The following is a 57,671-nucleotide window of genomic DNA, read 5'->3' as shown; positions in this document are numbered from 1 at the left end:
CAAAAAAGTAGTTAACCAAGCATATGCGGCATATGCAGAGGGTAGAAGTTTAAGAGACTTAGTTGCAGTTGTTGGGGAAGAGGCATTAACAGACAGAGATAGAGCATACTTAAAATTCGCTGACGAATTTGAAAAGAGATTTGTTAAACAGGGAATAGATGAAGATAGAAGTATTGAGGAAACTCTTGACTTATTGTGGGAGTTGTTAGCAATATTACCAGAAGAAGAGTTGAAGAGAGTAGATAGAGAATTAATTGAAAAATACCATCCAAAGTATAGAAAAAAACAAAATCAATAATTCTTAAATCTATTTAATTTTTTTATTGTTTTTTATTGGAGTTTTTAGAAAGTTATCTTAATATAGAGATAGATTATTTTTTACTATTTTTAAAATATTTGATAATTCCTCTTTAATAATGTCTATATATTCAAATTTTGTTTTTTATTATGTTTTAAATTAATTTGTTTTATTTGTAGGATTTCATCATCTATTTGGAATTCTTCTTCAATTTCTGAATCATATTTTGGATATAATAAAATATGGAGAATGTATTTTCTACAATAAAAACATCTAAATTTATAGCCAAAGATAGACCTTTGTTAACTATTAATAATTCACATCCTATAAAATTTGTGTAAATGCTTACTGTTTCTATGTAATAGATGAAAAGAACATTTAGGGCGTTAATAAATTTCCATTAGATTAAGTTTGTTGTATCGAACACTATGAATTTATAATGTATAATCAGCATCTACAAATAAGCATCAGACCTGTACAATTGAATTTTATACATAACGACATTTAACTAATCAAATTCTATCCAATAACTTATGCATTTTGACAATGAAGAATTTTAGAGAATATACTCTCTTTTTTATTTCGTATTTTAATCCAAAGTATTGCCTTTTTATGCTCTTAAAAATTTCATAAAAAATTAATTAAAAAAATGAGAATGATTAAGGTTTTTCAATTTTTATAGCTTTTCCGTTCATCCATTCTACAAATATTGGTTCATCTGGGATATCATCTAACTGCTTGAAGTATTCTACAGCGGCTTTAGTACCCCATCTATCTGAACCTGCTAATAATATTACTGTATGTCCATTTATTATTTGTTTCTCTATAACTCCTCTATGCTTACCTGGGTAGTCATTAGTTACTTTAACTGGGAATGCCCAGAGGTATTTTTTAACTAATGGGTTTGCTACAGGTCCGCCTACTAAGATACAGTCTTCTTTTATCTCTAATGGTTGTTTTATTAGTTCAATTTCATTTACATCTTTGAGATCTTTTGCTGATAATTCTTCGTCTATTTTCGAACCAACTATTAATTTCGCCTTATGTACTATTTCTTTTATTTTCTCTGACTTTATATCTTCTGCAACATCTGAATATAGTGCCTTATGATATCCTCCTCCCGTTATATAGCTTCCTCCACCACCTCCACCGTGATATGCTGATGTAGTTCTTGAAGGTCTAACTACGATTTTTATTGATGTTGAGTTAGTAAAGCCATCGTTATCTGTAACTGTTAATGTTACTGTGTATGTTCCTGCTTTAGTGTATCTGTGTGTTGGGTTTTGCTCATTTGAAGTTGTGTTGTCTCCAAAGTCCCAGAGCCATGAGGTTATATTTCCATCTGGATCATAAGATAGATCTATGAATTGGATTGTATCTGATGTCGTTGGATTTCTTGGAGTGTAGTTGAACGATGCTATTGGTTTAGCCATTACTTCTACTGTAGCTGTAATATAATTGTTGGATCTATTTACTTCTTCAGAGAACGCTTGGACAGCAACAGTAATGTTGTGTTCGCTTGCATGAGTAGGCGTTAATAAGAAATAGACAGTTTTTTCTTCACCAGATTTAAGTTTGTCTATTACAACTTCATCAACTTTTTGTAGGTCAAAGAATAATCTTATAGGGACATTTACCATATCATACTTACCATTATTTTTGATTTTTGCTGAAATTAGATATGGTTCTCCAACAACCAATTTATCTGGGACACTTATATTTTCAATAGATAAATCAATAATATTTGGTGGTATAAGTTTTACAGGAATAGTGTAATTCAATGTTTTTTTAGTATTTTCAACCTTATATTTAATGGTAAGATTAATAGATGTTAATTTCTCTTCAGATATTGGATTTTTCGGTGAAATAGTTAAAGTAGTATAATATGTGTTATTTGGATATTCTTCTCCAAGTTTATTGATACTAATGTTGTGTATATTACAGATTATATCATCACTTGTGTGTATAGATACTGTTATATTTGTTATATTACCATGTGTGAATCTAACATCGTTGAAGAACTTTAATGTTATGTTTGCTGGGTAGTTACTTAGCCCAACGAAGTTAGGATATGAGATAACATGAAGTTTATGAGGCTTGTAACTTCCTGTTTTTAATGATAATTTAATATTCTTAAGGAATATTATATCTTTTGAAGTGGTGTTATATATTGCTGGTGTTATATAAATTTCAATTATACTGTAGTTTTCTAAGGTTGGGAATTGTCTTACTTGTATAGGAGCTACAGGATATAGATTAGAGTTAAGGACTGTATATCCTCCAACAATTGGTAATGTTATGTTTTTTATTGTTTCATTGTTTGAGATGTTTATGGTGAGATATGTCAATGACTGATTCACTGGAGCATAGATCTTAAAGTATATCTGTGGCAATGCATAAGGTGATGAATAGACATCTATATAGGAAGCATTTTCATAGGAAATATTTGGAGTAACATTTATTTTAAGGTCTTTTATGAATAGTATTATGTAGTTGTCTATTTTTGTTACATTAGGTTCAAGGGATATAGTAATATTCACTTGTTTTGGTAATGGTGTAACATTTATAGGCGTTATATTAACTGGATCATCATAATTTGAATCTGGATACCCAAAGTAGGTTAATTGAGCTCTGTTAAAATCACTTACTTCTACAGTATTGATGTATGTTTCATAGATTGAATAAATGTTTAATACTACCTCAATGGGTTTAAGATGTCCAAGATACTTATGGGCTGACATTAAACGACTTCTTATAATTTTAGATTTAAATGGTGTATTATGGGTAATCCAATAAAATGGTTGGTGTCTCATATCTTGCCATATAATACATGCCATGCCAAGCTCTGCAATATCTTTTGGTTTACCCGTATATCTCTCAACTTCACTACCTAACTCTAAATATGATATTAATGGATTATTTTCATTGTTCTCTTTAATTTCGTTTGTGATATATTTTTGATGTTCAAGTTCCTGCAGGTCGCTCATAATCATGAGTTGATTAATATCACCTACCCATTCTGATGATGTGTAATATGCTTCATGTTCGAAATCAATATCTGGCAAAGCTATAACTACGGCAGTTAATAATAATGATGTACCTCCTGATTCAAATGCACCTTCAAGTGTTAGGTCTAATGCTGCTGATTTTAAGAGATTGTAGGTAGATGCCAAAAAAGTAGTAGTATATGCACCTCCATCATTTTCCATTTTTTCGTAATATATTGCATTTACGACATTATCCTGTTCTGTAACATCCTTTGTAACTGAACAAAGTATATTTATTGCATCACCAGGTGATTTTTTGATATCACGAGAGGAAATCCACCAACTTGCCTTCATTTTTGAACCCATAGGTACAAGGAAAAATATAGCATTTGAATTGTTGAACACTAAATGTTTACCCTCATATTTACTTACTAAGTAACATTTACCATTATTCCATGATGTATAATAATGCACATCATCTATTTCAAACGCAGTTGGTGATATTTTTAGTATAGGCTCTCCTGGTTTATAGATCCTAACTTGTAAAGTGTATAAATTTTGGGGATCGTAATATAGATTATACTTTGTTTTACCATAAAGATTATTTATCATATAATTTTTTGATGAGTTTATAATTTTATACATAGTTATGTTCTTTTCTATACTATCCTTAGATGTTGAACCTAAATAATTATTCTGTAACCTCTTTATAGTATTAAGTCTATTGAGTTTTGATTGTATATAACTATCATCTGGTGTTATGGTCATATATTTATTAGATCCATGATAAACATCTAAACCATTCGCTGCCATTGAATAAGACATATATGCAACGGGATATGTTTTAGTTGTTATGACTTCTTTATTAAATCCACATTCCGGATGTGGTACTGCCCCAACAATTATTCCATCAGCTTTAATAAAATTATTAACTAAATATTGTATGTAATCTCTCCAAAAGAGGTAATAACCTTCATAATTATTTATAAAGTGTAAATAAGTGTTTCTGTGGCGATATTCATTTTCAACTATCTTTATTTTTGCATTAGGATATTTCTTGCTAAGTTCAGTTAACCCATGTAGTTCCAATATTGCTAATCTCCATGTTATTTCTTTAGCAAGCATAGGATCATTTTTGTCAGACTTGATAGAATATGTATAAACAAGGTATTGCTCATAGAGAGGCATGGCTATTATTGTAGGATTTCCCTTCTTAGAACCAAGATATTTTATTCTTAAAAATAAAGGTTCTGAATTATTAAGATATTTACTTGTTTCATTTACATAATTTCCATTTTTATCAATAGGAATTAACTCAAATGGAGTGATATAAACTGGTGCTACTACTTTTAATCCAAGATCAGGAATTGATAAATTAATTACTCCTAATCCATATAAATTCGGATTTTCGGGGATTTTAATACTATCAAGTGCATAAATTGTTATATCATACATGCCAATTGAACCATCATATACTGACGAAACTTCTGCGGAATACTTAAAGTCGTATTTACCTTCTGTGTTTAAGATTGACCCATAAACAGTTACAGTTCTTTGCTTATAAGGTTTAGGAAGCATGAAACAAATATTTAATTTAGAATTTCCAATAGGTATTATACCCATTTCAGTATTATTAAAGAAAGCAGTTCTCCTCCATCCAGATGGTACATCTCCTTCAAAATCTTCATCTTCATGTAATGCTTCAATATCTACTTCATGTGGAAGTAGTTTATAGTCTTCATACGGTTTTATTAATGGATAATTATCTATTCTATACGATATATCTCCAATACCATCTCCATTATTATCAGTTCCTTTATAATTGGAATAATAGTTTCCTAAGTAGTTGGCATATAATTTCCCGTTAAAAATATAATCCACTTTTATTGGTGAGTGGAATATATTGTCGTAGCATATATCTATCAGGTTGATATTATTTGTATTATTTATGAAATTGTTTAAATATATAATATTGTTGGATGAAAAATCAAGGAGGATTCCTTCCTTATTATTAGAAATAGTTACATTGGTTATTTTGCTATTAGATACTCTATAGAATTCAATTCCAACAGAGGTATGGGTTATTTTAACATCTTTTACAGTTATATTTTCACAATTTACTGCAATAATTTGTCCTGGATTATATGAGCTGTCAATTATTTTATTCTTTTCATTTTCTAAATAAACTAATGGTTTCCCATAAACCATGTTGTTTTCTACTTTATTATTGAATGAATCAAAATCTATATACAATCCACAATTTTTAAATTTATTATTTGTTAATGTGTTATTACATGACATATCAAGAGTTATTCCATTGTTATAGCAAGTTATATTAGTTAGTGTATTGTTAAACGAATCCCAAAGGTAAATTCCATCATAAGCATTTATACACATTATTTTATTATTTGATGATGAACCAATCCAAAAGCCATCATTACTATTATTATAAGTACTTACATTGTATATTACACAATGAGACGAGGATTTAAGATAAACACCTATATAAAATTCTTTAACTGTTAAATTTTTTATTAAGATATTTTTATGCCTATTTACATAAATTCCATGAGATCCCCAACTTATTTTGTCTCCATCTAAAACATTTCCATTTCCATCTAATACCACATTATCTGCATCTATGGTTATTGCATTTGTCCATAAATCTGTGCAAGAAGTATTCAATATATAATAACCACTTTCATTTATTGTGTATGGCAATTTGTTAATATAATGTATTTTATTTTCTGTTTCATTACCTGCTGTTCCATTGCTTATTATTTTATAGTTTTCATAAGGTGCTATTAATGGATAGTCATCTATATTTTTATAAGGATTATCCCCAATTCCATCTTCGTTAATATCAGTACCTGTGTAATCTGAATAGAAGTTTCCTAAGTAGTTGGTGTGGATTTGCCCATTATATTCGTAAGTTATTGGTGTTGGCGAGTGGAGGATGTTATTTTTTGAATCCTTTGTAATGTAAATATCTCTATAAGAGTTATTTATAAGGTTGTTTAGGAATATTGTATTGTTGGATGAATCAAGATAGATTCCAGACCAATTATTATTGGAAGAATATACATTAGTTATTGTATTGTTAAATGATGTAACAAGGTAGATCCCATTTAAAGAGTTGCCAGAAGTATTTACATTAGTTATAGTGTTGTTAGATGAAGAAAGAACAAAAATGCCATCCCCTGTGTTATTATAGGCATTTACATTACTTAATATATTGTTAGATGAAGCAATAAGCTGTAGTCCATCTCCCGTATTGTTATAAACATTTACATTAGTTATTATATTGTTGGATGAAGCAAGGTAAATTCCATCTTTATTATTAAAAGCATTTATATTTGTTATTGTGATGTTAGATGAAATAGCAAGGCAGATGCCCACATAAAATTCTTTTACAATAAAATTCTTTATGGTAATGTTGTTATGTGATTTATAATCTCCACCCACATAAATTCCATAAGTATTATTGCTTTTATCTCCATCCAAAATCTTTCCATTTCCATCTAATACTACATTATCCGCCTGTATAGTTATTGCTGTTTCGTTTAAATCTGTGCAAGAAGTATTCAATATGTAATATCCACTTTCATTTATTGTGTATGGCAAAGAGTTAATATAGTATATTTTATTTTCTGTTTCATTATCTACTATTCCGTTATTTTCTATTTTATAGTTTTCATAAGGAGCTATTAATGGATAGTTATCTATATTATTGTAAATACTGTCTCCAATTCCATCTCCATTATTGTCAGTTCCTGTGTAATCTGAGTAATAGTTTCCTAAGTAGTTAGTGTATGTTTGTCCATTATATTCATAAATTATTGGTGTCGGTGAATGGAATGAGTTGTCCTGTGAGTTGTCATCAATGTAAATGTTATTATTCGTGTTGTTTATTATGTTGTTGAGGTATATTATGTTGTTGTTGGATGAATTATCAAGGTAAATTCCATATTTATTATTATGAGTATTTATATTAGTTATTGTGTTATTGGATGAATAATAAAGGTCGATTCCACAATCATTATTAGAAACATTTACATTAGTTATTATGTTATTAGATGAAGAATCAAGGAGGATTCCACTATCCTTATTGCCATAAGCATTTACATCAGTTATTATGTTGTTGTTGGATAAATTCCAAAGGAGGATTCCATACATATTATTATTATAAGCAGTTACATTGGTTATTGTGTTGTTAGATGAATAACCAAAGAAGATTCCACACCAAAACTCTTTAACAATTAAATTCTTTATTGTAATATTCTTATGCCCATATACATAAATTCCCTCATAATAATTCCCAACACCATCTAAAACCATTCCATTTCCATCTAATACTACATTATCAGCATCTATAGTTATTGCTCTTTTGTTTAAATTTGTGCAATTGGTATTTAATATGTAATATCCACTTTCTTTTATTGTGTATGGCAATTTGTTAATATAATGTATTTTATTTTCTGTTTCATTACTAATGGTTCCATTAGCTATGCTTATTATTTTATAGCTCTCATAGGGTGCTATTAGAGGGTATGAATCATTTATTTTTAGTGTCATCATATTTGTAATATTAATTATATACAGCTCATCTCCAATTCCATCTCCATTAGCATCAGTTCCATTGTAATCTGAATAGTAGTTTCCTAAGTAGTTTGTGTAATTATGTCCGTTGTATATGTAAGTTATTGGTGTCGGTGAATATAATCTATGCCAGTTGTTATACATATCAAGACTTTTTTTATTATTTATGAAGTTGTTTAGATAAATAATACATCCTTTTCCACCGAGTAATAAACCACTTTCATTATTATTTGCGAAATAACAATTTACTATAGTAGTATTATCTCCAGTCCATGATTCAATACCATTGTGTGAATTGTTGGCAAATATACTATTTTTAATAATGTTGTCGTGGTCATCATCATCTGCCATTCTTAATCCATGGAAGTTATTTACTGAAGTGATATTATCCAATATTGAATAACTCACTGCATAAAGTTCTATACCGCTACCATCTTTACAGATTACATTCTTTATAGTGCAGTTTGTAATATTTGCAAATATAATCTGTGAAGGTATTTCTTTACCTCTTAAATCAATAACTGCGTTCTTTTTATTTGCAATGTAATATATTGGTCTATTTCCTGAACCTGTATTGTTTTCAATAACTATTGTTGCGTAATTATTGTTATTTTCAAGGAGAATATCTCTCCAATAATTGCTTAATTTGTTATTTGTTATCGTGATGTTAGATGAATTAGTAAGGTAAATCCCTACTCCAAACTCTTTAACCATTAGATTCTTTATTGTAATATTCTTATGTCTCTTTACATAAATTCCATAAGTATCCTCAACTTTGTCTCCGTCTAAAACCATTCCATTTCCATCCAATACTACATTACTTGCATTTATAGTTATTGCTGTTTCGTTTAAATCTGTGCAAGAAGTATTTAATATATAATATCCTGGCGTGGTTATTGTATATGGCAATTTGTTAATATAATATACATTTTCACCCCATACACTTCCAGCACATAGCAAAGTTAATATAAATAGAAGTAAATACTTTACTTTTGTCAATTTATCACCATTACTTTATAATTTTAAACTATTTTAATGCATCATATAAAATGTTATATATTTAAAAATAATTTCATATATATATCTTACTATTTAATACAAATCAAAAAGCATATAAATGACTTGCAATTTTTACTTTACAAATATAAACTTTCAATCCTAATTTTACTGTTAAAACATTTTAAAGAATTTTATTAATATAATTTTATCCATTTAAAAATTTGGTGAAACTAATGAAATTCTTCAACAGAGAAAAGGAAATAAAAGAAATTCTAAGCATTTTAGAGGATGAACCAAACAACATTTACTTTATCTTTGGCCCTATAAATAGTGGAAAAACAGCATTGATGAAGTATATAATAGAAAATAAAATTGATAAAAATAAAAATATTACATACATTAACCTTAGAGAGCATTTTATATCAAAGTATGAAGATTTCGAAGCGAAGCTTCGAGCAACGAAAACTGAAAGTTTTCGTCTAATTGTTGAGATTTTATTTGAAGAACACAGTGACGATAAAGAATCCCTAATAACAAATCTAATAAAAGATATTTCATTAATCTCTAGCATCCCAATACCAAAGAATATATTAGATGAATTATTAAACAAAAAAAGGAGCAAAAATGTCTTTAAATATATATATTGAATGTTTTTGAAAACCTCTATAGAAATGGAAAATTGCCAATATTAATTATTGACGAATTACAAAAAATTGGTGATATGGAAATTAATGGCTTTCTTATTTATGAGTTGTTTAATTTTTTCATAGATTTGACAAAAGAAAAGCATTTGTGTCATGTTTTTTGTTTAAGTTCAGACAGTTTATTCATTGAGAAGGTTTATGATGAAGCAATGCTTAGAGATAGGGTAGATTACATTCTAGTCGATGACTTTGATAAAGAAAATGCTTTGAAATTTATAAATTTCTATGCAAAAGAAAAAAATATCGAACTTAAAGAAGAAAAAGAACTAATTTATTCCCATGTCGGTGGAAAACTAATTTTAATTATAAAGGTTATAAACAAAATGAAAGTAAAAGATCTCAATAATATCTTAGATGAGTTGTTAAAAATTGAAATTTCAAAATTAGAAAACCTTTTGGAAGATATTAAAGAAAGAAATTATAATGTTAATTACGAAGAGGTTATTACATCATTAAGATTATTTAAAAACACTTATTCTATTCCAAAAAGCAATATAAAAAAAGATGTTAAAACTTTGCTAATAAAAAAGAATTATTTATTCTTAAATCCAATAACTAATGAAATAAAACCTCAAAGTTTTTTAATTTGGAATGCAATAAAAAGAATTCTTTAATCTTCAAACTCTACTGTTACATTTTTTATGTTAAACTCTTTACCTCCAGATAGTTTTAATCTCATACTGTTACACTTTGGGCAGTATATTTCAAATTCATCTACTATTTTTACATCCCCTTCATAACCACAATCTAAGCATTTACATTTTGGTTTTATAAATTCAACATTAATTTTAGCCCCTTTACAGACAGTTCCCTCTGCAATAACATCAAAAGCAAATTTTAACTGTTCAACATTTATAAAAGTTAATTCTCCTATTTCTAAGTTTATTTCACTAACTTTTTTTATCTTTCTACCTTTTTCTTCTTCTTTTTTTATACTATTTAAAATAGCATCAAGCATTGCCGTAGCATAAGACAATTCGTGCATATTTATCCCAATTTTTTTATTCGATTGAAAGATATTCTTTAATAATTTCTTTAACTTTTTCTTCTTTATTTTTTGGAGAAAATATTTTGAAGTTAAAAACTACCCTAATGACATCATCACCGTCCATAACTTTACATTTTCCTAAATAAGCCTTTTGCTTATCAAATCTAACATAAAATTTGTTATCCTCTATTCTAAGGTGTAAATCTTTTTTTAATTTATTTATATTTCTTTCATCTGATTTTATTAAATCTATAATATGATTAAATATTTTTTTTGCCTCTTTTCCTTCTACACTTACATTTATAATTTTTATTGGATTTCTAAAGTAACCTTCTGTCTCAACAACTTCCAAGTTTATTTTTTCCTCATCAACATCCTCTGGAATAAAAAATTCTATAGCCTCTAAAACTTTATCTTCATCTTCAGTAGCATGAACTATAGCACTAATTTTTATAGAATTAAGCATATATTAACACCCATAACAGTTGTTTTAAAGATTAAAAATACAAAGAATAAAAACTTTAAAAAAATAAAAGTTTAAAAATAAAAAATAAAAATTATTTGGTTATGGTTTTGCTAAAACAATCTCTATTGTTGAAACATTAACCTCCCTACCGTCTGGATTTTTTACCTTGTCAGTTCCTATTTCTATTTTTTTAATTTTAATGTCTTTAATAAATCTGTTTCTTATCATCTCTGCAACATCTACTGCCTTATTAATTGCCTTTCCTCTCGCCTTTATTACTACTTCGTCATTATTTGTCAATTGTGTTAAAACTGCTAAAACATAGTTCATCACTGGCTTCTTCCCTATTAATACTACATTGTCCATACTCTCAACCTTTTGTATGTTTTTATTATTAGGCATAGAGATAAATAAACAATTACCTATTTATATTTTTTTTATCTTTCATCCAGTTAATTACTCTTTTTATTCCCTCTCTTAAATCAGTTTCTGACGTCCAACCTAATGATTTAGCTTTTTCTATATTTAAGTAAATTCTATAAATTTCTCCCTCTCTTGGTTTGTCATAAATTGGATTTCCTTTAAAACCTATTTCATTTTTTATAATATTATAAAGTTCATTTATAGAAGTTTCTTTACCTGTTCCTATATTAACTATCTCATTTTTCCAGTTAAATGCTATTAAGTTGGCTTTAACGACATCTTTGACATATACAAAATCTCTTGTTTGATTCCCATCTCCAAAAATAATAGGACTTTGATTCTTTAACATTCTATCTATAAAGATACTAATAACTCCCGCCTCTCCTCTTGGGTCTTGCCTTTCCCCATAAACATTCGAATATCTTAAAATACAATATTCCAATCCATACAATCTATTATATAATTTTATATACTCTTCTCCACAGTATTTACTTAAACCATAAGGAGATAATGGATTTATTGGATGAGTTTCATCTACTGGGAGATATTTTGGTTCTCCATATATACCTACAGAAGAAGCATATATTATTTTATTAATGTCATATTTTCTCATAAACTCTAATAAATTTAATGTTCCTAAAATATTAATATCTGCATCATATATTGGATTTTCTATAGATGTTCTTACATTTATTTGAGCTGATTGATGAATGACTAATTCTAAATCTTTAAAATTGATTTTTTCATCTAAATCTTTATTTCTTATATCTGCATCAACAAACTCTGCCTTAGGATTTATATTATCTTTATTTCCAGTAGTTAAATTATCTAAAATTATAACATCATAGTTTTTTTTAATAAGTTCATCCACTATATGACTACCAATAAAACCTGCCCCACCTGTAACTAATATCATCATCTCCACCAAAAAATTAATTATTTATAGCATTTCAATAAGTTTTTTTCCAGCCTCTTCCATAGAGGTTTCATAAGGAATTCCATGCTCTTCTAAAATCTTCTTACCAATTTCCTCATTAGTTCCCATCATTCTAACAGCAAATTTTATATTTGGATGCTCTTTTAGAACTTCAATAATTCCTTTTGCAACTTCATCACATCTTGTTATTCCTCCTAATATGTTAATAAATATTCCTTTAACATTTTTATTTTCTAAAACTTTTTTTAGAGCCAATTTTACTGTTTCAGTATCAGCCCCTCCACCAATGTCTAAGAAGCAAGCTGGTTTTCTGCCGAGGTTGTTAATTATATCCATACTTGCCAATGTTAAACCAGCCCCATTTCCTATAACAGCAACATCTCCATCTAATTCAACATAGGCAAATGGCAACTTTTCTTTGTTTTTGTATTCTTCAAATATCTCATAATTATGTCTAAATGCTGCATCATCATCTAAGTGAAGGACTGCATCAGCGGCATAGACATTTCCATCTTTAGTTATAACTAAAGGATTTATTTCAACCATTGTTGCATCCAAATCTTTAAAGATTTTGTATAATTTATAGATTATATCAGCAACTTTACCAATCTCACTACTTGGTAACTTAGCATCTTTAACTATCCATCTCGCTATATATGGTAAGAAAGGTTTTTTAACATCAATATGATACTTTATAATCTTTTCTGGCTCTCTTTCTGCAACTTCTTCAATATCTACTCCCCCTTCAGTTGAGAAAATAACTAACGGTTTTTTAGCGTCTCTATCAATAATAATTGATACATAGTATTCTTTTTCTATTGGTAATTTTTCTTCAACTAAAATTTTCTCTACTTTTTCTCCTTTAATTTCTTTATTAAATAGCTCTTCAGCCTTCTTTATAAATTCTTCTTTGTTTGATGCGAATAAAATCCCTCCTGCTTTCCCTCTTCCACCAACTAAAACCTGAGCTTTTAAAACAACTTCTTTATCAACATTTATGCTGTTTAAATCATCTCCTTTATTTATTAAAAAACTTTCTGGAACTGGAATTCCATACTCTTTAAATATTTTCTTTGCTTCATATTCATGTAGTTTCATTATTACCACCTTAAATATTATCTCATATACAAAAAGTTTTATTACAAACAACCATATAAAAACTTGGTGATACATAATGGAGATTCCAAAAACACATCCAAGATATGAATCTTTAATGAAGAGAGAAAAAATTATTGAAGCACTAAATAAAGGGATTTTAGCTAAAGCTGGGCTAATAGCTCATGGTAGAGGAGAGACATTTGACTATTTAATTGGAGAAAAAACTACACCAATAGCTTTAAAATCAATAAAAGTATCTGCTGCTTATTTAGTTTTAGCTAAAAATCCAGTGATAAGTGTTAATGGTAATACAGTAGCATTGGCTATAGATGAAGTTGTTGAACTTGCAAAAGAATTGAATGGAAAAATAGAAGTTAATTTATTTTATAGAACTAAGGAGAGAGAGTTAGCTATAAAAAAAGAATTTGAAGAGAAATTTAAAGAGGATATAGAGACAGGAAAGATAAAAATTTTGGGTATTGATGATGCTAACAAACAGATTCCAAACTTAGACAGCTTGAGAGGAAAGGTTTCAGAGGATGGAATATTTAGTGCGGATGTTGTTTTAGTTCCATTAGAAGATGGAGATAGGACGGAGGCATTAGTTAATATGGGAAAAAAAGTCATATCAATAGATTTAAATCCACTATCAAGAACTGCAAGAAAATCTACTATAACAATAGTTGATGAATTAACAAGGGCTCTACCTCTACTAATCAAATATGTTAGAGAATTTAAAAATAAAGATAGAGAAGAGCTTTTAAAAATCATTGATAGTTTTGACAATATGAAGAATTTAAAGGAGATGATTGATTACATTGCTGAGAGATTGAAAAATTTGAGTTTGGAGGAGTTATAAAATATATTATCATCAAATCATTTATTAAACTTTACTCTGGGATATACATGAGGATTGTTTGGTGTATTACAGGAGCTGGGCATTTATTAAGAGAGAGTTTTGATGTTATGAAAAAATTGAAGGAAGAGATTGAAGATTTAAAAGTAACCACCTTAGTATCAAGAGCTGGAGAGGAAGTAGTAAAGATGTATGGTTTATTTGAAGAATTAAAATATATTTCCAATGGAAATTATTATGAAGAGTTAATTTTAGAGAGGGAGCATCCTTATTCATCTCCAATTACAGGAAGATTAAGCTTAGGGAAATATGACTTCTTAATTTGCTCTCCAACATCTGGAAATACTGTTGCTAAGGTAGTTAATGGAATAGCTGACAGCTTAGTAACAAATGCAATAGCTCAGGCAGGAAAGGGATTTGTTAAATCATTAATAGTTCCTGTTGATTACAAAGAGGGGATTGTTATAACAAAACTTCCATACTCCATAGATAGAAAGAGATGCAAACTCTGCTTAAAATGCATAAAAGTTTGTCCTAATGAAGCCATAATTAAAAGAGACAACTTTGTTGAAATATACTTACCAAAATGTGTGGGTTGTGGAAATTGTAAAGAAATCTGCCAATATAATGCAATAATTGAAGGAAAAGAAATTAAAATGAGAGTTAGAAAAATAGATGCTGAAAATACTAAAAAATTAAAAGAATTAGAAGATGTTATTGTATTAAAGCATCCTTATGAGATTTTAGATTTTTTTGGAATCTATAAATAAAAATTAATTTTACGAGGGATTTTTATGGAATTTATAATAAAGGCTAAAGGGCATAAAAATGTCTCAGCAACTCATAAAACAACCTTAGAGATTACAAAAGAAAACTATTTAACACCTACTGGACATTGCATTATAGGTATAGAGGCAGATAAATCTATGGCTGATTTTAGTGAAGAATTTAAAGAAAAACTTAGAAATGCTAAAAAAATCATTGTAGAGATTGAAGTTGAAGGAATAAAAGATACAATAATAGGAGAAGGGCATAAAGATTTAATTTTAAATCATCCAACAGACATAGTTATTAGAAAGAGTAACTATATATGTCCAAGAACATTAATGATTAATGCAAATAAATCAGCAAAAGATATTAATAGAGAGATAGTAAAAAAATTAAAAGAAGGAAAAGAATTAATTTTCAAAATAAAAATAGAAGAATAATTAATATTTTTTTGGGAATAAATGTCTTTTTATTGGATAAAACTATTTTCAATATTAAACCAAATATTTTTATACTATTAAAACTAATGGATTAGAAGATGCTGAAATCTCTTTTTTGGCATCAATATATAGTAGAACAAATTTTAGTGGGATGTGAAATAAATGAATTTTAATGACTTAAACTTATCAGAAAATACATTAAATGCTATTAAAAATAAAGGTTTTGAAAAGCCAACTGATATTCAGACAAAAGTTATTCCTTTATTTTTAAATGAAAATTGTAATATTGTGGCACAAGCAAGAACTGGTAGTGGGAAAACCGCTTCATTTGGAATACCATTAATTGATCTTATAGACGAAAACTCTAAATTATCTGCAATTATTTTAACACCTACAAGGGAATTAGCAATTCAAGTTGCAGATGAAATAGAATCACTAAAAGGAAACAAAAATTTAAAAATTGCTAAAATTTATGGTGGAAAGCCAATATATCCACAAATTAAAGATTTAAAAAACGCTAACATAGTTGTAGGAACACCGGGGAGAATTTTAGACCACATAAATAGAGGCACCATAAATTTGAAGAATGTTAAATACTTCATATTAGATGAAGCTGACGAAATGCTGGATATGGGATTTATTGAAGATGTTGAAAAAATTTTAAATTCATGCAATAATAAAAATAAAAGAATCCTTTTGTTTTCAGCAACGATGCCAGAAAAGATATTAAATCTCTGTAAAAAATATATGAAAAACTATGAATTTGTAAAGGTTAAAACTACTGCAAATATTGATCAGAGTTTTATTGAAACTAAGGAAAATGAAAGATTTAAAACATTATGTAAATTATTAAAAAATAATGAATTTTATGGGTTAGTTTTTTGCAATACTAAAAAAGATACTAAAGAGTTAAGGGATAAATTGAGAGATATTGGGTTTAAAGCAGAAGCAATACATGGAGATTTAAAACAACCAAGAAGAGAAAAGATAATAAGATTGTTTAAACAAAAAAGAATTAAAATTTTAATAGCTACAGATGTAATGTGCAGAGGTATTGATGTTAATGATTTAAAATGTGTAATTAACTATCATCTACCTCAAAACCCAAGAGCATATATGCATAGAATTGGAAGAACTGGAAGATTTGATAAAAAGGGAAGATCAATAACTATTATTACTAAAAGGGAGTATAGGAAGTTAAAATATATTGAAAAAACATATAAAATAAAGATTAAAAGACATAAACTAAACTATTCTAAACAAATAAAAAAAGTAGATAATAAAAACAACCTACATAAATAAATATATAACTATATGCAAGAAATTTATAAATAATAGATGTTATCTATTATTAAGTAAATTCTATTTATTTAGTTTTTAATTTATATTTAAGATTTGTTGAATTTATTTTAGGTAATTTTGTTTTGTTATTATTACTATATTGTCAATATTATTGTTAATGTTTGGTGACATTATTATGAATAATGTAAATAATGTAAATGTAGAGAAAATCTTGGAAGATTTAAAAATTATCAATTCCAAAGCAAGATATATGGGTATTAAAATTGTATTAGTGCGGCATATAATTGAACCTCATATTAACAATGAAAAAATAATGCATAAGATATTAAAATCAACAGAAAATAGCGAATTATATAACTTAATTTTATTATCATGCCCTAAGTTAAAATATTCTCTAAAAAAAATAAAAAATTAGTTAATTAAATATTAAAATCTTGAAATTTTTTGTAATAACATTCCTTCAACTTTAACAGGATACAATATTCTTGCCAATTTTGCAGCAGATTTTAATCTTTCTTCAGAGTCAGAGTATATTGTATATAAAACATCTCCTTTTTCTACTTTATTTCCAACCTTTACATTTAAATATACTCCTGCCTTTTTATCATTTGGAGCTCCTGCCTCTTTGGCAATTCTTGTAATTCCTGAGTTAGATATTCTTGTCACATATCCATCTATTGGAGAATGTATATCAGTGTAGTATTTTCCTACTTCAATTTCCTCAGAACTAACTTCTTTCCCTCCCTGAGCAACAATTATTTCCATAAATTTATCGTGAGCCTTACCCTTTGCTAATATATCTTCAGCCATATATTTTCCTTCTCCAGGAGGAGAAACTCCCCCCATCTCTAATAAAATTCCTGCAAGAGATATAGATTTCTCAACTAAACTCGTTGGAGCTTGTTTGTAATCTTCTAATGCCAATAATGCCTCTTTTGCTTCTAACGCTGGACCTATTGCCCTTCCAATTGGTTGTCCTCCATAGGTTATTGCACATTCAGTAACTATTTTTAATCTTTCGCTTAACTCAATAAAGTTCCTTGCTAAACTTGATGCCTCTTTTATACTTTTAACCTTTGCTCCATAGCCAGTTGGAATATCAATTAATAATTTATTAACACCCATTGCTAATTTTTTAGCCATAACACTTGACAATAATAGTGGTTTAGGATCTATCCCCAAAGGTCTTTCTACATTTATAGTTATATCGTCTGCAGGAGCCAATTCTAATGCCCCTCCCCAAACCATACATCCGTTGGTTTCTTTAACCACTCTTTTTATCTCCTCGATAGTTAGATCTACCCTTGTTAATACTTCAACAACATCCGCTGTTCCTGCGGCAGAAGTTATAGCTCTTGAAGATGTTTTTGGAATCTTTAAGCCAGTAGATGCTACGATAGGAACTACAAGTAAAGCATATTTATTTCCAGGAACCCCTCCAATTGAATGCACATCAAATATTTGTGTCTCCCAATCAACCATTTTTCCAGTTTCAGCCATTCTAATTGTCATTGCTTCAATTTCATCCATATCCATTCCATTTATATATAAAGATGTAACAAAGGCAGAAATTTCAATATTTGTTAATTTTCCATCAACCATTTCATCAATAATTGCAAAAATTTCTTCTTTTTTTAATTTATTACCATCCATTTTTTTTCTAATATATCCAAGAGATCTTGGTCTATCAGCGTGTCTTATTGTAACCACATCTCCTTCTTTAACATTCAATTCCTTAACAAGTTTTTTAGGCAATCCCACTTCTCCTCTATTTATCAAACTGGTTGAAGAATACAAAACGCCAATAACTTCCTTATCATTAAATTTAACTACTACTCTATCCTGAGGAAAGTATTGGGAACTTTTTAAATCTTCAGAATTTATTAAAACTAAATTCTCCAAGTCAATATCTAATACTCTAACTTTCAAAAATAACATATTAATCCCCATCTGAATTATTTTTAATCTATTATTTTTATTTAAGATTATATAAAAATATTGAATGTAATTATTAACTTTAGAGGGTGATCCTAATGAAGCTAATAAAAAAATTGATGCCATTAAATAATGCCGAAAAAATAGTTTTTAATAATTTATTTGAATATATTGAAAAAAATAAAAAAATTAAAAAAGCTAATCTTATCGAGTCATTAAATAGAGTGTTATGTGAAGATATTATTTCTCCTATTGACTTACCATATTTTAATAGAGCGGCAATGGATGGATATGCAGTTATTGCTGAAGATACATTTGGGGCTTCTGAAACAAATCCTATAATACTAAATCTTGTTAATAATGATGAAATATCTTCTGGAGAGGCGAAAATAATATTTACTGGAGAAAAACTACCAAAAAACGCTGATGCCGTAGTTATGAAAGAATTTTGTAATGAAATTAATAACTTTGTTGAAATTTATAAATCTGTTTATCCTAATGAGAATGTATCAAAAGTTGGTGAGGATGTCAAAAAGGGAGAAATTGTTTTAAAAAAAGGAACCATAATTAATCCATATCATTTAAATTTACTTGCATCCTTAGGAATAAAAAAAGTTAATGTTTATGACTTAAAATTTGGAATAATACCTACTGGGGATGAACTTGTTAGTTTAGAAGATGTTGAAAATATTGAAGAAGATATTAAAAAATTAAATGGAAAAGTTATAAATTCCAATGTGTATATGCTATATGGTTTAGTAAAAAATCTTGGATTTAATGGAAAAATTTATGATATAGTGGAAGATAACAAAGATTCATTAAAAAATACTATAAAATTAGCATTAAAAGAAAATGACATTTTATTAATAACTGGTGGAACTTCTGTAAGTGAGAGAGATATAACGGTAGAGACAGTTAAAGAGTTAGGTAACATTTTAATTCATGGAGTAAATATAAGGCCAGGAAAACCTTTTGGTTTAGGAGTTGTAAATAACAAATTAATATTTATGCTATCTGGTTATCCAGTAGCGTCAGCAGTTCAATTTGAATTGTTTATTCAAAGATTTTTCACAAAAAGGAAAAAAATAATAATGCCTCTAAAAAGAAACATTGCCTCAGAACTTGGTAGAGTTGATTTTGTAAGAGTGAAAATAAATAAATATGTTGATCCTATAAGAATAACAGGAAGTGGAGTTATATCTTCATTAACAAGAAGTGATGGCTATATACTAATTCCAGAAAATGTTGAAGGTTATGAAAAAGGAGAGTTTGTAGAAGTTTATTTATTTTAAGAGGTGGTTATATTGGATGTTTGGATTGACTTAACAAATGCTCCTCATGTTCATTATTTTTGTCAATTAATAAAAAAATTTGAAAAGGAAGGAATAGAATATTTATTAACTTACAGAGATTCAAAAAATTTAGATAAATTAGTTAAAATTTACAATTTTGTAGGAAAATGTATAGGAAAGCATGGAAAAACATTAAAAGAAAAATTAATTTTTTACGCTGAGAGAGTTATTGGTTTATCTGAATTAATATCTAATGTAGAACCAAAAGTGGCAATAGCAAAACATTCAGTAGAATTGCCAAGAGTTGCCTTTGGCTTAAACATTCCAATTATTTTTGTTGTAGATAATGAATATGCAGAGGCTCAGAATAGATTAACTCTTCCATTGGCAAATGAAATTATAAAACCAATAGCAACTGATGAAAAAAAGCTTAAAGATTGCGGAGGAAGAAATTTTATAAGCTTTGATGGAACTTGCGAAGTGGCAAATGTAAATTCTCGATTAAATGGCTATTACCCGATAGATAACGATATTCTAAAAAAATTAGATATTGATAATAATAGACCTACAATAGTTATGAGACCATGTCCAAATTCTTCCTATTGTAATGGACACAAGGATATTTTGCCAGATATTATAAAAGAACTAAAAAAAAGAATTGACTGTAATATAGTAGTTTTTCCAAGAGATGATTATCAGAGAATAAATTATGAGAAACTCAATGTTATTGTTCCTAAGGAAGCAATTGATGCCTTATCTTTATTATATCACTCTGATTTTATGATTGGAGCAGGAGGAACTATGAATAGAGAGAGTGCTATTCTTGGAATTCCAACAATATCCTGCTATCCTCAAGAATTACTTGGAGTTGATAAATATTTAATTGAAAAAGGTAGAATGATCCATACAATCAATATTAAAGAAATAATAGACTATGTTGAAGAAAACTTAGGAAAAAAACTTGGTGTTATTGAGTTAGAAGACCCTACTGATTTGATGTTTGAAAAAGTTTGTAGTTATTTAAAGAAATAATTTAAAATAAATATTGAAAGCCGTTTGAAACAGTTAAATTTTTCATGGACAAATATATACATTTATAGATATTCATTACCAAAAGGTTTGTATATATAATTTTAATTTTTAATATAAATTTATTCTGTAGTATAACCAGTTAGTTTAGTGAAGATTTTATTAAGTGGACACATTCTTTATATCAACACTATTATACTATTAATGTTATGAAATTTTTAATTACCAAAGATAATAATAAATGTGCTATCACTCCGATTAATACAGAAAATCCTAAATTTTTCCATTTTTTGTAAGATACAAAGACTAATGCTAACGCTACAATACTTATACTTGTGTTTTTTAATTCAACTGGAAAGGATACGAGCGATGTAATGAAAAGTGCAGATATTAAGGCTGTTGATGAATACGCAAGGAATTCGTTAAAACCCTTTAACCTTTTAAATCTTTCATTAAAATATATTGGTAAAAATCTTGATAGATATGTTCCTATCGCAACCAATATTATTGCTACGTAGTGTTCTATCATTTTTATCACCTATTTTTGATTTTTAGAACCACTATTGGACTTAAAATACCCGCGAGTAGAATTCCCATTGAAGTATATCCAAAGTAATGAAATATTAGAGCGATAGTCCCTCCAATTAACGCAGATAGCGTGTGATATCCTTTAAGGTTGGGAATTAAGAGCACTAAGAATAAAGCTGTAAGTGCAAACACCAGAGAAGGAGCTAAAGTTTCATTAGAAAGTAAAACTGCTCCACCAAGAATACCAATCGCAGTTCCCAAAACCCAAGATAGATAAGCTCCCAATTCTAAACCCCAACTAAACCTCTCACTGTTTGGAGCGTTTAAAGATGTTGCAAAAACCTCATCCGTCAATCCAAATGCAGTTATAAACGGATTTCTTATTTCAAACCTTTGAGATACTATGCAACCGTAAACTATATGCCTTAAATTTAAAATTATTGGAATAGTTACCGCATCAATTAACGAATTCGATGCAAGTGAAATTAATGCAAATTGACTTGCTCCGGCAAAGATTAATGCTGATGCAAGAATTGCTTCGACTTCATTGAATCCTAACGCCAACGCAGTTACTCCAAAAGTTATGGCAACAGGGATATAACCAATCACTATTGGAAAGCTAGCAATCAATCCCTTTTTAAACATCTTTACCCCTCCTTTTTTAGAGCGAAGATGTGTGTTCCCGCGTCCATCTCGTTTGCTCCGTGAGTGGCATAGATTCTCGTGTGGTGTAATAAAGAAAATCCAGTTTCTTCTGCAAGTGATTTAAACCTTTCAGGGTACGTTTTTCTTTCAACTTCGTAATCAAGACCTGCAATCATTGCTGATAGCTCTAAGTATTGAAATATGTAGTAAGATATAAACGGATGAGAGATTTTGGGAGGAATTAAAATCCTATTGAGATCTCTAAAGAGTTGAAATGCATAGCTCATAGCAGTTCTAACCTCTCCAATCTCTGCAAGATATGAAATCAAAGGTATATTTCTCGATAAAAGTTTGACTAACCTTCTTTCTTCATCCGTTAGATTAGCATTTTCTGGTATTTCAACCAAAGTTTCCAGCATGTATTTCGTATGATGGGATATAATATTCCTCGCTCTTTCTAAGCGATCATGGTAGGGTGAGATAAACTCGTCGGAAACAATCAGAATACCACCATTTTCAAGTAAATCATATGATTTCTCTAAGAAGAACAGAGTATTCATGTGATGAGATGAGCCGACAGAAATTATCAACGGCACCTTTTTATCATAATACTTGAATTCTAGGAAGTCTTCAAGAATATAACCAAAATTAAACCCTTTAAGATTATTTTTAAGGTATTCTATGGCTTTTGGGCTATTTTCTACGCATAGAACACTAAGGTAAGGTACTAACTCATATAACATTTTTAAGTGATGACCTGGACCAGTTCCTACATCAAGGGCTTGAATTTTTTCATCTCCAAAGTATTTTCTGACGATATAAGCAATAAACAATGCTTGCCGAGCATAACCGGGGTGAAGTGGTTCAAAAGCGTTGTATAAACCGACATTAATCCTCTCTTCGAATGACGTTTTAGGCTTGTAAAATATCTTTACGTCTTTTTCGTATAACTTAAGAATTATATTGGGAATTGTAGGATATGCATGGATTAAGAGCACTTCTGATGCTAAGACACTTAGCAAGAATGATGAGTCACTTGTTAAATCTTGTAAATACTTAAACTCATCTTCTGATAATTTTTGCTTATTAGAGAGTTTAAGAATTTTTACCGCTTCATGGAATTTCTTGTCATTTAAGCTAACTGAATCAAAACTCCTAAAAGTTCCCGGAAAGGTACTAAATAAGTATATTAATACCCTATGGTTATCTTCAATTAGGTGGGGCTTTAGGTTTTTTACTTTAAGCGAATAAAGGATGTCCTTTAGTTTTCTTAGATCATCTCTCGTATAGCCTCCATGAAGTTCAATTCTAAATACTGGGATACCTAAAAGAGATTCTTCACTTAACCTGCTTAACAAGGATTTTAAGCCATCCCATTCAACGTCATTCTCCGGAAACGGCTTAATAATGTCGTATTGATTATAAGAGTCCTCAAGCAATGGATATTTTATTGTGATTATTGCTGTTGCTCCTTCATCCATAGCCATGTATACGTGAGGCACATCAGCTTTGAATTCCATCTCTTCTCCAGCTTTTAAGAGTTTAGGAGATGATACTGGTCCTGTTAGCATGCTACCGCTTACTACGAGAACCTTCTCAATCACACCTTTTTGATGGGGATTAGCTCTTCTAACACTCTTTGGGCTTAGGATCATCTTGTAAACTTCAATTTTTGGCTCTCCCTCCGATCGTTCTATAAGTCGAACAGTTATTCCAGACTCATCAACCTCCTTAAATTCTTCTGGAAGAAGTTCTCCGAATGGAACATTAAGGGCATCTGCTATTGCCCACAATGTAGATATTGTAGGATTCGCATCCCCAGATTCTATAGTAGATAGCGTTGATTTTGAAATTCCAGCAACTTTGGCAAGACCCGATAATGTAATCCCCCTTTCCTTTCTTAATCTGGATATCCTTCTTCCAACAGCTACTAATAGGCTATCCTTTTTGTCCACTATATTCACCTCACTTTATTATGTTGTTCATTATATAGAACAAAAGGGTATATATGATTTACTAAACGGATGAGTGTGTCTAAAATCAAATAATATTTATATATTAATATAATAACAAAATAAAAAAATATGGTAGCGAAAAGATGAGATACGAGAATATATGATATAAACGATATATTGGAATATGGATATTTGTCTATAATTATCCATGTTTGATAGACCCCTTTTTTAACTCCTTTGACACTAAATTATTTCTTTGGAAATCTTCTATACAAACACTTTGGGTAATTTGTACAACCTAAAAACTCTCCTTTTTTTGTTTTAACTACTCTTAATTTAGCACCACACCAAGGACAAGTGTTGTCATCAATTTTTGACATTATTTCTAATATAGCTGGTGTTTTATTACACAATCTTTGTTTGTTAAAGATTATTTTGTTGTTGATAGTATCCACATATACAATAAAGTTTTTAAATAAATGTGAATTCTCCAAGTCAATAATAACTTTACCATTTTCAATTTTTAGCCCCGGAGTTATCTGCATATTTGTTTTTATAGGAAGTAAATAGAAACCTTGTCCAGAATACTCTAAACTACCTACATTGTATTTTATTTTTCCAATAATCCAGTTATAATCTCTATTAGCCATAAATCTTATAGTTTCTTCAACAGAGTCAAACATATTTTTTTCTTTAACCTTATTAATAACTTCTTTAATAAAATCATCTTCTTCATAACCTCTTGTTAGCATTTCAATTGCTTTTTCAATAAATTCATTTTTATCAAATTTTATAAGTAATAAAAGTCCATTAAATGCATTCGCAACAACATATTTCTCTTTTTCTATAATATCTCTTCTGTCAAATATGTAGTAGAGTCTTGCAAAAACCTGTTTTTGTCCTTTAGGTGTAACAACTTTTTTAAGCTTATACTCCTCTTTGTAAGAATCTGTTAATCCATAGTAAAATACTGGCATCTTAGCATTTTCTAAACCAATTATGGAAATAAATCCTTCTGGAACTTTCCAATTTTGTTCATAAGTTTTAGAGTCCAATTTTGTAACATTAAAGTGTAAATCTTTTGATAAAATGTTAAATAACTCAGTTAAAACTTCCATAGTATCCCTCCATTAATTTAGTAATTTAAATTATCTAATCAACTAATAATTTTAAAAATTTATATATTTGGGTTAGGTAGTTTTTCATCCTCTGTCTCAATAACCATTAATAATGGCTTATCTTTCTTTAAAAACTCTTTAATTGTTGAACTAATCTCATCAGCTTTTTCTATGTAGCAATTATCTATTTCAAAGGCTTCAGCCAATTTATTAAAGTTAGGATTTTTTATTTTGCAAAATTCAGCCAATTTATTATTTTTCATTACAATCATTAAAATTTTTAAATTATGTTCAGAAACTACCTGTAATTCTTCAATATTCATTAAAAAGCCACCATCCCCACTAATCAGTATAATATCTCTATCAATATTAAAGTCAATACATCCAAATTTAACTCCTATAGATGCTGGCAAACCAAAGCCCATAGAACCAAACGAATGAGATGAAATAATATTTCTTGGAACAACGCATTTTTTTAATAGGCAAGTAAATACCGTATGTTTTCCAGCGTCTGTAACTATTATAGAATCTTCTGGAATACTTTCAATTATTTCATTTATTTTAGTTGAATAATCTCCATTAGGAGAGAATTTATTTTCTTTGTTATAAAACCAGTTTTTGTTATCTATACTTAAATCTTTAAAAAATTCTTTTAACTCTTTAATACTTTTTGGTTTTAGGTTTATATTTACAGTTTTCTTTAAAAGTTTTTCCCTAACACTTTCAACATAAGTATTGTATGAAAGTGACGAACCAAAATTTATTATCTTATCTGCCTCCAATAAAGATTTTATATCTCCTCTTCTACCAACTAAACCCACACAGTTATTTAAATTTTCATCAATAACTCCTCTACTTGGAAATGTTGTAGATATTGGACAATCTAATTTTTCCAAAATTTTGGATATTTTTAGCATTTCATTATAACTTAAATTTCCATAAATCCCTTGTCCAATTAAAAATAGTGGTTTTTTAGCATTAGACAGTTCGGAGTTTATTTTATCTATATCAATTATTCCATTACCATTTTCGTTGTCATTATTATAATATATATTATTGTTATATAAATCATTTTCATCAACTTTATCTTTATATACATCAGAGGGAATATTTATCTGAACTGGCTTTTTGTTGTATAGACAATCTCTAAATGCTGAAACAATAGAATTTATATCATCGTTGTTAATAAAATACCCTTTGTAAAAATTTAAGAAATCCATATTAATCTCTTGGAAGTAATTTTTACCAATATATTTTCTTTCACATCTTCCAGTTATGGCTAATACTGAGGAATTATCTTTGTAAGCATTAGCTATTGGAGTAGTTAAATTTGTGCTTCCTGGTCCAGCAGTTACCAAGCAAACTCCTATATAGTTAGTTATTCTTGCATAACCATCAGCCATAAAGCCAGATCCTCTCTCATCTTTAGCCATAATATTTTTTATACTACTATTTTCTATCTCATTATAAAGTGGAAGTATCTGCTCTCCGGGATAGGAAAATATTGTTTTTACATTTTTTTGTAGGAAATCAACTATTCCTTCTAAAAATTTAATAATCTCACCTTAATTTATTGTATTTAAAAACTCTTTGGTGATATTTGTGGATAGAAGGATTGTAGTTAGATTGGCAGTATATCCAATTGCCTATATTATGTGGGGTGGCTTAATGTGGTATTCACAAATATTAAAGCCAATAGATGGAACTACTTTATTAATGACTCTCCCTTTATGCAACAGAAATTTTTATTTAATTCTTCAATCATTACCAACAGTTGTTATTGAATTTTTTAAAATAATATATTTATATGGATTTTCTCTTATGATTATTTGTGGTATTGCATACTATTTATTTATAAAAAAGGATTTTTTAAAAAGTGATATTATTTTAATTGATTTAGCACTTGGTTGGTTGTTTGCAGGAATAATATATTCTATTTTTGTTGTTAAATCACCGTTTCAAGTAAATGTTGCTAAAGATTTGGTAGATATGCATTACTTTTGGATATTTACAAAACCAACTTATGAAATTCCCTCATTACATACGGCATATTCATTTCTATTGGCATTACATTTCAAAGATGAGACATATTTAAATTATATTTACTTTACATTGGCTATATTGATTCCTATATCAACTTTAATTTTAGGAATGCATTGGATAGTTGATATAATTACTGGAATCATATACGGCTATTTCATATATAAATTTCCAAAGTTATTTCATAAAAAAATTAGTGATGCATTAGATTTTTTAGCGGGATATATAAAACCCTGTATTTTTTGTGGTAATTGCTCAAATCAAAATAAGAAATAATATAATTACTATATAATTTAAGGGAGGTGATAAATTGACATTAGTGGAGAAGATATTATCAAAAAAAGTTGGTTATAATGTCTATGAAGGAGATAGCATAGAGGTTGAAGTTGATTTGGCAATGACTCATGATGGAACTACTCCATTAGCTTATAAAGCTTTAAAAGAGATGAGCGATAGCGTTTGGAATCCAGATAAAATAGTTGTTGCCTTCGACCACAATGTCCCAGCAAATACAGTTAAAGCTGCTGAAATGCAAAAATTGGCTTTAGAGTTCGTTAAGAGATTTGGCATAAAAAAGTTCCATAAAGGAGGGGAAGGTATTTGTCATCAAATCTTAGCTGAAAATTATGTTTTTCCTAATATGTTTGTAGCTGGTGGAGACAGCCATACATGCACTCATGGAGCTTTTGGAGCTTTTGCCACTGGCTTTGGAGCCACAGACATGGCTTATATTTATGCAACAGGGGAAACATGGATTAAAGTGCCAAAAACTATTAGGGTTGATATTGTTGGAAAAAATGAAAATATTTCTGCTAAAGATATTGTTTTGAGAGTTTGTAAAGAGATAGGTAGGAGAGGAGCTACATACATGGCTATTGAATATGGTGGAGAAGTTGTAAAAAATATGGATATGGATGGGAGATTAACATTATGTAATATGGCAATAGAAATGGGAGGAAAAACAGGAGTTATAGAGGCAGATGAAATAACTTACAACTATTTAAAGAAAGAGAGGAATTTAGGTGATGAAGAAATTGCAAAATTAAAAAAAGAAAGAATAACAGTAAATAGGGAAAAGGAGAGTTATTATAAAGAAATTGAGATTGACATAACAGATATGGAAGAGCAAATAGCAGTTCCACACCATCCTGATAATGTAAAGCCAGTTAGTGAAGTTGAAGGAATTGAAATTGATCAAGTTTTTATAGGTAGTTGTACAAATGGAAGATTGAGTGATTTAAGAGAAGCGGCTAAATACTTAAAGGGTAGGGAGGTTCATAAAGATGTTAAATTAATTATCATTCCTGCATCAAAAAAGGTTTTTATGCAAGCGTTAAAGGAGGGGCTTATTGATATATTTGTTAAAGCTGGAGCAATGATTTGTCCTCCAGGTTGTGGTCCTTGCTTAGGGGCTCATCAAGGAGTTTTAGCTGAGGGGGAAGTTTGTTTATCAACGACAAATAGGAATTTTAGAGGAAGAATGGGACATATAAATAGCTATATTTATTTGGCATCACCAAAAGTTGCTGCAATAAGTGCAATTAAAGGATACATAACTAATAAATTAGATTAAAATAAATTAGATTTCAGTTAAAATTAATTTTAAAAAGATAAAGATAAAAAGATAAAAAGTTCAAATGCTATAATTATTTTTATAAATTTTTCCGTGATACTATGAAAGTTAGAGACTTAATGGACAAGAATTTTGCTAAAATATATATAGATGAGACTGTTGAAGATGCTATAAACTTATTAAAAAAGAAAAAGAGATTTTCTGCTCCTATAGTTGATAAAGAAGATAAATTAGTGGGTTGGATAACTGCTTTGGAGTTGTTAGGGATTTCAGAGAAAGATTTCAAAAAACCAATAACTGAGTTTATGCGTAATAAAGAAGAAGTTATTACTGTTTATGAAGATGATGAGGCAAGAGATGTGGTTTTAAAATTCGTTAAATATAAGGTTGTTAGTATTCCAGTTTTAACAAGAGATGGTAAAGTTGTGGGGATGGTTAGAAACTGTGATGTTGTTAAAACCTTAGCTAAGTTATATGAAATTCCAGTATATAAGATATTTAAGGAATTACACAATCATATTGGAGATATAAGCTGGGAAGAGCTGATGGAAGCAGCAGCAGTTGTAACAAAAAGAATGACTGGAGAGGATATAACGCCAAAAGAGTATGAAGAGAGAATTAAAAAAACTACTTTTGGAAAGGCAATATGGGCTTGTGGAGGTTTGGAAAAATTCTTTGTAGGTCTTATTGAAATAGGAATGGTTGCATTAGCGAGAAGATTGGCAAAGATCAGGGGAGGTAGATGAATATAGAAGAAGAGTTAAAAAAAATTGTAAATAGAAAAGATTACGACTTTTGGGAATTTTTAAAAAAGGCTTATGAAAATAATATAAAGTTAGATATAGGGCATTTTATTCTTTTAAATATTCTTATGGGAGTTAATGAAATATTTAAAAACTTATCTAAGAAATATGGTACAGAAGAGGCTAAAAAAATATTAGAAAAGAATAGAATATTCGCTAAGAACTCAGATTTTGTATCTGGTGAATTTTTAAAAAACTACATTGATAGAAAGAGTAGAGTAGCAGTCCATAACAGAATAAAAGATTTAAAAACACTTGGATTTAAAATAGAGAGTAAATCAGGTCCTTTTGGTGGGTATAAAATAGTTGGTTATCCAGAATGGTTTAAAAATAATAAAGAGTTGTAAATTAGATAAATTCCTTTATCTATTTTAACTTCGTCTTAATTAATTTTTGTTATTAATAATGAAACGAAAAGTATATATAGTAGAAATTTCTATTGTAAGAAATGCTCACTTAATAGATTTAAAAGATTAAGAGGACCCGTAGCCTAGCCTGGATAGGGCACCGGCCTTCTAAGCCGGGGGTCGGGGGTTCAAATCCCCCCGGGTCCGCCATTTTTTTTAATTATAATGTGCTCCGGTGGTGTAGTCCGGCCAATCATGCGGGCCTTTCGAGCCCGCGACCCGGGTTCAAATCCCGGCCGGAGCATTATTTATCTTATTTTATTTGTTTTTTTATTTGTTAATACATTATATATTTGTATAATAATATAAATAAATATATGAATATATAGATTTTTATAATTGTTTCATTATTTTAATCTAATTTCTGTAATTTTTCTTTACACAATTCGGGCAATTTCCTTAAATAGAACATACAAAACAAATTTATACTTTTGTTTCTATAAAACACTATCCAAAAATTTAAATAAGGTTATATTATAACATGGCAGTCCCGATATGTGGGGAAACTAAGCCCGAATGGGTAAGCTGAAGATGTGGTTTCTTTTAAACCCCGATTGCCAGCCAATGAAGTTAGGAGGCTGGAAGGCTCTCTGCTACGATTTGTTCCATTTGTAGCGGAGAACCAGAACGGTATCATCAACCATAGAAGGTATTTCCTTATGGTTATTCATCCAAATAGTAATACTCTCCTTTTTCTTTTTGTAAAATATCTCTTTGACTACCTTCTTTATTAGCTCTTGGTCTTCCAGTTTCTGGATCTCTTCTAAATGTAATTTGCATTTCTTTTAAGAATTTATTTGCTCCTTCCCTCTTATTCATTGGACTACTTCCAATTCCGTATATTCCTGGCTCACCACTAAATACGATAAACCTATCTGAAATATAATCTTGGAATAACATATCGTGATCGACAATAAACATTCCTGCCTCTTTCTCATCTGCCATTCTTCTAATAACCTTTGAAACAGCCAATCTTTGTTCAACATCTAAGAATGCTGAAGGCTCATCTAATAGATAAATATCTGCTTCTCTACTTAAACACGCCGCTATTGCCACTCTCTGTAACTCACCACCAGATAACTCTTTAACATTCCTATCCAATAATTTTTCTAATTGTAAAGGATTAATAATCTCTGATTTATAGTAGGAAGTGTGAATATTAGTTATTGAACTTAATAAATCTTCAACTGTTCCATCATAATCTGGACTTATATACTGTGGCTTGTAAGATACTTTAATTTCACTTTCTTTAGTAACCTCTCCCTCATCTGGTTTAATGACTCCTGCCAACAATTTAATAAATGTTGTCTTTCCAATTCCATTAGGGCCTAAGATACCAATAACTTCTCCTTTGTATATAGTTCCACCACTAACTTCTAATTTAAAACTACCTAAGGTTTTTTTCATTGGTGAATATGTTAATAATACAGGTCTGTTTTTATAATCAATAACTGGTCTTTTTTCAAATATTATTGGCTCCTTTCTAAACTTTATATTTTCCTCTCTTAACTCACCATATAGGTATTCATTTATTCCTACTCTAACGCTCTTAGGTAGTGAAACAATACCATATGCTGAAGGAACCCCATACATTATATGTATATAGTCAGATAAATAATCCAAAACTATTAGGTCGTGCTCAACCACAATAACCTTATTTAACTCCCTTATTAATCTCGCGGCATTGAATCTTTGCCTAATATCTAACCAAGAAGAAGGTTCGTCAAAGAAATATATGTCTCCCTTTCTTAAATATGCAGCGGCTATAGCAACTCTTTGTAATTCTCCCCCTGACAATTGATGTAATTCCCTATCTAAGATATTTTTTAATTCTAACTTCTCAACGACTTCTTCAAATTTTCCTCTTTCATCTATTTTCTTTAACAATTCTCCAACTTTTCCTTTAACAACTTTTGGTAAAATATCAACATATTGAACTTTATGTATTGCCTTTATTTCTTTATTTTTCAACTTCACAAAATATTCCTGCAATTCAGAACCTCTAAAATACTTGATAACATCATCATAATTCGGCTCTTTGTCATCTCTTCCTAAGTTTGGAATTAATTCTCCTGCCAATATTCTTAAAACGGTTGATTTACCTATTCCATTTTGACCAATAATTCCAACTACTCCATCTCTTGGTATAACTAAACCAAACAACTTAAATCTATTTTGCCCATAGGAATGAACTATTTTATCCTCACTCAACTCTTCTGGTAATCCTATGATAGATATTGCTTTAAATGGACATCTCTTAACGCATATTCCACAACCAGAACATAAAACTTCTGATATAATTGGCTTTCCAGTATTTTCATCAATAACTATTGTTTTCTCACCCATTTTAACTCCTGGACAGTATTTAATACACTCCATAGAGCATTTTTTTGGCTGACATCTATCATAGTCAATAATAGCCAATCTCATAAAACCACCTCCAAGAAATAATTTTAATCCAAATTTAAATAGATTTTAAATTTCATATTTTGTTTATTTTAAAAATTTAATGATAGAAAAAAAATAGAATCTAAAAAATAAAATAGAGTATTATTCTCCTCTAACTCTCTTAGCAACTTCCTCTGCCATTTCAAAAGTGTTTAAATCTCCTCCCAAGTCAGGAGTTGTTAAACCTAATGCTAAAACTTCTTCTAATGCTCTCTCTATCCTATCAGCCGCTTCATACTCTCCTAAGTATCTAAGCATTAACACAGCACTTAATATTGTAGCAGTAGGATTTGCTATTTTCTTTCCAGCTATATCTGGGGCTGAACCATGAACTGGCTCAAATAATCCGTGTTCATCTCCAATATTTGCAGAAGGGGCTAAACCTAAACCTCCAACAGTTCCAGCCGCTCCATCTGAGAGAATATCCCCAAATAAATTGGATGTTACTACTACATCAAATGTTTGTGGTTTAGTAATTATATACATGTTCATAGCATCTATATAGCAGTCTTCTGCTTTTATATCTTTATATTCCTCAGATACTTTGTAAAATACTCTCTTAAATAAACCATCAGTTATTTTTAAAACATTTGCTTTATGGGCACAGGTTACTTTTCCTTCTTTACCCATTTTTTTCCTTTCCCTTGCTAAATTAAAGGCAAATCTAAATATTCTCTCACATGCCTTTTCAGTTATAACTCTTGTGGCTGTTGTTATTCCTTCATCAATCTCTGCCTCAATTCCCTTATAAAGCCCTTCAGTATTTTCTCTAACAATAACATAGTCAATATCTGGTCTTAAGCATTTAACTCCTTTGTATGCTTTTACTGGTCTTACATTGGCATATGTATCTAAGATATGCCTTAATTTCACAATAACATCTGCCGCAGTCTCTCCAGCAGCCCCAAATAAAACAGCATCACAATCTAAGGCAGTTTCAATAGTTTCTTCTGGTAATGCTTTTCCAGTTCTTTTATAAACTTCATCTCCTGCTTCTGCATAAACAAACTCAAATGGTAACCCTGTAGCTTCTAAAACCTTTATTGTAGCAGGAATTACCTCCTTACCTATTCCGTCTCCTTCTATAACGCATATTTTATGCATAACTCTCACCAAATTTATTTTTGTGTTGGGATATTAATTATTATATAGCACAATAATGATAAATACCCTACCTAATATAAAAATTTACCAATAAATTTTATGGTGATTAAATGAATGAGAACTGGATAGAATTGGAAAAAAAGTATCATCTTCAAATTTATGGAAGATTACCAGTTGTTTTAGTTGAAGGTAGAGGGATGGAAGTTTATGACATAAATGGAAAGAAATATTATGACTTTTTAGCTGGAATTGGAGTTAATAATGTTGGACACTGTCATCCAAAAGTAGTTGAAGCAATAAAAAAGCAGGCAGAAACATTAATTCATACATCTAACATATATTACACAATTCCACAAATAAAACTTGCTAAAAAATTAGTAGAGTTAAGTGGCTTAGATAAGGCATTTTTTTGCAATAGTGGGGCAGAGGCAAATGAAGGGGCTATAAAGTTTGCGAGAAAGTATGCATCAAAGGTTTTAGGAAAAGATGGTGGAGAAATAATTAGTATGTATAATGCATTTCACGGTAGAACTTTAACAACATTGGCGGCTACTCCAAAACCTAAGTATCAAGAAGGATTTCATCCACTTCCTCAAGGATTTAAGTATGTGCCTTTCAATGACTTAGAAGCGTTAAAAGAAAGTATATCAAATAAAACTTGTGCCATAATAGTAGAGCCAGTTCAAGGAGAAGGAGGGATTAATGTAGCTGACAAAGATTATTTAAAGGGTGTTAGGGATTTATGTGATGATAAAAATATTGTTCTAATTTTTGATGAAGTTCAGTGCGGTATGGGTAGAACTGGAAAAATGTTTGCTTACGAGCATTATGGAGTTAAGCCAGATATAGTAACTTTGGCTAAGGCACTTGGAGGAGGAGTTCCTATTGGGGCTGTAATTTTAAAAGAAGAAATAGGTAAGGCATTAAATTATGGAGACCACGGAACAACTTTTGGGGGAAACCCTTTAGCGTGCTCAGCGGCGTTGGCTTCAGTAGAGGTTATAGAGGAGTTAATTAAGGACAATAAAGTTATAGAAAAAGGAGATTATTTCATTCAAAAACTTAAAAATCTTAAAGAAAAATATGATTTTATAAAGGAGGTTAGAGGTTTAGGTTTAATGATTGGTACTGAACTTGAATTTAACGGTTCTGAAATCGTTAAAAAAATGCTCGAAAGAGGATTTTTAATTAACTGCACATCTGATGTAGTTTTAAGATTCCTACCTCCATTAATAGTAGAAAAAGAGCATATTGATAGTCTAATTGATGCATTAGACGATGTATTTTCCAAAATAGAGCAAAAATAAAATATTAATCTAAATTATTTTATTATTTTTTTGAATTTACCACTTTAACTAATATAGCGTTTGTTGGACATCTACCAGCACAAAATTTGCAGTTGTGACAGTATTCAACATCATAAGCGTAATATTTTCCATTTTCATCTTTTTTCCAAATCAATGGCCCCTTTGGACAAACATCATAACATCTTCCACATCCTATACATTTTTCTTTATTTACTATAATTTCAACAGCCATTTTCATCCTCCAAAATTTTTATATATTTGGTATGTTTATGTTATTAATAAAGTTTATTATTATCCGAAATTCGGTGATACTATGGATGAAAAAGATTTAAAAATTATTGAAATTCTTATGAAAGATGGAAGAAAATCATATACTGATATAGCGAGAGAATTAGGAACAAGTGAAAGTTCCATAAGAAAGAGGGTAAAAAAATTGGAAGAGGAGGGAGTTATTAAAGGATACACTGCCATAATTGACCCTTCAAAAATAGGATACAATGTTGTAGCATTAACAGGTTTTGACACTGAGCCAGATAAATTTTTAAGTGTAGCACATGAACTCTGCAAATTTGAGGAGGTTAAAAAAGTCTTTACATCTACGGGAGACCATATGATAATGGCGGAGATTTGGGCTAAAAATGGAAAAGAATTTTCTGATTTAATTTTTAATAAGATTGGAAAAATTGATGGAATAAAAAAGATTTGTCCAGCCATTATTTTAGAGCAAATAAAATAAATTATATTCGGTTATTTAAAGTATCTTTCTAATATTCCTTTTAACATTTTTGCGTGTCTTGCTTCATCTCTACTTGATTCATCAAAGAAGTCGTGAGCTGGGTCAATTCCTAATTCTTTTGCTTTTGTTGCTGCTGCTTTCTTCTCTTTATTAGCCATACATTCTCCTTTTAACATCATTTCAATATTCTCCTTTAAGTTTTCTGAAATTAATCCATTCATTTCTGCAAAGTGTGCTGCGTGCTGAGCTTCTTCCATCGCAATTCTTATTAAAACTTCAGCAACTTCTGGCAATCCTTCTCTCTGAGCTTGTCTTGCCATAGCTAAGTATAAACCAACTTCTTTACACTCTCCTTCAAAGTTTGCTTGAACTTCTTTCTCTAACTCTGTTCCTTTTGTTACTCCAATTTTGTGTTCATTTATTAACTCCAACTCCATCATCTCACCCGATGTCATTTTTATTAACTTTTTAATTAATTTTTCTATAATTATACTACATAGTCACGATATATAACACTATCGGTTCGAAATTCGTAAAATATTTAATGGATTAGTTAAAATTTTAGTCAATATCCACCATTTCGTCATCTATAACGATACCTTTCTCTTTAAACCACTCTCCATATTTTTTATCTGGTTTTGCTATGTGCATAGTTAGCCAACCTACTAAAAAAGATAAAGCAGTTCTAAAATCATCATCTGAACCATTTTCAATTTTTGGTAGAAGTTTTTCAATAACTATTTTAACGAAAATTTCATGTGTTTTCCTATGTCTTTCTAAGTCAGGATAACCATATTTTTCCATAACCTCCTCTTCGTGTTTGAAGTGTTTTGCAGCATAATTTACAACTCTCCTCTTTAACAATTCTTTTGCTTCCTCTTTTTTTCCTTCCATTAATAATGTATAAATTTCATTTAGTGTTTTTACTAAAAATTTATGCTCATCATCAAATGCTTTAATTCCTGTTTCGAGATCTTTACTCCACTTAATTATTTCTGCCATTTAAATCACCTAATTTTTATTTTTACACATTTGTGTAATTTTTAAATGTAATATCAGTTTTCAAATATTTTAATTACTATTTAAAGTCTGTAATAATTACCATTTAATATCTTAATATATCATATTTAAATATACGAATATACAAAAGCAAAAATTAATAGTTAAAAAGAAAAAGTTAAAAATTATTCAATTTTCAATTCCTTAATCTTCTTAGCTAATTCTTTACCCATATTGTAGCAGTTAGTTAATTCATCTTCTGTTGGAACATAGTATAATTCATACTGGTCGATAACATTAAATCCACAGTTTGCCAACTCTTCAGCAATCTTTTTAACTGCCCCTCCTTCTCCACCCATTGAACCAAAGGTTATAGCCAATCTCTTAAATCCAGTTCTATTAAATTTGAGACCTTTTAAGTAGTATATAATATCTCCAATTGATGGATATGGCTCATCGTAGATTGTTGGAATTCCAAAGAGGACTGCCTTAGCGTCTAATATATCTTTAACTATCTCACTTCTTTCATCGTAGTGCAAGTAATACATTACTACATCAATACCTTCACTCATTAACCCTTCTGCAAATGCATGAGCCATCTTTTGGGTTGAGTAGTGCATTGTGTCATAGACAATAACTGCCTTATCCTTAGCGGCTTTACCAGTAGCAAAGTCCTGATATGCTTTAATAACCTTCATTGGGTCAGTCCATATTTGTCCATGTGATGGAGCAATCATCTTTATTTTATCTAACAATCCTAACTTAATAACTTCGTCAAATTTCTTCAATACGAGTTTTGACAATGGGGTTATTAAGTTTGCGTAGAACTTTTGATTAGCATCCATTAACACATATTCTGGAATATCCTTATCAAATCTCTTATGTGCTGGGAAGCATAAGTGCTGTCCAAATGCATCGTTTGAGAATAATATTCCTCCCTCGTTATAGAAGGTGAACATACTGTCTGGCCAGTGTAATAAAGGAGCCTCTAAGAATGTTAAAGTTTTTCCTCCTAAATCAACAGTATCTAATGATTTAACTACTTTGAAAGGAGCATTTTTTAATGATGGGTAATGCTTTTTAAGACCTTCAACTGCAACTTCAGTACAGTATATTGGTGCTTCTGGGAACTTTTTGTGAATTTCTGGTAAAGCCCCACTGTGGTCTTTTTCAACGTGGTTTTGAACAATTACATCAATTTTAAATTCTCTTCCTTCTTTTTCAAATGCATCCTTTATTCTACCCCACATTTGAGCAGAGGTTCCTGGATATGTGTTGTCTATTAAAGCAACTTTTTCATCTCCAAATACTAAATATGCGTTGTATGTAGTTCCTTTTAATGTGTAACCATGATACATTCTTATATCCCAATCTAAAACCCCCACCCAATATACTCCATCTGCTATTTTTACTGCATCTGCTTTCATAGTATCACCTAAGAATTTATTTTTAATATTAGTATCAATTATTATTTCAATCATCATTATATAATAACTTAACGGTTCGCATTTCGTTCGATTATATTTTTAATAGTTCAAAATTCGAATTATAGATAAATTTATGGTTAACTATAAAAGAATATTACTCTAAACACATAAAAATATAATTATTGCCCATATTTTAATCCCTGCCTACTACCTCTCTTTTTTAACTCTTCAATGACTTTATTCATAATTTTAAATCTATTTAAACTCCACTCTGGGGAAACTTTAAGATTATCTGGAACTTTGTCCTTTGATAATCTTTGAATTAGCACATAAGGGGAAAGATGTTCTAAAAAGTCACAAACTAAATTTACATACTGTTTTTCATCTAAAGTTCTATATTCTCCTTTCCAATAAATTTCTTCTAATTTTGTTCCCTTAACAACTACTAATGGATATATTTTAACTGCATCAATCTCTAATAAAGAGAGAATTTTTGCTGTCTCCATCATTTCATTCCATGTCTCTCTCGGAAGTCCTAAAATAATATGCCCACAAACTTTTATTTTTCTTTTGTGGCATTCTTTTATTGATTTTATAATATCTGAAACTTTATGTCCTCTATTTAATATATCAAGGGTTTTTTGATGAACACTTTGTATTCCTAAGTCTATCCAAATGTCATAACCATTTTCAACATATTCTGCCAAAATATCAAGTTTTTCCTTCTCTAAACAATCTGGTCTTGTTCCTATTGACAATCCAATAACATTATTATAGGATAAACAAAAGTCCCAAATTTCTTTTAATTTTTCAATAGGGGCATAGGTGTTAGTTCCTGGATAAAAATAAATATAAAACTTTTCAAAACCTTTTTTACTTTGATTTATCATCTGTTTTTCAATCTGCTCTTTTAATGGAATTTTTACATCACAGTATTTAACTGATATAGGCCTTCCCATTTCTGAACAAAATATACAGCCACCATTTTTTTTGTGAGGACATCCAAGACCAATATCTACTGGAATCTTAAAAATTTTCTCTTTAAATTTTTTCTTTAAGTAGATTCCATATTGTGCAAATAAATAACCTTCTCTATAAATCTCATCTATAATCTTAATATCGTTCAACATAAAAATCCCTCTATATTAAAGAATTTTGATTTAACTAAAAAATAAAAAATATAACAAAATATAGTTTAATGTTAATGTTGTTAGGTAATAAATATAAAGATATTGTCCTATTATAAGAATGGTGAGAGTTATGGATTTACATATAGATGAAAAAAGGTTATTAAAAATTTTTCAAGAAAAAAATAGAGATGAATTTAGTTTAGAGGGATTAGAAAAATATATGCAAAAAGAAAAAATATTGAGAGTTTCTTTATGGTTAAAAGGTAAGGGATTGGTAGATATTGATGAGAAGGTTAAAAAAATTGTTAATGTAGTTAATGAAGACGATTTCCCAGAGAGAAAGATTGCGAAATATTTAAAAGAAAACAATATAAAGGAAATTGAAATTAAAAAATTAAAAGACATTTTACCAAAAGAAGAAATAAATGCCGCATTAGGAGCCATAAAAAGAAAAAAAATTGCTAAAATCGAAAAAGGGAAAATTATATTTGACAATTTAGATTATAAAGATGTTGAAGAAGAAATATTAAAAAAAATTAAAGAAAATAAATATTTGGATAACTTTAATGAAGAGGAAAAGAAAATAATTGAAATTTTAAAAAAGAGAGGATATGTTGATTTTGACGAAGAAAAAGAAGTAAAGATAAAATTAACTGAAAAAGGTAAAGAATTTATTAAAAAACCAATAGAAATTGAAGAAGAGATTACTCAACTAACGAGAGAGATTATAATAAGTGGAAAATGGAAAAGGGCTTATATAAGACCCTATGATGTAAAAGTTCCTACTAAAGTTGTATATCCTGCTAAGGTTCATCCATTAACGAGGATTATAAGGGAAGTTAAAGAAATTTTATTGGCAATGGGTTTTAAAGAGATTAAAAGTCCTATTGTTGAGACGGAATTCTGGAACTTTGATATGCTCTTTGAACCACAAGACCATCCAGCGAGGGAAATGCAAGATACATTCTTTTTAAAGTATCCTAATGTTGGAGAAATTCCAACTAATTTAATTGATAAAGTTAAGGAAGTCCATGAGAGATGTTGGAAATACAAATTTGATGAAAATGTATCAAAAAGATTAATTTTGAGAACTCACACAACGGCATCATCAATAAGATACCTCGCATCTCTATCAGAGGAGGAGAAAAATAAGCCACATAAAGTATTCTGTATAGATAGAGTATTTAGAAATGAAGCAATAGATTATAAACACCTGCCAGAATTCTATCAATGTGAAGGTATAGTAATGGACGACAATGTTAATTTCAACAACTTAATAGGAATTTTAAAGGAATTTTTAAACAGATTAGGATTTGAAAAAGTTAGATTTAGACCAGCATACTTCCCATTTACCGAGCCATCCTTAGAGGCGGAGGTTTATTTAGAAGGAAAAGGTTGGCTGGAAATATTAGGGGCTGGAATATTTAGACCAGAAGTTTTGGAGCCAATAGGAATAAAAAAACCTGTTTTGGCGTGGGGTATTGGATTTAGTAGATTGGCAATGCTAAAATACAACTTAACAGATATTAGAGAATTACATAAAAATGACCTAAATTGGCTAAGGAGAATTTAAAGGATGATTATGATGGAAGATATTATTAAAGAGGCATACATTGAATCAATTAAAAATATTAGGAAGGGAGATAAAGAGGAAGAGGTAAAAAAAATCCAAGAGAAAATAAAAAAGGCAAAAAAAATCATCGTGGCTACAAACAATCAAAAGAAATTTAAAGTAATAAAAGATATTATGTTAAAAGTTTGTAATGCACAAATAAAGATGATTGATATTGATACAAAATTTGCCGATTTGACAAGAATGCCCGCTTTGTATAAGGGTTTATTAGCTTTAGATACTGAAAAAGCAGATATATACATTTCAAGAGGAAGGTTGGGAGTTCCAGGCTCTGGCTCTATGCTCGTTATATTGGATGAGAAAGGTAGGATTTTAACTGCCTCTTTATCTCCTTCCTCAGTAATCCATAAGGAAAATATAGAAAAAAGAATTAAAGATGAGTTAATTGAAGCGTTAAAAAGAATAGGAATTTCTATAAATTAGAGGTGTTACTTATGCAGTATGGCATAACTGAAACAGTAAAAACAATCTATACAAGGACAAAAGTTATTGATGTAATAAATGAAATTGCTAAGAAGAAATTTAATGCAATTAGAAACTTCTTAGAAGGAGAGGAATTCAAAGAAACTGTAATTATTGGAGTTTATTTGTGGGGAAACTATGTAGCTCATAATTTATTAGAATATTCAGATAAAGTTTATTTAGTGGATATACACGAGTTTATGAAAAATTTTGTCTCAAATGGAAATATAAAATTTTTACATTTAAATGAATTTAAATTAAAGTTGATGAGAAATGAGATAAATCCTGATTTAATTATTGATTTAACTGGGTTAGGAGGAATTGAGCCAGAATTTTTAAGTAAATTTGACCCAGAGGTTTTCATTGTTGAGGATCCAAAAGGGGTTTTTGACGAAGATATTTATGAGACAGACAACACTTATGAAAAGGCAAATATATTCGTTGAAAAGGCAAAAGTTGGAGTTTTAAAAACATATAGAAAGGCAAGAGTTTCAAAAACATCTGGAACTATGACATTAACGATAGATACAATAGTAGATGCCGCAAAGGAAATAATCTCATTAGATGGGGTTCTATATGCTATACCTAATTTAAGATACTATGAGGGTATATTATTCCACGAAAAAGATAGTTATAAATTTTTATCAGAAATTTCTCAGCCTGCTATTACAATTAGCACATTAAATGATGTGTTGGAAGAATCTGAAAAAATACTTTCAAATAATATTAATCTAATACATTCATTTGTTGAAGAACTGTAATATAAATAATTTTAATTTTTAAGTTTTTAATTTCTATTTTCTTAATCTTTTGGTTCTATTTTTATTAGGTTTTCTATTAATTAATTTTTGTAAAAAAATTATAATGAGGGATAACTATGAAAGCTACAATTATAGGAGCTTCTGGTAGAGTAGGAAGTGCTACTGCATTGCTGTTAGCTAAAGAACCATTTATGAAAGATTTAGTTTTAATTGGGAGGGAACATTCCTTAAATAAATTAGAAGGGTTAAAAAGAGATATTTACGATGCATTAGCAGGAACAAGAAGTGATGCTAATATATATGTTGGAAGTGATAATGACTTAAAAATTATCGATGAAAGTGACATTGTTATAATAACGAGTGGAGTTCCTCGTAAAGAGGGAATGAGTAGAATGGATTTAGCAAAAGTAAATGCAAAAATTGTTGGAAAATATGCTAAAAAAATATCTAAAATATGTGACACAAAGATATTCGTTATAACGAATCCCGTAGATGTAATGACATACAAGGCATTAATAGATTCAAAGTTTGACAGAAGTCAAGTTTTTGGTTTGGGAACACACTTAGATTCTTTAAGATTTAAAGTAGCTATAGCTAAATTCTTTGGAGTGCATATAGATGAAGTTAGGACGAGAATTATAGGAGAACACGGAGACAGTATGGTTCCTTTATTGAGTGCCACATCTGTTGGGGGAATTCCTATTGACAAATTTGAAAGATTTAAAGAGTTGCCAATAAACAAAATTATTGAAGATGTTAAAACAAAGGGAGAGCAAATTATCAGATTAAAGGGAGGCTCAGAGTTTGGTCCTGCCGCCGCTATTTTAAATGTAGTTAGATGCATCGTAAATAATGAAAAGAGATTATTAACTCTATCTGCATATGTTGATGGTGAATTTGATGGAATTAAAGATTTATGTATAGGAATTCCAGTAAAAATTGGAAAGAATGGAATTGAGGAAGTTGTAGCAATTGAATTAAGTGAAGATGAGTTAATAGCCTTTAAAAAATCTGCTGAAATTATTAAGAAGTATTGTGAAGAAGTTAAAAACTTATAAAAAAAATTAATTTTGGTGTAAAGATATGTGGAAATCTCAAATAGGAAAATTAATGCATAGTTTAAAGGCATTTAAGGGCTCTAAGCCATTGTTTGAAACTGATGATATGTTAATTGTCAAAGGAGTTTGTAGAGATGAAGAATTTGATAATTATGAAAGTATAAAAGATTATCTAAAAGAAAAGTTAAAAAAAGAAAATTTTGAGATTGTAGAGGATGTAGAGGAAATTGATAAATTTGTAAGTAGAATAAATGAAATATTTAAAGAAAATCCTACATATTTAGATTCCTTTGGTTTTGAAAAGATGAAGGAAAGTTTTGAAATGATAGGATGTGAATGTGATTATGTTATTGCAAAAAAAAGAAATATTATGGTTGGAGTTTGTATGTATTTTGATAAAAAAAGAAAAAATCCAAAATTTGTTGAAGTTTTAGGAGTTCTTTTTCCCAAAATTTAATTTTTTTAAAGGATCATCATCTAAATCATTCAAAGCCTCTTCTAAGAGTTCATTTTCACTGTTTATAATGTTATCAATAAATTCATCAGTAACTTCAAATTTCATACTTTTTAATCTTTTTATGACTTCTTGTTCTTGTTCTATCTTTTCCTGTTGTAGTTTTTTGTAGGTATTTATTGTTTGACCTTTACTTTTGTTTAATAAAAATAATTTTACAATAAGAGCAACAGAAATAAGCCCACTAACTATAAGTATAATTATAAGAGTAGTTCCAGTCATAATACTACCCATTATCATTATTTTTACATTTTAAGGACATATATAGAATTATTATATTAAAAATTACATAGTTTCAATATTATTAGAATAGAAGTATTTAATGTTTTTTACTATTTTTCAACTTCAAGTATATCTAAACTCATATCAACGCTTTTAACTGAGTGTGTTAAAATTCCTAAGGATATTACATCTATATTATATTTTGCATATTCTAAAATATTATTTTCGTTTATGCCTCCACTGACTTCAATAATTGGTCTAAAATTGGTTTTTTTCTCAAAATCATCAATTATTTTTAAAGCTTTTTCAATATCCTCAGGTTTAAAGTTATCAAGCATTATTATATCTGGTTTTTCCTCTAAAGCCTCTTTTAACCCCTCTAAGTTATCTACTTCAACCTCAATCTTTTTTGTAAAACTTACATTTTTTTTAGCTCTTCTAATAGATTCTTTTATTCCTACAATAGCTATGTGATTATCTTTAATTAAAACGCAGTCATCTAACCTAAACCTATGTGTGTCTCCCCCTCCAACATATACAGCATACTTTTGTAAAGGAGATAACAAAGGTAAAGTTTTTCTTGTGCAGGCAATTTTAACATTTTTATTAATTTTTCTAACTTTTTTAATTATGTTATAAGTAGTTGTTGCTATTCCAGAGAGATGCATCAATAAATTTAAGGCAGTTCTTTCTATTGTTAATATTGTTTTTGCATCTCCTTCAAACTCTAATATGTTTCCATAAACCTTATCTCCATCGTTATATAATTTTTTGCATTTTATATTATATTCTTTAAAAAATTCCACAATGAAATCAATTCCACATAAAATACACTCTTCCTTTGCTTTAATAACTCCCTTAACATTTACATCTTCTAAGATTATGCTGTTTGTTGTAATATCTCCAAATCCTACATCGTATTCCAAAGATTTTTTTAAAATTTTTAGTGCATAATCTTTAAGCATAACTTATCCCTCAGCAATATTTTAGAAATATTTTAATATCTTTAATTTTTTAATTCTTAATATTAAACTTTAATTACTTTAATTAATTTTAATTTTAATTAATTTAGTGAGTGATAATATGCTTAAAACACTACCACCAACTTTAAGAGAGAAAAAAAGATACATTGCATTTAAAATAATATATGATGAAGAGTTAAAAGAAGGAGAGGTAGTTAATTTAATTAGAAAAGCTGTTTTAGATTATTATGGAGCTTGGGGAACATCTAAAGCAAATCCTTGGCTCGTATATTATGAATTTCCATATGGTATTTTAAGATGCCAAAGGGATAATGTTGATTATGTAAAGAGTTCTTTAATTTTAGCTAGAGAATTTAAAAATAAACCAATAAACATTATTTGTTTAGGAGTTTCTGGAACAATAAGAAAGGCAAAAATTAAATTTTTAGGTATAAAAAATCCAAAGAGGTGGTTTATAATTAAAAGAGAGAAATTAAAATCTAAGAAACAAAATAAATCATAATTGGGGCGTGGTAATATGGAAAATAAAAAAATGATAAATGTAAATGTTGGTTTGTTTGGACATATAGATCACGGGAAAACAGAATTAGCGAGACAATTAACTGAGATTATATCAACATCTGCATTAGATAAACCAAAGGAATCTCAAAAAAGAGGGATTACTATTGACTTAGGATTTTCCTCTTTTATATTGGATAATTATAGAATAACTCTTGTAGATGCTCCGGGACATTCTGAATTAATAAGAACAGCAGTTGGGGCTGGAAATATTATAGATGTTGCCTTATTGGTGGTAGATGCTAAAGAAGGGCCAAAGACACAGACGGGAGAACATCTTTTAGTTTTGGATTTGTTGAATATTCCAACAATAGTTGTTATAAATAAAATAGATATTGCCTCAGAAGAGGAAATTAAAAGAACTGAAACATTTATGAGACAAATATTAAACTCTACGACAAATTTAAAGGATTCTAAGATAGTTAAAATCTCAGCAAAAACTGGAAAAAATATTGATATATTAAAAAAAGAACTTAAAAATTTGTTAGATAGTATAAATATTAAAAGAGATATTGACAGTTATTTAAAAATGCCTATCGATCACGCTTTTAAAATAAAAGGAGTTGGAACAGTCGTCGCTGGAACAATTCACAAAGGAAAGGTAAAGGTTGGAGATACTTTAAGAGTTTTGCCAATAAATCACGAGGTTAAAGTTAAAAGCATACAGTGCTTTAAAGAGGATGTTGATGAGGCTTATGCTGGAGATAGAGTAGGAATATCTTTGATGAATATAGAGCCAGAGAGTTTGTTTAGAGGTTGTATATTGACAGATGAAAATACAAAATTAAAAGTTATTGATAAGTTTGTGGCAAAAGTAAAGATTTTAAATTTATTTAAATATAATTTAACTCCAAAAATGAAGGTTCATATAAATGTTGGTTTATTAACAGTTCCTGCAACTATAATTCCATACAAAATAGAAAAAATTAATGATAAAGAGGAGCCAATAGTTTTAAATGAAATTGTAGGAGGAGATTCTTGCTATTGCATATTTAAGTTAGATAAAAAGATAGTTGTTGAGGAAGGGGATAAAGTTTTAATAATGAGGTTAGATTTGCCCCCAAACACTTTAAGAATTTGTGGATTTGGTGAAGTTGTTAGCTTTGAAGATGTTGAAGTTAAAAAATTAGTTGTAAAAGAAGGAAAAATTGTTAAAAAGAAAGATAAAATTTACATTGAGGGTTTGGCAAAATCTAAAGCTTCAGGAGAAAAACTTATTGGAGAAAAAGTTTATGTTCCAGATAAAAAAATTTGGGGAGTTATAAAAGGGACTTTTGGGACTAAAGGTTACTTAATTGCTGAATTTGATGGAAATGTTGAAGGAGGAGAGAGTGTAATTTTAAAAAGGGTTAGAAAGTGGGGATAAAAATTAGGTTAAGGATTATATATAAAATTAACAAAAATTTTTATTTAACCAAATTTGAGTTATTAAAAGTCTGGTGAGAACTGTGGATATTGTTAATTTACCTTACAAAAAGTTTGGAATAGAGTTTGATGGTAAACATGTAGTTCTTAAAATGCTATATAGGGATGTTAAAGAAAGTATAAAGATGAATCTTGAGTCTTTGGCTTTATTAAAAATTTTGTTAGAGCAAAGTGTAATAGTAGCTGAAAAAATTAATAAGAAATTTAAAAAAGATAAAATTAAAGTTTATAAGATTAAAGATATAGGAACGGTTTTTGGTATCGATGGAAGAGTGTCTATAGGAGTATTACCAGCCGATGAGAATAGAATAGCTTCAATTCTTATAGGTTTTCACAAAGATGACAAACATGTATCTATTGTATTAAAACCAAAAAAAATAGCGTTGTTATGTATTGTTATATCAAAAATTATAAGTGAAAATTTAAAATTAAGTTAAGTCATCTATTTTTAGCTGTTTATCTTTTTCAATAACTTCGTAAAAATCTACTGCAATAATTTTTATTTTTTTATCAATTAGGTAGTTTTTTCCGTTGGTAGATAAGTTATAAGGATTTACAAATAAAATTTCTCCATTGAGCTTTATTGCTAAAAAAGGAGTTCCACCAAAAGTTTTTGAAAAATTAATAAGTTTATCTACATTCTCTTTACTTACATATAATTTCTCTTTTGATGAATATTTACACTCAAATATTAAAATTTTTCCATTTTTTCCAGCTATTAAATCAACTCCCTTACTTCCAGCACTTCTAATGACTGCAAATCCCTCCTTTTCTAAAAGTTTTTTTAATTCTCTTTCAAAAGAACTACCTTTTCTATATTTACGCCTCATTTTTAATCCCTAATACCTTATCAATGACTTCCTTAAACTTTTCAACTGGTAGTTTGGAGTTTTTCTCCATTAATATATTCTCTTTCTCTAATATTTCATCCATTGGCTTTAATCCCTCTTTTTCAATTTTATCTAATGCTAAGCCAATTTTATCTAAAACTGCCTGCTCAGCCTCTAACTGATGGAAGCCTTCTCTTGGACCTCCTCCTCTAAAAGCTCTACATCTTCTTTTATCCCAAATAGGATACCCTCTATCCTTACAAAATATTCTATTTTTTTCAAAATTTCTAATTTCTTGAGATACTTTATCAACTAAATCTTCTTCTCCTTCAATGTATGCTCCAAAGCACGTTTCTTTAACCACAATAGGCAAATTTAACGAATTTATATATCTTACTAATTTTCCTGGAGTAGTTAATGCATTTTCAGCCAAAACAATAACCTTTGTTTTTTTCATTATTTCACCAATTTTAAAAATATCCTATTATATATTATTACACCTTTATAGCATATATATCTATCTATTAATAAAGCTTTAAAATATCTTCTTTTTTTGGTTTTATTATACCTTTTTCAGTAATTATTGCAGTTATTAAATCTGGAGGTGTCTTATCAAAAGCATAGTTGTAGCAACCAACACCTTCAGGAATTATTCTAACTCCATCAATATATGCTACTTCTCTTTCATCTCTCTCTTCAATAATAACATCTTTTTCAGAACTTTTTAAATCAAATGTTGATAAAGGAGCAGCTACATAGAAAGGAATTCCATGATATTTAGCTAAAACTGCCAAACTATATGTTCCTATTTTGTTATATACAGTTCCATCTACCAAGATTCTATCTGCTCCAACTATAATTTTATCAATCTCACCCTTTTGCATTAAAAATCCAGCAGTATTATCAGTAATAACTTTAACTGGAATTCCTTCATAATTTAACTCAAAGGCTGTTAATTTAGCCCCTTGCAATCTTGGTCTTGTTTCATCTGCAATAACTTTAATTTTTTTTCCATTGTAATATGCAAATCTAATAACACTCAATGCTGTTCCATATGCAGAAGTTGCTAAAGCCCCAGCATTACAGTGAGTTAAAATAGTATCTCCATCTTCTATAAGTTTTTCTCCAATCATTCCAATTTTTTTGCAGGTTTCTATATCTTCTTCATGAATTTTTTTTGCCTCATCCAATATAGACCTTCCTTCATTATATGCCTTTAAACATCTATCCAATGCCCAAAATAGATTAACTGCAGTAGGTCTTGTATTCTTTAAGATGTTGTATGCCTTATAGATATCATCTCCTCTAATTTCAGCTAAAGCCAATCCATAAGCTGCAGAGACTCCAATAGCAGGAGCTCCTCTAACAACCATATCTTTTATTGCATAGGCAACATCTTTATAATTTTTGCAGATAAAATATTCTAATTCGTTTGGAAGCTTCCTTTGGTCTATTAAAATTAGCTCTTTTTTATCATCATCCCATATTATTGGTCTTAAATCTTTCATTTTTTTCATTCTATCACACTAAGATTTTAAATTTTTTAACTTTTTTAAATAGTATTTGCTATATAAAGCCCCTGCTGGATTATGAGATAAAACTCTATCTTTAACAATAAATGTTGTCGTTGGAGCTTTTGAATATTTTTGAAATAAAATGTCGTGCCCTATACACAAACCTACAATAATATTTAAATCAGTCCCAATCTCATTTAAAATTTTAGCCTGTCCTATGGGATTGCACATAGCCTCTTTATTATTATTGTTAATTTTCTTTAATTTTAAAATATCTTTATCAATTCCGCAAACTTTACAACAAACTGAATAAACATCAAAATGTTGTGATAAAATCTCATCCAATATTTTTGCTTCATTTTCTAAACCTATGCAAAATGCTATGCCAATCTTTTTATAATCCATAAGTTTGCAAAATTCTATAATCTCCTCTAATCTTGTTATTTTCATATAGTATATAGCCTCTATATAAGAAGAAACTTCAGCTATTTTTAAATTTTCTTTTTTGTTGTATTCTTCCAAAATTTCTTCAGTTATATCCTTTCTGCAGTTTTTTCCAGTATAACAAAGTTTTTTAATACATTTTGAACACTTCATACTAAACACCAAACCTTTTTATTATTCTTAAAATTAGTAATCCTAAAAAGATGCTTAAAAATTAAAAGAAAAAATAGAAACTTAGAACATTTCAAACTTTATAGATAATATTAAGGATTTAGACATAAAAAAATTAGAGAACTAATGTTAGAATCCTCTCAACTGTCTCATAGTTTCAATTCTCTTTTTAATTAACTCTTTTTTACCTATATCGCTTCTGTGATATACTTCTCCTTTAATATACTTTGTTGCCTCTTCAGCAATCTTTTCAGCCTCTTCAATTGTATTAGCAACTCCTATGACAGCAACAGCTCTTGAACCAGTCATATATATAGTTCCATTTTCCTCATTAACTGATGCATAGTGTAATATTGCTCCTAACTTTTCAATTGATTCTTCATCTACTGTTATTGGTTCTCCTTTTACTGGATTGTCAGGATAACCCTTAGGAACAACATATTTGCAAACAGTTGCTTTATTTTCAAATTCAACATCTACATTTTTGAGTTTTTTATTGACTATTGCATCACAAATTTCTAAGAAGTCATTTTTTAATATTGCCAATATATTCATTGCCTCAGGATCTCCAAATCTTGCGTTGTATTCAATAATCTTAGGCCCATCCTTAGTTAGCATAAACTGTCCATATAGAATTCCTTTGTATCCACCAACTTCTTCTTTTAATGCCTTAACAGTTCCTTCCATAATCTCTTTTGCCAATTTTACATCTTCCTCTGTCATGAATGGTAAATTATGATCTGGGCATGAGTAAGAACCCATACCTCCAGTTATACTACCTTTATCTCCCTCCAATGCATGTGGATGATCTTGAACAAATGGGGTGAATTTTATACTGTCAATATCAACAAATCCGTGTAATGTAAATTCAACCCCTTCTAACTTTTCCTCAATTAAAACCTTTCCTCCTCCTAATCCTGTCTCAAAAATCTCCTTAGCATATTTTTTTGCTTCCTCATTGTCTTTTAATTGCTCTCCCACGACTTTAACTCCTTTTCCTCCAGTTAATCCAACTGGTTTAACAACTGCCTTTATTCCTTTTTCAGTAAGTTCATCTATAAAACTCTCTAACTCTTCTCCATACTCTTCAAAAGCTTTAAACATTAAAGAACCTTTTATATTATATTTTTTTAATAAATTTCTCATAAATTCTTTGTTTGTTTCTATTTGAGCCGCTACTTTTTTTGGGCCAACAGTTGGAATACCCATATCCTCTAATAGATCAACAACTCCTGCCTCTAATGGAGCCTCTGGACCTACAACTGCTAAATCTGGCTTAACTTTTTCAGTAAATGATTTAACTTCATTTAAATCAGTTTCTTTTGCTAATTTAATCTCTTCTGATAATCTTGCAATTCCTGGGTTTTTATTTTTCATTAAAGTGTATAATTTAACTTCATCATTCTTTTTTAGTGTATATGCTATAGCACTCTCTCTTGCTCCTCCTCCTATTAACAGAACTCTAACCATCATTTTCACCCATATTTTTATTTTTAATTTTTTAACTTTTTATTTTTATTATTATTCTATTATTATTTCTTTATATTCTTTTTTCTCTGTATCTAAAATTCCAATTGTGGCGATATCTGTTAAATATCCACAGCACTCTCCAGGATTTATAACTAAAACATTATTAACCTCCTTAAAAACTCTTTCGTGGGTATGCCCATAGATAACAACATCATACAAACCAGAGTCTATAGCCAAATCTAAGACAGATTTATGATGTCCATGAGTTATAAAAAATTTTAACCCATCAATTTCAATTGATACGAAATCATCAATAATATTATCTTCATTAATCTCTTTTAACCATTCTTTTAATTTACATCTCTCTCCATCGTTATTTCCATATGTTGCTATTATATTGGCATCTAAATTTTCAAACTCCTTTATGACAAACAAACTAACAAAATCTCCACAGTGTATTACTGTCTCAACATTTTCCTTGTTAAATATCTCTATTGCCTTTCTTATGTTAGGTAGATAGTCGTGAGTATCACTCATTATTCCAATTTTCATTTTCTCCCCTTTTCTGATTTTTTAAATATTCGATAGCCTCTGCTACTAAATCAACAATATATTTAACATTCTTACTTTTAATTATTACACTATCTGATGTTGCCACTATTTCTTTATTTTTAAGAATATAGTCACAGTTTTTAACACAATGGACTTCTCCAACTATATTATAATCTTTCATTTTTTCTCTAATATTTTTTGCTAACATCCCACTTTTTGACACTTGGGCATCTAAATAAATTATTGGCTTTATATCATACTCTTTAAGAATTTTTAATAATAAAGATATTGCTTTAATGGAGTATTCATTTATTATATATTTACCATAAACTTTTTCAAAGTCTCTATATATATTATCATCACACAAAACAACTTTATTTCCTTTAATTAAAGCCTCTAAACCTATAAGGACATTAAATCCATCAATATATAGTGTTTTCCCTTTTATATCAGATAATCTTTTTAATTTACTTTTTGTTATTTTAATCTCCTCATCCGTGTGAGTAGTTCTAATAATTCTAAGTCTATCTTCTTTACTCAACTTGTAATGATTAGCAACAAAATTTAATGCAACATCTTTTTTATATCCCCTATTTATTAAATACCTAAAATCTTCTTTAGCCTTCTCTATGCTCATTATTTCCCCTAATTGGACAGACTTCTTCACATTCTCTACAGAATATACAACTGTCAATATCTACCTTTATAACTAAAGAATTTACATACTCATCTGGCGTTAAAATTGCCTGTAAAGGACATCTATCAATGCATTTTAAACATAGTTTGCATTTTTCTGGATCAATTTCTTTATTTAATACATCTATTGCCTCACAATCACATAAACCACAACTGTTACATCTATCTTTTAAAATTACTGGTGTCTTTGGTTTTGGAATGTCTTTTTTGATTATTGGAATGGGACAAAATAATACACATATTCCACATTTCATACATTTACTTTCATCTATTGTAAATCTATCTTTTATTATAGCGTTATTGGGGCATATTTCTAAGCAAGTTCCACAAACAGAGCATATTGTCTCTCTAAAATCAAATATTTTTATAGCATTGGTCGGACATTTACTTACACAGAGTCCACAACCAATACACTCAACTAACTGAATTGGCTTAGTTTTGGATGGCTTTGAAAATATATCCTTATTTTTATTCGATAAATAGATCATTTTGATAATATTTTTTATAATCCCTACTCCTTTTATAATCTTATAAAATTCTTCTTCCATATTACTCACATTTAAAACTTTTAAAATTTAATTAAAATATTAAGAATATTTAAATTTATCAATTAATTTGTCTAAAATAAAAAATGGCGCCCTGGCCGGGATTTGAACCCGAGTCACGGGAGTGACAGTCCCGTATGATAGGCCGGGCTACACCACCAGGGCATAATAATGCCAAGGATAACCTAACAAAGCATTCAATAATAAATAATGAATAAAAAGAGGCCGGCGGCGTCGCCCCTTTCCCGCCAGATGGCAGTACTCGGGGCATCGCTGGGGGGCTTAACTTCCGAGTTCGGTATGGGTTCGGGTGTATCCCCCCCGCTATGACCGCCGTACCAAATGAAATGGCGGGCCCGAAGGGATTTGAACCCTCGACCACCTGGTTAAAAGCCAGGCGCTCTGCCAGACTGAGCTACGGGCCCTCTTTAGCCCTTAGCTCGTGTGCGTTCCAAACATATTGTATTTCTCCTATATATACTTTTTGGTTGAACCTTACAAAGGTATTGAAGATGGTCCGGCGGGCCGGATTTGAACCAGCGACATGCGGATCTACAGTCCGCCGTTCTACCAGGCTGAACTACCGCCGGACATAAAGTGGTGGGCTTGTCCTGATCCAAACGCAACTTTTAGAATAAGTTGCATCAAAAGTCTAAGAAAGCAGATTACTGATAGTTTAGTGGTGGGCCTGCCCAGATTTGAACTGGGGTCTCAGGATCCCAAATCCCAAAGGATAGACCAGGCTACCCCACAGGCCCACTAACAGAAAATGGAGCCCCGGGGGGGATTTGAACCCCCGACCACCTGATTACAAGTCAGGCGCTCTACCAGGCTGAGCCACCGAGGCTCATTTGCAGTATTAGTTAAATTACAGAAGTTATATATAAATTTTTCGGCTATTAATAAATTTAGTTATTTATGGGTTTGATTAAATCATTAATTTATAATATCATTAATTTATAATATCATAGCTACAAATATCCCTATGATACCTCCCACTATAGTAGCTATTAAATTAACATGTTCATTATTTAGAATCCCTTTTCTTTCATATACTGCCCCAACGAAACTATCTGCTAAATTACCAGAAATACCTCCAATGACACTACATAAAATGATATTAGGATTTCTAAAACATAGATATCCTATAACCCCTATTATAAAAGCTCCCAATAACCCAGCAACTAACCCAAATATTGTTATAGCTCCGTCAGTTCCTTTTTCTACGACTTCAAATGTAGTTATTAATCTTGGATTTTCGTTAGATAATACTCCTAACTCTGAGGAAAAAGTGTCTGAAGTTGCTGCAGCAATTGAAGATATATATCCAAACAATGCTAATTTAAAACCTAAAACTGTTAAAATTGCAAATATTAATGGGATTAAACCATTTGCTAAAACATTCTTTAAACTTCTACAACTTTCATATATGTTTTTATTTTTCTTTTTTTCTTTACCAATTTTACTAACTATAACTCCTAATACAAAAAAAGATAATAATAAAATTAAATATTTAAATCCACAAAAATAAAGTAATATAAAGCCCATAATAGAGGAACCAATAATTCCCTGATTATCTAAGCAATTACTTTTTTTAATAAGTAATGCTAATATAACAATAACAATTATAGAAACTACCAATTTAAGCATTATCTCATCATCCATAGCATTTTATGAAACTAATCATTAAAGCCCTGGCCGGGATTTGAACCCGGGTCTGGGGATCCGAAGTCCCCTGTGATGTCCCCTACACCACCAGGGCTCAGATATATATGTAATAATGTTAAATCAACTATATAAAATCAATAATAAAATCAATAAATAGTTATAAAAATTTTTAATCCTTAATTTTTTTAATATCTTAGAAAATAAATTAATTCCATAATTCCATAAAAACAAGACCTTCCAAAATTTATTTGTAAAAAATTAGTTGAAAAATAAAATATATCCAAAATATTCTAATTTAAAGAACTTACTGCTTTAAAGCTAACTTAATATCTTCGACTTTAACGGTTTTTCTCTTAGCATGCTTAGCTAAATCGACAGCCTCCTTAGCAATTTCCAAAGCAATTTCTTCAACTGCCTCAGCTAAGTATTCTGCAGCAGCTCTACTTACTCTCTCTGCTCCTGCCTTCTTCAATATTCTTTCAAATGGTGCTACTGGTAGTTCTCTCATTATTCCCACCTCTCAATAGATTTTCAATAAATAGTGATATAAATCCTTTATTTAAACTTTTCGGTTGATTTCATTTTTTACTGAAGGCTTTGAAAATTTCCATAGTATGTTAAGAATGAATCATTAAAAAGTAGAACACCAATAGTATAAACAAAACAATTATAGTGATATTATGATAATTACCATAGCTTCAGGTAAAGGTGGTGTAGGAAAAACAACGACTTCTGCATCATTGGCTGTAGGTCTTGCAAAATTAGGAAAAAAAGTTTTAGCTGTTGATGGAGATATATCCATGGCTAATTTGGGAATATTATTTAATATGGAAAAGAAAAAACCATCATTACACGAAGTTTTAAGTGGAGAGGCAGATATAAAAGAGGCTATTTATAAACATAGAACGGGAGTTTATGTTTTACCAACAAGTTTATCTTTAGAAGGTTATAAGAAGTCAGATATTGACTTACTTCCAGAGGTTATAAATGATATAGAGGATGAATTTGAATATATAATTATAGATGCTCCTGCTGGGTTAAATAGAGAGATGGCTACTCATCTTGCTGTTGCTGATAAGCTTCTACTTGTTGTTACTCCTGAAATGTTTTCAATTATTGACGCTGTTAGATTAAAAGAGAGTGCTGAAATGGCTGGAACTCCTTTAATGGGAATAGTGTTAAATAGAGTTGGTAGAGATTTTGGAGAGATGAGAAAGGATGAAATTGAGATGTTAATAAAAGGAAAAGTTTTAGTTGAAGTTCCTGAGGATGAAAATGTTAGAGCGGGAGCATTGAAAAATATGAGCGTTATAGAGTATAGACCAAACTCTCCTGCATCTTTAGCATATATGAAATTAGCGTCAATATTAGCAGGGGTTCCAATAGATTTTGAAATAGACATTAAAAAAATTAAAAAGAAAGAGAGCTTTATTGACAAAATTAAAAAGTTATTTTGGAGATGATTTTATTTTTATTATTCTATAGGAAACCTTAATAACCCTGCTATTCCTCCTAATGCTTTTAACTGTTTTCCAGCATCGTGTTCAGAGGAGACAATAACTACCTTCCCTCCCAACTCTTCAGTAGTATCAATTATTTTTTCAATTTCATTATTTCTTATTAAACTATCTGAAACTAACAATGTGTCTATGGCTGAGTATTCTAATGCCTTTTTAACATCATCAATTCCATAAACTGCCAATCCTTTTTTAGAAATTTCCTCTAAAAGTTTCTCTATTAATTGTGTTTCCTTTGCTACTCTTGATTGTGCATATATTTTATTAATAAGCCCTCTTTTAATAACTTCATTCATTCCAGATCTTGAAGTTGTAGATATAGTTTCCACTAAAATCTTACTTTTAAGTTCTGGATACTGAGTAGAGATAAAATTATAAAATGTATTCTTTGCAAACCCTGGACCAGCAACTAAGATGTTGTCAACATCATACTCTTCTAAAACCTTAGCAATTTCGTGATAGTATTCTTTTTTTAGTTCTTCGTTAATTTTATAATCCAACCTTTTAGATGTATGAGATTTTATAGAGCAAATTTCTTTTATAGTGTAATCTCTAACTTCGAAAATGTCTGCCTCTTCATCATCCATAACTACTACTAAAATCTTAGGTTTCTTAGAAGACTCTATCGCCTCTTTTATTCTATCAATTTGCCATTTTTTCCAATTTTTTTCAATTGAAAGTTCGTCAAATGGCTTAATTTCAAATGTGTGATGACTTCCAAGAGGGACATCATCTGGACCATGAATTATTGAACCTAAGATTCTCAATCTATTTAAATTTTCATCAAATTCTACATTTTTTACTTCAAGACCTAAGAACATTTTTCTTTTAACTCCTCTATCTGCTCTGATAACATCTCCTTTATCTTGCACTCTTCTCTCAGTAACTGCAAATACTTTATCCCCTTCTTCAATAATGTTATATAAAACCCACAAATCATCTAAATTTTCAGGCATAAGTTTAATAATATTTTTTTGTGGAATCTCTTCAAGAATCTTCATTTAATCCCCTCTATTATCTACTAATTTCTACATCTCCATTTTCAAGGATGTATATTTTAAATTTCTTTATGGTTATTCTATTTTCAATAAAATCTGAAGCTTTTTCTTTTATAAGGTCAATTAACTCCAAGGTGTTGTATTTTACTTTTATATTTTCTTCATCAGCTTTTTTAAATACAATTTTTGGAATCTCCAAGACATCGATACCCTCATCAATTTCAATAGATACTGGGGCAATAATCATATTGTAAATTTTTATTGTGTTATATGCCTTTTTTATATTTTCTTTTGCTCTCTTTTCTATCA

The 57,671-nt window shown here is 29.4% G+C and carries 56 protein-coding genes, 8 tRNA genes, 1 rRNA gene and 1 pseudogene (2 of these 66 running past the window's edge); 26 read left to right on the top strand and 40 right to left on the bottom strand.

Annotation, left to right across the window (positions count from 1 at the left end):
* A protein-coding gene (locus KMP69_RS02305) for an ATP synthase subunit B (protein WP_214400726.1) crosses the window boundary here: on the top strand, positions 1-298 show its 3' end. It extends 1,109 nt beyond the left edge of the window; the window shows 298 of its 1,407 coding nt (coding positions 1,110-1,407); its start codon lies off the left edge, out of view; the stop codon is at positions 296-298.
* 659 nt (positions 299-957) lie between these two features.
* Here KMP69_RS02305 and KMP69_RS02300 read toward each other — a convergent pair.
* Positions 958-8,883 carry a NosD domain-containing protein gene (locus tag KMP69_RS02300; RefSeq protein WP_214400347.1) on the bottom strand — a complete coding sequence of 2,642 codons (7,926 nt, stop codon included), beginning with the start codon at positions 8,881-8,883 and terminating at the stop codon, positions 958-960.
* Between the two features lie 233 nt (positions 8,884-9,116).
* Here KMP69_RS02300 and KMP69_RS02295 point away from each other — a divergent pair.
* Positions 9,117-10,201 (top strand): annotated as a pseudogene (locus tag KMP69_RS02295) (ATP-binding protein).
* Here the strand turns inward: KMP69_RS02295 and hypA are convergent.
* From hypA to sucC, 5 genes are all read right to left on the bottom strand, one after another.
* Positions 10,198-10,572: a hydrogenase maturation nickel metallochaperone HypA gene (gene hypA / locus KMP69_RS02290; protein WP_214400346.1), complete on the bottom strand. Its 375-nt coding sequence runs from the start codon at positions 10,570-10,572 to the stop codon at positions 10,198-10,200. The pseudogene KMP69_RS02295 and the gene hypA sit on opposite strands and share 4 nt — an antisense overlap.
* Before the next feature lie 16 nt (positions 10,573-10,588).
* Positions 10,589-11,041: an RNA-binding domain-containing protein gene (locus KMP69_RS02285; protein WP_214400345.1), complete on the bottom strand. Its 453-nt coding sequence runs from the start codon at positions 11,039-11,041 to the stop codon at positions 10,589-10,591.
* 99 nt (positions 11,042-11,140) lie between these two features.
* Positions 11,141-11,407, bottom strand: coding sequence for a DNA-binding protein Alba (albA, locus tag KMP69_RS02280; RefSeq protein ID WP_214400725.1), 267 nt, complete (start codon positions 11,405-11,407; stop codon positions 11,141-11,143).
* Positions 11,408-11,459: 52 nt separating this feature from the next.
* Positions 11,460-12,380, bottom strand: coding sequence for an SDR family oxidoreductase (locus KMP69_RS02275; RefSeq protein WP_214400344.1), 921 nt, complete (start codon positions 12,378-12,380; stop codon positions 11,460-11,462).
* A gap of 24 nt (positions 12,381-12,404) precedes the next feature.
* On the bottom strand, positions 12,405-13,499 hold the full coding sequence (gene sucC / locus KMP69_RS02270) for an ADP-forming succinate--CoA ligase subunit beta (protein WP_214400343.1): 1,095 nt from the start codon (positions 13,497-13,499) through the stop codon (positions 12,405-12,407).
* Positions 13,500-13,575: 76 nt separating this feature from the next.
* On the opposite strand from sucC, the gene KMP69_RS02265 reads away from it, so the two are divergent.
* From KMP69_RS02265 to KMP69_RS02245, 5 genes are all read left to right on the top strand, one after another.
* Positions 13,576-14,358, top strand: coding sequence for a 4-phosphopantoate--beta-alanine ligase (locus tag KMP69_RS02265; RefSeq protein ID WP_214400342.1), 783 nt, complete (start codon positions 13,576-13,578; stop codon positions 14,356-14,358).
* 47 nt (positions 14,359-14,405) lie between these two features.
* Positions 14,406-15,125: a dihydromethanopterin reductase (acceptor) gene (locus tag KMP69_RS02260; RefSeq protein ID WP_214400341.1), complete on the top strand. Its 720-nt coding sequence runs from the start codon at positions 14,406-14,408 to the stop codon at positions 15,123-15,125.
* 24 nt (positions 15,126-15,149) lie between these two features.
* Positions 15,150-15,563 (top strand): DUF371 domain-containing protein, encoded by a 414-nt coding sequence (locus tag KMP69_RS02255; protein WP_214400340.1) that lies wholly within the window; start codon positions 15,150-15,152, stop codon positions 15,561-15,563.
* A gap of 162 nt (positions 15,564-15,725) precedes the next feature.
* Positions 15,726-16,865: a DEAD/DEAH box helicase gene (locus KMP69_RS02250; protein WP_214400339.1), complete on the top strand. Its 1,140-nt coding sequence runs from the start codon at positions 15,726-15,728 to the stop codon at positions 16,863-16,865.
* Positions 16,866-17,040: 175 nt separating this feature from the next.
* Positions 17,041-17,280: a hypothetical protein gene (locus KMP69_RS02245; protein ID WP_214400338.1), complete on the top strand. Its 240-nt coding sequence runs from the start codon at positions 17,041-17,043 to the stop codon at positions 17,278-17,280.
* An 11-nt stretch (positions 17,281-17,291) separates the two neighbouring features.
* Here KMP69_RS02245 and KMP69_RS02240 read toward each other — a convergent pair whose 3' ends face one another.
* Positions 17,292-18,803, bottom strand: a complete 1,512-nt coding sequence (locus KMP69_RS02240; protein WP_214400337.1) for an AMP phosphorylase — start codon at positions 18,801-18,803, stop codon at positions 17,292-17,294.
* A 95-nt stretch (positions 18,804-18,898) separates the two neighbouring features.
* Here KMP69_RS02240 and KMP69_RS02235 point away from each other — a divergent pair, with 95 nt between their 5' ends.
* Both KMP69_RS02235 and KMP69_RS02230 read left to right on the top strand, forming a co-directional pair.
* Entirely contained in the window at positions 18,899-20,092 is a 1,194-nt protein-coding gene (locus KMP69_RS02235; protein WP_214400336.1) for a molybdopterin molybdotransferase MoeA, read from the top strand.
* A 12-nt stretch (positions 20,093-20,104) separates the two neighbouring features.
* Complete coding sequence (locus KMP69_RS02230) at positions 20,105-21,124, top strand: DUF354 domain-containing protein (protein WP_214400335.1); 1,020 nt, start codon at positions 20,105-20,107, stop codon at positions 21,122-21,124.
* Between the two features lie 190 nt (positions 21,125-21,314).
* Here KMP69_RS02230 and KMP69_RS02225 read toward each other — a convergent pair whose 3' ends face one another.
* The 5 genes from KMP69_RS02225 to KMP69_RS02205 all read right to left on the bottom strand — a co-directional run bounded on the left by KMP69_RS02225 (position 21,315) and on the right by KMP69_RS02205 (position 26,923).
* Positions 21,315-21,650 carry an AzlD domain-containing protein gene (locus tag KMP69_RS02225; protein ID WP_250543617.1) on the bottom strand — a complete coding sequence of 112 codons (336 nt, stop codon included), beginning with the start codon at positions 21,648-21,650 and terminating at the stop codon, positions 21,315-21,317.
* A gap of 5 nt (positions 21,651-21,655) precedes the next feature.
* On the bottom strand, positions 21,656-22,294 hold the full coding sequence (locus KMP69_RS02220) for an AzlC family ABC transporter permease (RefSeq protein ID WP_214400334.1): 639 nt from the start codon (positions 22,292-22,294) through the stop codon (positions 21,656-21,658).
* Positions 22,295-22,296: 2 nt separating this feature from the next.
* Positions 22,297-24,249 carry a helix-turn-helix domain-containing protein gene (locus KMP69_RS02215; protein WP_250543616.1) on the bottom strand — a complete coding sequence of 651 codons (1,953 nt, stop codon included), beginning with the start codon at positions 24,247-24,249 and terminating at the stop codon, positions 22,297-22,299.
* Positions 24,250-24,497: 248 nt separating this feature from the next.
* Positions 24,498-25,367 (bottom strand): topoisomerase DNA-binding C4 zinc finger domain-containing protein, encoded by an 870-nt coding sequence (locus tag KMP69_RS02210; protein ID WP_214400332.1) that lies wholly within the window; start codon positions 25,365-25,367, stop codon positions 24,498-24,500.
* Positions 25,368-25,426: 59 nt separating this feature from the next.
* Positions 25,427-26,923 carry a thiamine pyrophosphate-binding protein gene (locus KMP69_RS02205; protein ID WP_214400723.1) on the bottom strand — a complete coding sequence of 499 codons (1,497 nt, stop codon included), beginning with the start codon at positions 26,921-26,923 and terminating at the stop codon, positions 25,427-25,429.
* Positions 26,924-26,969: 46 nt separating this feature from the next.
* Between KMP69_RS02205 and KMP69_RS02200 the strand changes: the two genes are divergently transcribed.
* The 6 genes from KMP69_RS02200 (at position 26,970) to KMP69_RS02175 (ending at position 30,434) form a co-directional block, all read left to right on the top strand.
* The gene (locus KMP69_RS02200; protein WP_214400331.1) at positions 26,970-27,683 is read left to right on the top strand and encodes a phosphatase PAP2 family protein; all 714 of its coding nucleotides are present in this window, start codon (positions 26,970-26,972) and stop codon (positions 27,681-27,683) included.
* A gap of 34 nt (positions 27,684-27,717) precedes the next feature.
* A complete protein-coding gene (gene hacA / locus KMP69_RS02195; protein ID WP_214400330.1) occupies positions 27,718-28,980 on the top strand; it encodes a homoaconitase large subunit in 1,263 nt (420 codons plus the stop codon).
* 101 nt (positions 28,981-29,081) lie between these two features.
* Positions 29,082-29,726 (top strand): CBS domain-containing protein, encoded by a 645-nt coding sequence (locus KMP69_RS02190; RefSeq protein WP_214400329.1) that lies wholly within the window; start codon positions 29,082-29,084, stop codon positions 29,724-29,726.
* Positions 29,723-30,130 (top strand): HTH domain-containing protein, encoded by a 408-nt coding sequence (locus tag KMP69_RS02185; protein WP_214400328.1) that lies wholly within the window; start codon positions 29,723-29,725, stop codon positions 30,128-30,130. Before KMP69_RS02190 ends, KMP69_RS02185 begins: the two co-directional genes overlap by 4 nt.
* A gap of 132 nt (positions 30,131-30,262) precedes the next feature.
* Positions 30,263-30,340: transfer RNA gene (locus KMP69_RS02180), tRNA-Arg, on the top strand.
* Positions 30,341-30,359: 19 nt separating this feature from the next.
* Positions 30,360-30,434: transfer RNA gene (locus tag KMP69_RS02175), tRNA-Glu, on the top strand.
* A gap of 419 nt (positions 30,435-30,853) precedes the next feature.
* Here KMP69_RS02175 and KMP69_RS02170 read toward each other — a convergent pair.
* A complete protein-coding gene (locus KMP69_RS02170; RefSeq protein ID WP_214400327.1) occupies positions 30,854-32,620 on the bottom strand; it encodes a ribosome biogenesis/translation initiation ATPase RLI in 1,767 nt (588 codons plus the stop codon).
* A 120-nt stretch (positions 32,621-32,740) separates the two neighbouring features.
* A complete protein-coding gene (gene leuB, locus KMP69_RS02165) occupies positions 32,741-33,742 on the bottom strand; it encodes a bifunctional 3-isopropylmalate/3-methylmalate dehydrogenase (protein ID WP_214400326.1) in 1,002 nt (333 codons plus the stop codon).
* 110 nt (positions 33,743-33,852) lie between these two features.
* Here leuB and KMP69_RS02160 point away from each other — a divergent pair, with 110 nt between their 5' ends.
* Positions 33,853-35,049, top strand: a complete 1,197-nt coding sequence (locus tag KMP69_RS02160) for an aspartate aminotransferase family protein (protein WP_214400325.1) — start codon at positions 33,853-33,855, stop codon at positions 35,047-35,049.
* Positions 35,050-35,071: 22 nt separating this feature from the next.
* Here KMP69_RS02160 and KMP69_RS02155 read toward each other — a convergent pair whose 3' ends face one another.
* Positions 35,072-35,281, bottom strand: a complete 210-nt coding sequence (locus KMP69_RS02155) for an ATP-binding protein (RefSeq protein WP_214400324.1) — start codon at positions 35,279-35,281, stop codon at positions 35,072-35,074.
* 81 nt (positions 35,282-35,362) lie between these two features.
* Here KMP69_RS02155 and ptr2 point away from each other — a divergent pair, with 81 nt between their 5' ends.
* On the top strand, positions 35,363-35,785 hold the full coding sequence (gene ptr2, locus KMP69_RS02150) for an HTH-type transcriptional regulator Ptr2 (protein ID WP_214400323.1): 423 nt from the start codon (positions 35,363-35,365) through the stop codon (positions 35,783-35,785).
* 11 nt (positions 35,786-35,796) lie between these two features.
* Here the strand turns inward: ptr2 and KMP69_RS02145 are convergent, their stop codons facing one another.
* The 4 genes from KMP69_RS02145 to KMP69_RS02130 form a co-directional block, all read right to left on the bottom strand.
* Positions 35,797-36,222, bottom strand: a complete 426-nt coding sequence (locus KMP69_RS02145) for a ferritin-like domain-containing protein (protein WP_214400322.1) — start codon at positions 36,220-36,222, stop codon at positions 35,797-35,799.
* Positions 36,223-36,346: 124 nt separating this feature from the next.
* Positions 36,347-36,787 (bottom strand): bacteriohemerythrin, encoded by a 441-nt coding sequence (locus KMP69_RS02140; RefSeq protein WP_214400321.1) that lies wholly within the window; start codon positions 36,785-36,787, stop codon positions 36,347-36,349.
* A 182-nt stretch (positions 36,788-36,969) separates the two neighbouring features.
* Complete coding sequence (locus KMP69_RS02135; RefSeq protein ID WP_214400320.1) at positions 36,970-38,211, bottom strand: FprA family A-type flavoprotein; 1,242 nt, start codon at positions 38,209-38,211, stop codon at positions 36,970-36,972.
* 179 nt (positions 38,212-38,390) lie between these two features.
* Positions 38,391-39,341: a TIGR01212 family radical SAM protein gene (locus tag KMP69_RS02130; RefSeq protein ID WP_214400319.1), complete on the bottom strand. Its 951-nt coding sequence runs from the start codon at positions 39,339-39,341 to the stop codon at positions 38,391-38,393.
* Positions 39,342-39,471: 130 nt separating this feature from the next.
* Here KMP69_RS02130 and pheS point away from each other — a divergent pair, with 130 nt between their 5' ends.
* From pheS to KMP69_RS02105, 5 genes are all read left to right on the top strand, one after another.
* A complete protein-coding gene (gene pheS, locus KMP69_RS02125; RefSeq protein ID WP_214400318.1) occupies positions 39,472-40,914 on the top strand; it encodes a phenylalanine--tRNA ligase subunit alpha in 1,443 nt (480 codons plus the stop codon).
* Between the two features lie 12 nt (positions 40,915-40,926).
* On the top strand, positions 40,927-41,397 hold the full coding sequence (locus tag KMP69_RS02120) for a FeGP cofactor biosynthesis guanylyltransferase HcgB family protein (protein ID WP_214400317.1): 471 nt from the start codon (positions 40,927-40,929) through the stop codon (positions 41,395-41,397).
* 11 nt (positions 41,398-41,408) lie between these two features.
* On the top strand, positions 41,409-42,197 hold the full coding sequence (locus KMP69_RS02115) for an SAM-dependent methyltransferase HcgC family protein (RefSeq protein WP_214400316.1): 789 nt from the start codon (positions 41,409-41,411) through the stop codon (positions 42,195-42,197).
* Between the two features lie 116 nt (positions 42,198-42,313).
* Positions 42,314-43,255 (top strand): L-2-hydroxycarboxylate dehydrogenase, encoded by a 942-nt coding sequence (mdhB, locus tag KMP69_RS02110; protein WP_214400315.1) that lies wholly within the window; start codon positions 42,314-42,316, stop codon positions 43,253-43,255.
* A 25-nt stretch (positions 43,256-43,280) separates the two neighbouring features.
* Positions 43,281-43,712, top strand: coding sequence for a DUF2120 family protein (locus KMP69_RS02105; RefSeq protein ID WP_214400314.1), 432 nt, complete (start codon positions 43,281-43,283; stop codon positions 43,710-43,712).
* On the opposite strand, the gene KMP69_RS02100 is transcribed toward KMP69_RS02105, so the two are convergent.
* On the bottom strand, positions 43,686-44,009 hold the full coding sequence (locus tag KMP69_RS02100) for a hypothetical protein (protein WP_214400313.1): 324 nt from the start codon (positions 44,007-44,009) through the stop codon (positions 43,686-43,688). The genes KMP69_RS02105 and KMP69_RS02100 overlap by 27 nt on opposite strands.
* 92 nt (positions 44,010-44,101) lie before the next feature.
* Positions 44,102-44,956, bottom strand: a complete 855-nt coding sequence (gene nadC / locus KMP69_RS02095; protein WP_214400312.1) for a carboxylating nicotinate-nucleotide diphosphorylase — start codon at positions 44,954-44,956, stop codon at positions 44,102-44,104.
* A 118-nt stretch (positions 44,957-45,074) separates the two neighbouring features.
* Here nadC and KMP69_RS02090 point away from each other — a divergent pair, with 118 nt between their 5' ends.
* From KMP69_RS02090 to KMP69_RS02080, 3 genes are all read left to right on the top strand, one after another.
* Positions 45,075-45,476 (top strand): Rpp14/Pop5 family protein, encoded by a 402-nt coding sequence (locus KMP69_RS02090; RefSeq protein ID WP_214400311.1) that lies wholly within the window; start codon positions 45,075-45,077, stop codon positions 45,474-45,476.
* 15 nt (positions 45,477-45,491) lie between these two features.
* Positions 45,492-46,898, top strand: coding sequence for a selenocysteine-specific translation elongation factor (gene selB, locus KMP69_RS02085; RefSeq protein WP_250543615.1), 1,407 nt, complete (start codon positions 45,492-45,494; stop codon positions 46,896-46,898).
* A gap of 82 nt (positions 46,899-46,980) precedes the next feature.
* On the top strand, positions 46,981-47,394 hold the full coding sequence (locus tag KMP69_RS02080; RefSeq protein WP_250543614.1) for a hypothetical protein: 414 nt from the start codon (positions 46,981-46,983) through the stop codon (positions 47,392-47,394).
* On the opposite strand, the gene hjc is transcribed toward KMP69_RS02080, so the two are convergent.
* The 17 genes from hjc to KMP69_RS01995 all read right to left on the bottom strand — a co-directional run bounded on the left by hjc (position 47,386) and on the right by KMP69_RS01995 (position 55,355).
* Entirely contained in the window at positions 47,386-47,787 is a 402-nt protein-coding gene (gene hjc / locus KMP69_RS02075; protein WP_214400310.1) for a Holliday junction resolvase Hjc, read from the bottom strand. The two genes, KMP69_RS02080 and hjc, sit on opposite strands and share 9 nt — an antisense overlap.
* Positions 47,777-48,244 (bottom strand): methanogenesis marker 6 protein, encoded by a 468-nt coding sequence (locus KMP69_RS02070; RefSeq protein WP_214400309.1) that lies wholly within the window; start codon positions 48,242-48,244, stop codon positions 47,777-47,779. Before KMP69_RS02070 ends, hjc begins: the two co-directional genes overlap by 11 nt.
* 67 nt (positions 48,245-48,311) lie before the next feature.
* Positions 48,312-49,304: an S-methyl-5-thioribose-1-phosphate isomerase gene (mtnA, locus tag KMP69_RS02065; RefSeq protein WP_214400308.1), complete on the bottom strand. Its 993-nt coding sequence runs from the start codon at positions 49,302-49,304 to the stop codon at positions 48,312-48,314.
* Positions 49,305-49,313: 9 nt separating this feature from the next.
* Positions 49,314-49,898: a DUF1847 domain-containing protein gene (locus tag KMP69_RS02060; protein ID WP_214400307.1), complete on the bottom strand. Its 585-nt coding sequence runs from the start codon at positions 49,896-49,898 to the stop codon at positions 49,314-49,316.
* 147 nt (positions 49,899-50,045) lie between these two features.
* Positions 50,046-51,386, bottom strand: coding sequence for a phosphoribosylamine--glycine ligase (gene purD / locus KMP69_RS02055; protein ID WP_214400306.1), 1,341 nt, complete (start codon positions 51,384-51,386; stop codon positions 50,046-50,048).
* Positions 51,387-51,437: 51 nt separating this feature from the next.
* Positions 51,438-51,938, bottom strand: a complete 501-nt coding sequence (locus KMP69_RS02050) for an MJ0936 family phosphodiesterase (protein WP_214400305.1) — start codon at positions 51,936-51,938, stop codon at positions 51,438-51,440.
* Positions 51,916-52,575 (bottom strand): DUF434 domain-containing protein, encoded by a 660-nt coding sequence (locus tag KMP69_RS02045; RefSeq protein WP_214400304.1) that lies wholly within the window; start codon positions 52,573-52,575, stop codon positions 51,916-51,918. The genes KMP69_RS02050 and KMP69_RS02045 overlap by 23 nt, the downstream gene beginning before the upstream one ends.
* Positions 52,556-53,182, bottom strand: a complete 627-nt coding sequence (locus KMP69_RS02040; RefSeq protein ID WP_214400303.1) for a 4Fe-4S binding protein — start codon at positions 53,180-53,182, stop codon at positions 52,556-52,558. The genes KMP69_RS02045 and KMP69_RS02040 overlap by 20 nt, the downstream gene beginning before the upstream one ends.
* 84 nt (positions 53,183-53,266) lie before the next feature.
* Positions 53,267-53,344: transfer RNA gene (locus tag KMP69_RS02035), tRNA-Asp, on the bottom strand.
* Positions 53,345-53,402: 58 nt separating this feature from the next.
* Positions 53,403-53,517: ribosomal RNA gene (gene rrf, locus KMP69_RS02030) — 5S ribosomal RNA — on the bottom strand.
* Between the two features lie 10 nt (positions 53,518-53,527).
* Positions 53,528-53,604 (bottom strand) — tRNA-Lys (locus tag KMP69_RS02025).
* 88 nt (positions 53,605-53,692) lie between these two features.
* Positions 53,693-53,769 (bottom strand) — tRNA-Tyr (locus KMP69_RS02020).
* Positions 53,770-53,859: 90 nt separating this feature from the next.
* Positions 53,860-53,937: transfer RNA gene (locus KMP69_RS02015), tRNA-Pro, on the bottom strand.
* Positions 53,938-53,949: 12 nt separating this feature from the next.
* A tRNA-Thr gene (locus KMP69_RS02010) sits at positions 53,950-54,026 on the bottom strand.
* 110 nt (positions 54,027-54,136) lie between these two features.
* On the bottom strand, positions 54,137-54,844 hold the full coding sequence (locus KMP69_RS02005) for a TIGR00297 family protein (protein ID WP_250543613.1): 708 nt from the start codon (positions 54,842-54,844) through the stop codon (positions 54,137-54,139).
* A gap of 25 nt (positions 54,845-54,869) precedes the next feature.
* A tRNA-Arg gene (locus tag KMP69_RS02000) sits at positions 54,870-54,941 on the bottom strand.
* Positions 54,942-55,151: 210 nt separating this feature from the next.
* A complete protein-coding gene (locus tag KMP69_RS01995; RefSeq protein WP_214400302.1) occupies positions 55,152-55,355 on the bottom strand; it encodes a histone family protein in 204 nt (67 codons plus the stop codon).
* A 172-nt stretch (positions 55,356-55,527) separates the two neighbouring features.
* Between KMP69_RS01995 and minD the strand changes: the two genes are divergently transcribed.
* Positions 55,528-56,310: a cell division ATPase MinD gene (gene minD / locus KMP69_RS01990; RefSeq protein WP_214400301.1), complete on the top strand. Its 783-nt coding sequence runs from the start codon at positions 55,528-55,530 to the stop codon at positions 56,308-56,310.
* A gap of 11 nt (positions 56,311-56,321) precedes the next feature.
* On the opposite strand, the gene KMP69_RS01985 is transcribed toward minD, so the two are convergent.
* Positions 56,322-57,365, bottom strand: a complete 1,044-nt coding sequence (locus KMP69_RS01985) for an mRNA surveillance protein pelota (RefSeq protein ID WP_214400300.1) — start codon at positions 57,363-57,365, stop codon at positions 56,322-56,324.
* A 13-nt stretch (positions 57,366-57,378) separates the two neighbouring features.
* Positions 57,379-57,671, bottom strand: partial view of a Tfx family DNA-binding protein gene (locus tag KMP69_RS01980; protein WP_214400299.1) — the 3' portion only. The gene runs 112 nt beyond the window's last position; only the last 293 of its 405 coding nucleotides appear in the window; its start codon lies off the right edge, out of view; it ends in the stop codon at positions 57,379-57,381.

This window comes from Methanocaldococcus lauensis (assembly GCF_902827225.1).
GTDB classification, from domain to species: Archaea; AGJL01; Methanococci; order Methanococcales; family Methanocaldococcaceae; genus Methanocaldococcus; species Methanocaldococcus lauensis.
The sequence above is the reverse complement of the archived record's forward strand: the minus strand, read 5'-3'. Positions and strand labels throughout refer to the sequence as shown.

Excerpts from the sequence above, each read along its gene's own strand:
- hypA (WP_214400346.1), bottom strand. The coding sequence starts at position 10,572 with ATGCACGAATTGTCTTATGCTACGGCAATGCTTGATGCTATTTTAAAT.
- KMP69_RS02285 (WP_214400345.1), bottom strand. The coding sequence starts at position 11,041 with ATGCTTAATTCTATAAAAATTAGTGCTATAGTTCATGCTACTGAAGAT.
- albA (WP_214400725.1), bottom strand. The coding sequence starts at position 11,407 with ATGGACAATGTAGTATTAATAGGGAAGAAGCCAGTGATGAACTATGTT.
- KMP69_RS02275 (WP_214400344.1), bottom strand. The coding sequence starts at position 12,380 with ATGATATTAGTTACAGGTGGGGCAGGTTTTATTGGTAGTCATATAGTG.
- sucC (WP_214400343.1), bottom strand. The coding sequence starts at position 13,499 with ATGAAACTACATGAATATGAAGCAAAGAAAATATTTAAAGAGTATGGA.
- KMP69_RS02265 (WP_214400342.1), top strand. The coding sequence starts at position 13,576 with ATGGAGATTCCAAAAACACATCCAAGATATGAATCTTTAATGAAGAGA.
- KMP69_RS02260 (WP_214400341.1), top strand. The coding sequence starts at position 14,406 with ATGAGGATTGTTTGGTGTATTACAGGAGCTGGGCATTTATTAAGAGAG.
- KMP69_RS02255 (WP_214400340.1), top strand. The coding sequence starts at position 15,150 with ATGGAATTTATAATAAAGGCTAAAGGGCATAAAAATGTCTCAGCAACT.
- KMP69_RS02250 (WP_214400339.1), top strand. The coding sequence starts at position 15,726 with ATGAATTTTAATGACTTAAACTTATCAGAAAATACATTAAATGCTATT.
- KMP69_RS02245 (WP_214400338.1), top strand. The coding sequence starts at position 17,041 with ATGAATAATGTAAATAATGTAAATGTAGAGAAAATCTTGGAAGATTTA.
- KMP69_RS02240 (WP_214400337.1), bottom strand. The coding sequence starts at position 18,803 with ATGTTATTTTTGAAAGTTAGAGTATTAGATATTGACTTGGAGAATTTA.
- KMP69_RS02235 (WP_214400336.1), top strand. The coding sequence starts at position 18,899 with ATGAAGCTAATAAAAAAATTGATGCCATTAAATAATGCCGAAAAAATA.
- KMP69_RS02225 (WP_250543617.1), bottom strand. The coding sequence starts at position 21,650 with ATGATAGAACACTACGTAGCAATAATATTGGTTGCGATAGGAACATAT.
- KMP69_RS02220 (WP_214400334.1), bottom strand. The coding sequence starts at position 22,294 with ATGTTTAAAAAGGGATTGATTGCTAGCTTTCCAATAGTGATTGGTTAT.
- KMP69_RS02210 (WP_214400332.1), bottom strand. The coding sequence starts at position 25,367 with ATGGAAGTTTTAACTGAGTTATTTAACATTTTATCAAAAGATTTACAC.
- KMP69_RS02190 (WP_214400329.1), top strand. The coding sequence starts at position 29,082 with ATGAAAGTTAGAGACTTAATGGACAAGAATTTTGCTAAAATATATATA.
- KMP69_RS02185 (WP_214400328.1), top strand. The coding sequence starts at position 29,723 with ATGAATATAGAAGAAGAGTTAAAAAAAATTGTAAATAGAAAAGATTAC.
- KMP69_RS02170 (WP_214400327.1), bottom strand. The coding sequence starts at position 32,620 with ATGAGATTGGCTATTATTGACTATGATAGATGTCAGCCAAAAAAATGC.
- leuB (WP_214400326.1), bottom strand. The coding sequence starts at position 33,742 with ATGCATAAAATATGCGTTATAGAAGGAGACGGAATAGGTAAGGAGGTA.
- KMP69_RS02160 (WP_214400325.1), top strand. The coding sequence starts at position 33,853 with ATGAATGAGAACTGGATAGAATTGGAAAAAAAGTATCATCTTCAAATT.
- KMP69_RS02155 (WP_214400324.1), bottom strand. The coding sequence starts at position 35,281 with ATGGCTGTTGAAATTATAGTAAATAAAGAAAAATGTATAGGATGTGGA.
- ptr2 (WP_214400323.1), top strand. The coding sequence starts at position 35,363 with ATGGATGAAAAAGATTTAAAAATTATTGAAATTCTTATGAAAGATGGA.
- KMP69_RS02145 (WP_214400322.1), bottom strand. The coding sequence starts at position 36,222 with ATGGAGTTGGAGTTAATAAATGAACACAAAATTGGAGTAACAAAAGGA.
- KMP69_RS02140 (WP_214400321.1), bottom strand. The coding sequence starts at position 36,787 with ATGGCAGAAATAATTAAGTGGAGTAAAGATCTCGAAACAGGAATTAAA.
- KMP69_RS02135 (WP_214400320.1), bottom strand. The coding sequence starts at position 38,211 with ATGAAAGCAGATGCAGTAAAAATAGCAGATGGAGTATATTGGGTGGGG.
- KMP69_RS02130 (WP_214400319.1), bottom strand. The coding sequence starts at position 39,341 with ATGTTGAACGATATTAAGATTATAGATGAGATTTATAGAGAAGGTTAT.
- pheS (WP_214400318.1), top strand. The coding sequence starts at position 39,472 with ATGGATTTACATATAGATGAAAAAAGGTTATTAAAAATTTTTCAAGAA.
- KMP69_RS02120 (WP_214400317.1), top strand. The coding sequence starts at position 40,927 with ATGGAAGATATTATTAAAGAGGCATACATTGAATCAATTAAAAATATT.
- KMP69_RS02115 (WP_214400316.1), top strand. The coding sequence starts at position 41,409 with ATGCAGTATGGCATAACTGAAACAGTAAAAACAATCTATACAAGGACA.
- mdhB (WP_214400315.1), top strand. The coding sequence starts at position 42,314 with ATGAAAGCTACAATTATAGGAGCTTCTGGTAGAGTAGGAAGTGCTACT.
- KMP69_RS02105 (WP_214400314.1), top strand. The coding sequence starts at position 43,281 with ATGTGGAAATCTCAAATAGGAAAATTAATGCATAGTTTAAAGGCATTT.
- KMP69_RS02100 (WP_214400313.1), bottom strand. The coding sequence starts at position 44,009 with ATGATAATGGGTAGTATTATGACTGGAACTACTCTTATAATTATACTT.
- nadC (WP_214400312.1), bottom strand. The coding sequence starts at position 44,956 with ATGCTTAAAGATTATGCACTAAAAATTTTAAAAAAATCTTTGGAATAC.
- KMP69_RS02090 (WP_214400311.1), top strand. The coding sequence starts at position 45,075 with ATGCTTAAAACACTACCACCAACTTTAAGAGAGAAAAAAAGATACATT.
- selB (WP_250543615.1), top strand. The coding sequence starts at position 45,492 with ATGGAAAATAAAAAAATGATAAATGTAAATGTTGGTTTGTTTGGACAT.
- hjc (WP_214400310.1), bottom strand. The coding sequence starts at position 47,787 with ATGAGGCGTAAATATAGAAAAGGTAGTTCTTTTGAAAGAGAATTAAAA.
- KMP69_RS02070 (WP_214400309.1), bottom strand. The coding sequence starts at position 48,244 with ATGAAAAAAACAAAGGTTATTGTTTTGGCTGAAAATGCATTAACTACT.
- mtnA (WP_214400308.1), bottom strand. The coding sequence starts at position 49,304 with ATGAAAAAAATGAAAGATTTAAGACCAATAATATGGGATGATGATAAA.
- KMP69_RS02060 (WP_214400307.1), bottom strand. The coding sequence starts at position 49,898 with ATGAAGTGTTCAAAATGTATTAAAAAACTTTGTTATACTGGAAAAAAC.
- purD (WP_214400306.1), bottom strand. The coding sequence starts at position 51,386 with ATGGTTAGAGTTCTGTTAATAGGAGGAGGAGCAAGAGAGAGTGCTATA.
- KMP69_RS02050 (WP_214400305.1), bottom strand. The coding sequence starts at position 51,938 with ATGAAAATTGGAATAATGAGTGATACTCACGACTATCTACCTAACATA.
- KMP69_RS02045 (WP_214400304.1), bottom strand. The coding sequence starts at position 52,575 with ATGAGCATAGAGAAGGCTAAAGAAGATTTTAGGTATTTAATAAATAGG.
- KMP69_RS02040 (WP_214400303.1), bottom strand. The coding sequence starts at position 53,182 with ATGGAAGAAGAATTTTATAAGATTATAAAAGGAGTAGGGATTATAAAA.
- KMP69_RS02005 (WP_250543613.1), bottom strand. The coding sequence starts at position 54,844 with ATGGATGATGAGATAATGCTTAAATTGGTAGTTTCTATAATTGTTATT.
- KMP69_RS01995 (WP_214400302.1), bottom strand. The coding sequence starts at position 55,355 with ATGAGAGAACTACCAGTAGCACCATTTGAAAGAATATTGAAGAAGGCA.
- minD (WP_214400301.1), top strand. The coding sequence starts at position 55,528 with ATGATAATTACCATAGCTTCAGGTAAAGGTGGTGTAGGAAAAACAACG.
- KMP69_RS01985 (WP_214400300.1), bottom strand. The coding sequence starts at position 57,365 with ATGAAGATTCTTGAAGAGATTCCACAAAAAAATATTATTAAACTTATG.